Consider the following 57,671-nt stretch of genomic DNA (forward strand, 5'->3'; position numbering starts at 1 on the left):
GGCGACGCTGTCGTCGATGACCGAGCACAACGACCTGCTCGTCGTCGAGGTCGACGAGGGCGCCGAGCGGCTGGCCGCCGCGCTCACCGCCGGGGGCGTGGACGTGCGCCGCGAGAACCGCGTGCTGACCGTCCGCCTCGGGCAGGACGACGGCGCGGTGTACGACCTCATCCGGGACGCCGTCGCGGACCTCGACCTCAGCCTGCACCGGCTCGAACGCCAGCGGCACCAGGTCGCCGACCTGTTCCGCGACCGCCCCGCGCGGGAGGTGTCCCGTGTCTGAGTCCGGCGTCATCCACGACATCGGCTACCAGCGCTACACCGGCCCGAGGCTCGGCCCCGGCCACTCGGCCCGCGCGCTGTACGTCCACAGCGTCCGCAGCGCCTACGGCCTCGGCCGCAGCCCGTGGGCGAAGGTGCTGCCGATCGGGCTGGTCGGCCTGGCCTGCCTCGCCTCGCTGATCATCGTGATCATCAACAGCCAACTGCCCGAACCGGTGCTCGACCACGTCGGCATCGCCTCCACCTTCACCTTCGCCGCGGCGGTGTTCGTCGCCGTGGTCGCGCCGGAACTGGTGTCGGTGGACCTGCGCACGAACCTGGTGCAGCTGTACCTGTCCCGTCCGCTGAGCCGGGCGAGCTACGCGCTGACCAAGGTCGCCGCGCTGGCCACCGCGACGTTCCTGCTGTTCGCGGCGCCCATGCTGGTCATGTTCATCGGCATGGCCTTCGGCACCGACGACGGCGTCCCCGGCGTGCTGGAGGAGTTCGGCGGGCTGCTCGTCGGCCTGCTCGCCGCGGCCGTCCACGCCGCGCTGCTGGCGGCACTGGGACTGCCGATCGCGTCGCTGTCGGGGCGCCGGGTGTTCGCCACCGGCATGATCATCGGCGTCTTCCTGCTCACCGCCCCGATCTCGGCCGTCCTGCGCGAGCTGGACCCCGGGACGATCGGCCGGCTCGCCGGGCTGCTCGACCCGAACAGCCTGCTCAACGGCGTGGACCAGTGGCTGTTCGGGGCGGACGTCAGCCTCGTCCCGATCGGCTCGTTCGGACCGGTGTACGGCCTGGTCGCGCTCGCGCTCACCGCGCTCGGCACGACGGCCGCGGTGTGGCGGTACAAGGGGGTGAAGTCGTGAACACGGTGGAACTCGCGGGCGTCTCCCGCTGGTACGGCAACGTGGTCGCGGTCAACGACGTGACGTTGTCGATCGGCCCCGGCCTGACCGGCCTGCTCGGCCCCAACGGCGCGGGCAAGACCACCGTGCTGCACCTGATGGCGGGCCTGCTGGCCCCGTCGCAGGGCGAGGTCACGATCGGCGGTGAGCCCGCGTGGGCCAACCCCGGCGTGTACCGCGAGCTCGGCCTGGTGACCGAGCGCGAGAGCGTGCCGGGGTTCCTCACCGCGTGGGAGTTCGTCCTGGCCAGCGCCAGGCTGCACAAGCTCCCCGACCCCCGGGCCGCCGCCCGCGCCGCGCTGGACGTGGTGGACCTGCGCGACGCGCAGGACCGCCCGATCTCCACCTACTCCAAGGGGATGCGTCAGCGGAGCCGGGTCGCCGCGGCGCTCGTGCACGACCCGGACGTGCTGCTGCTGGACGAACCGTTCAACGGCATGGACCCCCGGCAGCGGATGCACATGATGGAACTGCTCGACGGCATGGCCGGGCAGGGGCGGACCATCGTGTTCAGCTCCCACATCCTGGAGGAGGTCGAGCAGCTCTCCGGCACCGTGCAGGTGATCGTGGCGGGCAGGCTCGCCGCCTCCGGCGACTACCGGCACATCCGGCGGTTGATGACCACCCGGCCGCACGTGTTCACCATCGCCTCCTCCGACGACCGCCTCCTCGCGACGGCGCTGATGGCCGAGCCGTCGGTCTCCGGGGTGAGCATCGCCGAGGCGGGTCTCCAGGTGCACACCAGCGACTACGGCACCTTCACCCGCGCCCTGGCCAAGCTCGCCCGGGAGCGGGACATCCGGCTGACCACGATCCTGCCTTCGGACGAGTCCCTCGAGAAGGTCTTCTCCTACCTGGTGACCACATGAACCCGACGATCACCCGGCTCACGGTGCGGGCCCTCCTCGGCCGCAGGCGCGTGCTCCTGCTGCTCCCCATGCCGATCATCCTGATCGGGCTCACCCTGCTGAGCGTCACCGAGGAGGACGAGTACGCGACCCCGTCCGACTGGGGCCCGCTGGTCTTCTCCAACCTCGGCCTCGCGGTCATCCTGCCGCTGACCGCGCTGATCGTCGGCAGCAGCGTGCTCGGCCTGGAGATCGACGACGGCACCATCACCCACCTGATCACCAAGCCGCTGCCGCGCTCGGAGATCATCCTGTCCAAGCTCCTGGTGGCCTGGCTGGTGACCACCGCGGCCACCGCCCTGCCGCTGGCCGTCGCGGCCGTCATCGCGGGCTCCGGCGCGCTGGCGATCGGCCTGGTCGCCGGCGCGGCCCTCGGCGCCTTGGCCTACAGCGCCCTGTTCCTGGCCCTGAGCGTGGCGACCAAGCGCCCGGTCGCGGTCGGCCTCGTCTACATCGTGCTGTGGGAGAACCTGCTGGTGTCGTTCGTCGACGGCGCCCGCGTGTTCAGCGTCCGCCAGCACGCGACGGCCATCGCGGACGCGATCGGCGACACCCCGCTGATCGCCTCGACCCTGTCGGTGCCCACCGCGCTGGTCATGGCGTCGGTGTTCGCCGTGGCGGGCACGGTCGGCGCCACCTGGAAGCTGCGGTCGTTCGCGCTGACGGGCGGGGCGAACTGACGGGCGGGGCGGACCGGCGCGGGTGACCCGGCGGGTCCGCGGGACGGGCGCGTCGGGTCAGGTCTTCGTGGCGGTGACCCAGCGGTTGGCCGCCAGCGCGTCGTGGGGTTCGGGGAGTGGTCCGCGGCCGTGCCGGTGGGTGAAGTCGAACGGGGTGCGGACCCGGGTCGTCCAGCCGCGCGCGGTCAGGGTGGCCGCCGAGTCGGGTCGCGGTTCGTCGCTGAACAGGGCGAGCAGGTCGATGCCGGTCTGGGCCTTGGTCGAGGTGTAGACGGGGTTGTCGCGCACCGCGGGGTGCTCCCGGACCAGCTTGACCTCGTAGGCCAGGGTGCTGCCGGGCGCGGACAGGCGGTCCACGGTGTCGATCAGCAGGCGTTCGGCGTCGCCGGGCAGGTACAGCAGCAGGCCCTCGGCCAGCCAGGTCGTGGGCTCCTCCGGCCGGAAGCCGGGCAGGAGCCGCGCCCAGTCGTCGCGGAGGTCGGCGGTCACCGGGTGGCGGGTGACGCGCGGGCGCGCGCCGAGGCCGTCGAGGACCTGCTGCTTGAAGGCCAGCACCGGGGCCCGGTCGAGTTCGAAGACGACGGAGCCGGGTGGCCAGTCGAGGCGGAAGGCCCTGGTGTCCAGGCCGGCGCCGAGCAGCACGGCCTGGCGGTTGCCCGCGGCGAGCACGACGTCGTCCAGCACCCTGGTGCGCAGCCCGAAGTAGCGGGCGAGCCTGCCCCACAGCGGGTTCGCGTCGCCGCCCGGGACGTCGCGCGGGTGCGCGGGCCAGTCCGCGGACGCGGGTGCGGCTCGGACGAAGTGCTCGGCGTAGGCGTCGCCGGCGAGGGAGTCCGGGCGGTGGGTTTCGATCGCGCGGGCCGCCGCGACCATCAGCGCGGTCAGCGCGACGCCGTCACCGAGCACCGTTCGTCCTCGCTCCCGGCGGACTCCTCGCTCCCGGCGGACTCCTCGCTCCCGGTGGACTCCTCGCTCCCGGTGGGGGGGTCGCACCACGTGTCGGGGCGGTCGTGGGTGGTGGCGCGGGCCCCGTACAGGTCGACCATGAACCGCACGGTGTCCTCGTCGCGGTGCAGCAGGCTGGTGGTGCAGTCGACCAGGAGCGTGATGTGCCAGCCCTTCTGGAAGGCGGTGCGGGCGGTCGAGTCCACGCACACGTCCGCGTACACCCCGGCGAACACCAGGTGCTCGATGCCGCGCCGCAGCAGGTGTTCCTCGAAGCCGGTGGCCAGGAACGCGTCGAAGCACGCGTGCTTGGTGACCACGAGCTCTCCCGGCGCCGGCGCGACCTTGTGGAACTCCGCGCCCCGGGTGCCTTCGAGGCAGGTCGGCGCCCGGTGGTCGCGTTCGTTGCGCCGCCGCCAGCTCGGGCCCTGGTGCCCGACGTCGCCGACGAAGCGGACGAACACCACCTCGGTGCCGCGGGCGCGCGCCAGCTCGACCGCCCGCGCGGCGTTGGTCGTCACCGCGTCCAGGCGTGCGGGGTCCCGGCGGTACCGGGCCGTCGCGGCCGGTCCGGTGCAGAAGTCGTTCTGCAGGTCCACGACGACCAACGCCGTCCGGGTCACGAACCCGCCTCCAGCCTCATCGACCGCCCGCCGTACCGGTGGGACAGCTCGGTGAGCAGCGCGTCGACGACGGCGGTGGTGGAGTGCCGCCCGCCGAGGTCGGGGGTGCGCACGCCGCGGGCGGTCACGGCGGCGAGCGCGCGTTCCACCGACTCGATCGCGCCCGTGCCGCCGCAGTGCCGTTCGACGACGGCCGCCGCCGCCCGCACGGTGGCCACCGGGTTGACCGTGTCGCGACCGGTCAGGTCGTCGGCGGAGCCGTGCACGGTCTGGTACTCCACCAGCCCGGCCAGGTCCGGGTGCAGGTAGGCGTTCTCGGTGCAGCGGTTCTCCTGCTTGTCCTCGCCGTAGCGGTCCAGCAGGACCACGTGCATGATGTCGCCCCACTCGTTGCCGGCGACGAGGACCGTCCGCCTCGGCAACCCGTGCTGGATCAGGTTCCTGTTCACCGTGTCGGGTTGGCTCAGCTCGATCCGGACTTGGTGGCGCTCGGCCGCGGCGCGCACCCAGTCGTCGAGGGCGCCGTCGAGCAGGTGGAACTTGTAGGCCATGACGACCCGGTCGGGGCCGCCGTCCGGCCACTGCCGCCAGCCACGCGCCAGGGCGTGGGCGATCACCTCGTCGGTGACGTCCTGGCTGAACCGCATCGTGCGGGTGACCACGCCCGGCGCGTGCCGGTTCTCACCGGTGTAGAAGCCCTGGGCCTGGTCCCGGACGAGCAGCAGCGCCGCGTCGGGCGGGGAGCCCGGTGCCGAGATGACGTCGACCTTCACCGCCCGCAGGCGCTGCCTCACCAGGTACAGCGACTGCGCGTTGACGGCCGTGCGGAACACCGCGGTGACGCCCCTGCGGGCCTGGGCCCGGCAGAACCGCTCGTAGTGCTCGGCGTCGTCCTCGGTGAGCCGGCGCACGTCCGCGATCCCGCCGGCTTCGGCGCGCAACGAGTGGTAGGAGTGGTAGAGCCGGGGTGAGCGGGTGATGGTCGGCTCGACGCCGTGCAGTCGGCCGAGCCGGTCCGCCACCCGTTCGAAGACGGCCGCGAGTTCGGGGCCCGTGCCCCGGCCCACGGCGAGTCCGACGCCTGCCGTCATCCGGCGACGCTCGACGCCAACCGGTCGCCGGGGATGCCGGCCGCGTCCGGTCGGTAGAACTCCTTGATGCTCTCCACCCAGCTCGACACGGAGATCCGGTCGTCCCGGTCGGGCTCCAGGGCGTCGAAGAGCGCGTCGATGTTCTGCTGCTCGAACCCGATGGCGGTCATCAGCGCGGTGAACACCCGGCGCTCGATCAGACCGTCGCCGTCCGGGTCGCCCAACCGGGCCAGCGAGCGGGCGAACTCGTCGATCGTGGGCTCGAACCGCTCGGGGGACAGCACGACGTCCTCGAACTCCTCCCGGGTGATGCTGTCGTCGCGGTCGTCGTCCAGCTCCTCGACCAGGGTCTTCCAGTAGCGGTGGAACGCCGCGGCCATCGCCTCCTTCGCCGCCGCGTCGGACTGCGGCGCCGCGTCGACCACCCGGCGCGCCATGACCTCGAAGTCGTCAGCGTCGATCTGGCCGGAGCCGTTGGCGTCGAACAACGCGAATACGAGGTCGACTCGGCTCAACGCCGCCTGAGAACGGTTCACTTGCACTTCTCCCATCGATGACGACGACGCGCCACCGGATGGGTTTCCCGTGGTCCGCCGTGTCCGGTGCCGGGTTCCATGATGTCGGAGGTCGTGCCCGGCGGGTTGGAGTATTCCTTTTTTCACCGAAAAGCATGAATTACCGAACGTCACCTGAAAATTATCCGCGCCAGCCCGTAATCACCCATTAGGTGGTACACCCCGGAAAGTCGGCGCGCCGGGCATTCATCGAGCCTCCGGCGTATCGAGTCGAGATCCGGGCCGGGGGTTGCCGGGCAGGCACCGGCCGGGTTGCCGGCCCGACCGATGCGGTCGACACACGCGATCACCGCACCCTCGGCCTTCCCGGCCTCCAACGCCGCCACCACCCGCGACCGCGGCACCTCACGCCCCGCGGGCGACAACCGGTGCGCACACCCGACCCCGGCACACCGGGACAGGACCCGGCGATCCGCGGACCTCCGTGCGGCCCAGGGGTTCCGCGGACCGTTGCGCTGTCCGGCCGACACCGCCGCGGGCGCGCGGGGATTACCGTTGATCGATCCAGTACCACTTCAGGACATACTCGCAACGGAGCGATCATGCCCGACTTACGCGCGTCGCTGGCCGTGTTGGCGCTCGCGACAGCCCTGCCACTGGCCACCACTCCCGCGGCGGTCGCGTCCGCCACGCACGTCATCGCCGAACTGCCGGCCGTCACCGGCCTGCCCGGCACCCTCGGCTACCACCCCACCGGTGTCAACGACCTCGGCCAGGTCATCGGCAGCGCCCAGGGCGACGGGCTGACGCGCGCGGTGCTGTGGGCGCCGCGCGGCGGTGCGACCGACCTCGGCCCCGGTCTGGCCGGCGCGATCAACCGGAACGGCAAGGTGCTCGGGTTGACCTCCGACGGCGTGCCGGACACGCAGAAGCCCTGGGTCTGGTTCGCGGGTCAGCGGAAGGTCATCGCCCCGCCGGGAGCCGCGTGGGCACTGGCGCACGTGATCAACGACGACGGCACCGTGCCGATGTCGTACGCCACGTCGGCCCGGGGCGAGCAGCACGCCGCCGTGTGGGACGGCGAGCGGCACGTGGAGCTGCCGGTGGCCGGTGACCACGTGTCGACGTACGCGATCAACGACGCCGGTGTCGTCGCGGCGAGCTACGCCTCCGCCTCCTTCCAGGAGTTCGGTGCGTTCCGCTGCACCGGCGGCGCGTGCGCGGAGCTGGAACCCGGTCCGGGCTACGGCACGTACGACCCGGAGGCGATCAACGAGGCCGGTGTGGTCGTCGCCAACCGGGGCATGGTGGCGCTGCGCTGGGACGGCGAGGAGGTGACCGTCCTGTCGGAGAGCGGCCGGCTCGCCCACGGCGAGCAGTCCCTCAACGAGCGCGGCGACGCGGTCGGCTGGGTGCTGGACAACGGCACGTCCCGCGCGGTGCTGTGGCCCGCCGGCGGCAAGCAGGTCGACCTCGGCGTGCCCGGCAACTCCGTGGCGACCGCGATCAACGAGCGCGGCGACGTCATCGGGCACGCCTCGTCGCCGGACCACTCGTCGACCCGCGTGTTCCTCTGGCGCGACGGGCGGCTCACCTACCTCGACTCGCTGGGCGGCACCCACAGCACGCCGGTCGCGCTGAACAACCACGGCGTCGTGGTCGGTCGCAGCGCTACCGCCGACGGCACCTGGAAGGGCGTCCGCTGGACCCCGGTCGCCACGCCCCCGTCCCGCTGACACCCGCCGCCCACCCCGGGCTCTCGCCGTCCGGGGCGGGCGCCCCTTCGGGAGTCCCGGGCACCGATCCCGCTCCGCGGGAGTCCGGCGGGTGAGCGCGAGCCGGGCTCCGGGTACCCCCGGGTTCGGAGAAGTCACCGTCGACGAAGCCACTCGTGAGGGGACTCGTCCCCTTCGGACGAAGTCGCGACGCGCCCTCGGCGACAGCGCGGCGCGACGTGGCGCGGGCTCGTGGTCACACCGGGATGTCGTCCCGGAAGATCACCGCCCGGACGAGCGCGACCGGGAACACCGACAGCACCGGCGCGCAACGCCAGGTCGTCTTGCCGTGACCATCGTTGCCGTGCAGCACCACGACACAGCCTCCGAGCACTGCTCCGGGGGTGTTCGACGATGGTGACGGTCGCCCCGCCGGCGGCCGGTGCGGACCGGCTCGGGTCGTGCACGCCACCACGCCGTGTGGCGCACACCGCGACCGGACCGCAGCGATGCGGAGGCGGCGTGACCCGACCCCCTGCGGATCGCGGGGCACGACAGGGCGCCCAGCGAGCGCAGAGCCGGTCCACGCGACACGCGAGAAGGGGTCGAGGCACCTGTCGGTGCGGCAGCCGGAGCTGTGCCCGTGTCCCGCACCGCGCGGGTCAGCGTGCCGGGGCGACCCACTGGACCACCCTCGCGGGGTGCGGTGGGTCGGCGTAGAGCAGCTCCACCAGGTCGGCCCGGTGGTCCAGGACCGCCCGGCGGTTGAGCTGGCCCTTGTCGGTCACCTCCCCCGCGTCGATGTCCGGTGGGGCGGTGGTCACCAGCAGGCGGTCGACCCGCGCCGACGCGCCCGCGCCCCCGTTCAGCTGCGCCAGGCACCGCGCCAGGTGGGCGTGCAGCAGCGGGTCGGTCTCCGGGTCCGCGACCTCGCCCAGCAGGTCGCGCACGCGACCGGGGTGGGGCCACGCGATGGCGGCCACGTGGGAGCGGTCGTCGCCGACCACGACGGCGTCGGCCAGGACGCCCGCGGCGGACAGCAGGCGGTTGCGGAGCCTGCCCGAGACGACCCACGTGCCGCTGGCCAGCTTGAAGTCCTCGGCGATGCGGCCGTCGAACACCAGGCCCCGGCGCGGGTCGTCCTCGTCCACCAGCCGGACGGCGTCGCCCGAGCGGTAGAAGCCGTCCTCGTCGAGCGCCTCGGCGAGGACACCGCCCAGGTAGCCGGGGGTCACCGACGCGCTGCGCACCCGGATCTCCAGCCTGCCCGCGACCGGCGCCAGCTTGACCTGCACCCCCGGCAGCGGCACGCCGATGCCCCGGTCGGCCCCGCCGTAGGTGGAGGTGGCTGCGGGCCCGGTCTCGGTGGCGCCCCAGGAGGACACCACCGGCACGTCGCGGCCGGTCGCGCGGCGGGCCACCGCGCTCAGCGCGGTCCGCAGCTCGTCCGGCAGGTCGGCGCCCGCGTACAGGATGACCTCCACCCTGGACAGGGCGCGTTCGGCCAGCGCCGGGTCGGCGGTGAAGCGCTGCACGAGCTGCGCGTACCCCGCCGGCACGTTGACGCACACCGTGGGGGGCACCGAGCACAGCGCCTCGACGGTGCGGTCGAACGCCCCGGGCAGCGGGGAGCCGTCGTCGACGTGCAGGCTCCCGCCGTTGGTGAGGGCCAGGTTGAGGTTGTGGTTGCCGCCGAACGTGTGGCTCCACGGCAGCCAGTCGGTGAGCGCGGGCGGTCCGGCCGCCAGGAACGGCCAGACCTGGCGCAGCATCTGCTGGTTCGCGCACAGCATCCGGTGGGTGTTGAGCACGCCCTTGGGCGTCCCGGTGGAGCCGGAGGTGAACAGCACCTTCGCCGTGGTGTCGGGGGTCAGCGCGGCGAACGCGCGCTCCACGTCGTCGGTGGGCGTGGTGGCGCGCAGGTCCGCCAGGGCGGGGCCCGGCCCTCGGGAGACGACGGCGGGCGCGTCGACGGCGGCCAGCGCCGCGGCGAACCGGTGGCCGTCGTCGGCGTGGACCAGGCCGGGGCGGACGAGCCGGGCGATGGCGCGCAGCCGGGCGTGGCCGGTGGCGCGCAGCGAGTAGGCGGCGCTGACCGGCACGACCGGCACCCCGGTGAGGTGGCACGCCAGGGTGAGCAGCAGGTGGTCCAGGGAGTTGCCGGACAGCACGAGCAGCGGGGCGTCCGGGCCCAGCCCGCGGTCCAGCAGGGCCTGGCCGAGCGCGGCGGCCCCGGTGGCGGCCTCGGCGTAGGTCAGCTCGCGCCAGCCGTCACCGGCCCGCTCCGCGGCCAGCACCGCGCCGGGGGTGGCGGCGGCCCAGTGGCGCAGCGAGTGGGCGAGGGTCGGCAGGTGGTCGGCCAGCGGTTCGTCGCAGCCGAGCACCTCGCTGCCGTCCGGGAGCCTGGAGCGGGTGAGCCGGGCGGTGGCCGCCACCGCCCCCGTCATCGGGCCACCGCGGCGGTGTGCCGCTCCACGGCCAGGCGCAGCCCGCCGCCGGCGATGAGGGTGGCGACGCGCTCGATGTCGGCGTCCAGGGGCCGGTCGTGGTCGAGGAACCCGCACACCTCGCGCACGGCCTCGTGCGCGGCGGCGGTGGGTGCGCTGAGCGCGTCCAGGCCGCGCAGGTCCGCGGCCTGGCACAGCGCGATGAGGTGGATGGCCGCGATGCGCTGCACCAGCTCCACCACGGACCGGGCGTCGCGGGCGGCGATGGTGCCCATGCTGACCTTGTCCTGGTTGTGCGCCTCGGTGGAGCGGGAGAACGACGCGGCGGGCATCGTCCACTTGAGCGCTTCGGCGGCCAGCGAGGACGCCACGATCTGCATCCCCTTGAAACCGTGGAACAACCCCGCCTCGTAGTCGTCGGGGCCGAGCCTGGGGATGAGGTTGGGGGTGAGGCCGTTGTTGAACTTCTCGTCCACGACCAGCTCCAGCTGCCGGTCGAGCAGGTCGCCGACGCCGGCCACCGCGGTCTTGAGCGCGTCCATGGCCTGCGCGACGTGGCCGCCGTAGAAGTTGCCGCCGCTGCGGACCCTGCCCTCGGGCACGTCGAACAGCGGGTTGTCGTTGGCGGAGTTGACCTCCACCGCCAGCCAGTGCCGCGCCCAGGTGGCGGTGTCGCGCAGCACGCCGGTGACGTGCGGGGCGCAACGGATCGAGTACGGGTCCTGGATGGGCCGCTCCAGCTCGGCGAAGTCGTCGTCGGTGCGGCGGACGCCGTTGTCGGCGCCGATATCGCCGAGCAGGGCGGAGCGGATCACGGCGGCGCTGTCCAGCACGCCCTCGTGGGGTTTGGCGTCGAACAGGAACGGCGCGAAGTGCCCGGGGTTGCCCAGCAGCACCTGGCTGGTCATGGCGGTGCACAGGTCGGCGGCGAACGCGATCTCGGCTGCGTCGTGCAGGGCCAGCACGGCGAAGCCCGCCATGAACGAGGTGCCGTTGACCAGCGCCAGGCCCTCCTTGGCCTCCAGCACCAGCGGGGTGATCCGGGCGTCGGCGAGGGCGGTGCCGGCGCTCTTCTCCTCGCCCCGGTGCAGCACGCGGCCGTGGCCGGTCAGCGCGGCGGCGAGGTAGCTCAGCGGCACCAGGTCGCCGCTGGCGCCGACGGTGCCGCGCTCGGGGATCAGCGGCAGCACGTCGGCGTTGATCATGTCGATGAGGGCGGAGACCAGTTCGGGGCGCACGCCGGAGTGCCCCAGGGCCAGGCAGTTGGCGCGCACGACCATGGTGGCGCGCACGACGTCGGGGGCGGCCCGCGGGCCGACGCCGGCGGACAGGAACCGCACGAGGTTGTCCTGGAGGGCGGCGGTCTTGCGCTTGGACACCTGCCTGCGGTTGCTGTCGCCGAACCCGGAGGTGACCCCGTAGATGGGGGTTCCGGAGTCGATGAGGCGGTGCTTCATGGCGTTGGACTCGTCGATGCGCCGGACGGCTCCCTCGTCGAGGACGACGGTGCGCGTGCCCGGTTTCCGGGCGATGTCGACGATGTCGTCCAGGGCGAGGGCGCGCCCGTCCAGCGGCACCTCGTGGAGCCGGGCGAGGCGCTCGGTGGGGGTGATCATGGAGGTCCTCTTTCGGGGTGCTCGGGGCGGGGCGCTCACCGTGGGAAGTAGCCCGCCCGGGTGAAGAAGTCGTGGTAGGTGCGGATCAGCTCGGCGGTGGGCTCGGGCCGCTCCAGGCCGGTGGCGGCGTCCGTGGCGGAGCTGTCGACCGGCAGGTAGAGGTCCGCGCCGCCCGCGGAGGCGGCGTCGAACGACTCCAGCAGCGGGAGCAGCGCGTTGCCGGGATCGGCGGTGATCCGGGCGCGCCAGGTGACGCGGTCCACCTCGGCCAGTTCACGGCCGAACGACCTCAGGTGCGCGACGATCCCGGCGAAGCCGATGGCGCCGCGGCCGGAGAGGTGGAAGGTGCGGCCCGCCGCGTCGGTGCGGCGGGTGAGGGCGACCACGGCGGCGCTGACGTAGTCCACGGGCACGAACTGGAACCGGCCGCCCACGTCGGCGGGGACGGCACGGGCCTGGAGCATCCCCTTGACGCTGAGCCAGACGAAGTCGCGGGTCTGGCAGGCGCCGGTGGCGCGGTCGCCGGAGACCAGGTCGACCCGGTGCACCACGACGGGCAGCCCGCGGTCGCGGGCCAGGCCGACGACCTGTTCCGCGACCCACTTGCTGCGGGTGTAGCCGGTGCGCAGCAGCGCGGGCGGACCGGTCGGGTCCTCGGGCCGCAGCGGTGTGCCGGGGGCGACCGGGCGGGCGAACACGCCGGTGGTGGAGACGTGGTGGACGGGGACGGTGCGGTGCCGCGCGGCCAGCCGCAGCACCTCGGTGGTGCCGCCGACGTTGGCGGCGCGCAGGGCCTCGTAGGGCTGGAGCCAGTTGACCCGGGCCCCGGAGTGCACGACGAGGTCGGCGGTGCGGGCGAGGGCGTCGAAGTCGTCCTCGGTGAGGCCGAGCCGGGGCGCGGCGAGGTCGCCGGGCACGGCGCGGACCCGGGACAGGTCGAGGTCCAGCTCGTACCAGGCGAGGTTGTCGCGCAGCCTGCGCAGCGCCCGGTCGGGGTCGTCGGCGCGGACCAGGCAGTGCACGGTGGCGGTGGTCTCGCGCAGGAGGTCGCGCAGCAGGAAAGCGCCGAGGAAGCCGGTGGCGCCGGTGAGCAGCACGTGCCGCGGGTCGGGGGCGTGGGTGGTGACCTCGGCGGCGGGGCGGATGTCGTCGGGCAGCACCACGTCCGCCTCCGGGTCGACCTGGTCGCCTCCGCGTGCGGCGGCGCCGGTGAGGGCGGTGAGGAGGTGGTCGGCGACCAGGGCGGGCGTGGGGTGGTCGAAGACGAGCGTCGGGGGCAGCCGCAGGCCGGTGGCGGTGTCCAGGGCGTTGCGCAGTTCCACGGAGCTGAGCGAGTCGAAGCCGAGGGCGGGGAACGCGGTGTCGGCGGGCACCTCGTCGGCGGGACGGCCGAGCTGCCGGGCGACCCGGTCGAGGACGACGGTGAGCAGGTGGTCGAGGCGGCGGTCGGCGGGCAGCGCGGCGAGCCGGCCGGCGAGGTCGTCCGCGCGCTCGGCGAGTTCGGCGGCGGCGGGGCGGTCGCCCCGGCGGGCGAGGCCGCGCAGCAGCGGCGCGGTGCGGGGTTGGGCGCGCACCGCGGCCAGGTCGATCGGGCAGGCGACGGTGACGGGGTGGCCCGCGGCGACGGCGGCGTCCAGCAGGGCCGTGCCGCGGTCGGCGGTGAGCGCGCCGAACCCCTCGCGGCGCACCCTGCGCAGGTCGCCCGCGGCGGCCATGCCGCCACCGTCCACGGCCCACGGGCCCCAGGCGACGGAGGTGGCGGGCAGGCCGAGGGCGGCGCGGTGCTCGGCGAGGGCGTCCAGCCCGGCGTTGGCGGCGGCGTAGTTGCCCTGGCCGGGTCCGCCGAGGACACCGGCGATGGAGGAGAACACCACGAACGCGCGGAGGTCCGCGTCACGGGTCAGCTCGTGCAGGTGGTGGGCGGCGAGCAGCTTGGGCCGGGCCGCGGTCGCCAGTCGCGCGGGGGTCAGTGCGGTGAACGCGCCGTCGTCCAGGGCTCCCGCGGCGTGCACGACGCCGGTGAGGGGTGGTTCGACGTCCGCGAGGACGGCGGCCAGGGCGTCCCGGTCGGCGACGTCGCACGCCGCGGTGGTGGCGCGGCAGCCGAGCGAGGCGAGTTCGGCGACGAGGTCGGCCGCGCCGGGTGCGTCCGGGCCGCGCCTGCTGGTCAGCAGCAGGTGCCGCACGCCGTGGCGGCCGGCCAGGTGGCGGGCGACCAGCGCGCCGAGGGCGCCGGTGCCGCCGGTGACGAGGACGGTGCCGTGCGACGGCCAGCCGCCGGTGGCGGGACCGGCGGGCAGGGGCGCGAGGCGGGGCGTGGTGGCGCGGCCCGCGCGCAGCGCCAGCTGGGGTTCACCGGAGGCCGCGGCGGCGGCGAGCACGTCGGGCGGCACGTCGTCGTGGTCGCTGTCGAGGAGCACGAACCGGCTGGGGTGCTCGGACTGGGCGGAGCGCAGCAGGCCCCAGACGGGGGCGACCGCGCCGTGCGGGCCGACCGCGTCGCGGGTGAGCACGACCAGCGGGCGGGGGTCGTCGCCGGTGAGCCACCGCTGGGCGGCGGTGAGGGTCTCGTGGCCGGAGCCGGGGTCGGTCACGCGGTGCACGGCCGGGGCGGGGTGGTCGCCGGGCGGCAGCAGCACGGGTTCCCAGGTGACGTGGTAGAGGTCGCCGGGCGGCACGACCGGGGTCACCGTGGCGGACGCGGTCACTGCGGCGGACGCGGTCACCGAGGCGGCCTCGACGACGACGTGCCCGGTCGGGTCGGTGGCGGTGAGCCGGTCGCCGTCGAGGTGGACGCGCAGGGAGCGGGCCCCGGAGGCGTGGACGCGGACGCCGCGCCAGCGGGTGCGGTCGCCGAGGGTGTCGGCGAGCAGCGCGGGGTGCAGCAGGTACGCGCCGGTGTCGTCGGTGGTGACGGGCTCCCCCTCGCCGTCCGGGACGGCGGCGGCAGGGGTGGCGGGTGCGGCGGTGGGGCTCAGGACGGCGTGGGCGTGGCGGGTCCACGCGCCGAGGTCGCCGGGTCGGGCGTGCAGGCGGGCGGCGCGGCGGCCGTCGGCGTCGGCCGGGTCGACGGTGACCAGCAGGTCGACCGCGCGACCGGCCGGCAGGTCGAGGGGCACGTCCACGTCGAGCCGGTCGACGGTGGTGCAGCCGGACTCGTCGGCGGCGCGCAGGGCGGCCTCGACCCAGGTGGTCGCGGGCACCCGGTCGGTGGCGAGCCAGGGGTGGTCGGCGCGGACGAGGCGGCCGGTGAGCGTGACGCGGTCGTCGGCGTCGGTGACCGCGCCGGTCAGCAGCGGGTGTCCGGTGCCCCGGTCGCCGGAGGCGGTGGTGTGCTGCCAGTAGCGCTGGTGGTCGAAGGCGTAGGTGGGCAGGTCGACGCGGCGTGCGCCGGTGCCGTCGAAGAACGCCTCCCAGTCGACCGGCACGCCGAGCGCGGCCAGGCGCGCGACCCCGGCGGTGAGCAGGGCGGCCTCGTCACCGCCACGGCGGTCCAGCACCACGACGGGGGTGTCGCTGATCGCCGGGGCCAGGACGGCGTCGGGGCCGATCTCGGCGAGCACGTCGGCGCGCAGCGCGGTGACGGCGTCGGCGAACCGGACGGGTTCGCGGACCTGCCGCACCCAGTACTCCGGGTCGGTGACCTCGCCGGGGCTGACGGCCTTGCCGGTGAGGCCGGACACCAGGGGCAGCACGGGTTCGCGCAGGGTCAACCCGGCCACCACGCGCCGGTAGTCGTCCAGCATCGGTTCCATGAGGGCGGAGTGGAAGGCGTGGGAGACGGCCAACCTCTTGTGCCGGTAGCCGTCCAGGTCGGCGAGCACGGCGGAGAGGGCGTCCTCCGGGCCGGAGAGCACGACCGCCCGCGGCCCGTTGACGGCGGCGATCGACACGTCGTCGCGCAGCAGCGGCAGCACCGCTTCCTCGGGGGCGCGCACCGCAACCATCGCCCCACCGGGCGGGAGGGCCTGCATGAGCCTGCCGCGCGCCCGGACCAGCGCCCACGCGTCGTCCAGGTCGAGCACGCCGGCGACGTGCGCGGCGGCGATCTCGCCGATCGAGTGGCCCGCGACCGCGGTGGGTCGCACGCCCCAGGACAGCAACCGGTGGAACAGCGCGACCTCGAACCCGAACAACGCCGGCTGCGCGAACTCCGTGCGGTCGAGGTCACCCTCGGCGGTGAACCCCAGGGCCGCCCCCATGCCTGACCACTGCGCGCCCTGCCCGGAGAACACGAACCCCAGGCGGCTGCGGGTGACGGGGCGGAGCTCCTCGGCGGTGTCGAGGGCGGCCAGCACCTCGTCGCGGGTGCGGCCGGTGACGGCGAGCCGGTGGGGCAGGGTGGCACGCGTGGTGGCGAGGCTGTAGGCGGTGTCGAGCAGGTCGTGGTCGGCAGGGTCGTGGTCGGCGAGGTGGGCGCGCAACCGCGCGACCTGCCCCCGCAACCCGCCCGACGTGGCCGCCGACAGCACCACCGGCACCGGCACCCCGGCAGGACGGGAAACCTCCTGCTCGGCCTCGACCTCCGGCGCCTCCTCGATGATCACGTGCGCGTTGGTGCCCGAGATCCCGAACGACGACACACCCGCCCGACGCGGCCTGCCCGCCGTGCGCGGCCAGGGCTGCTCGGTGGTGGCGAGCCGCACCGCGCCCGCGGTCCAGTCGACGGCGGAGGTGGGCTGCTCGGCGTGCAGGGTGCGCGGCACCCGTTCGTGCGCCAGGGCGAGCAGCACCTTGAGCACACCGCCGACGCCCGCCGCGGCGGAGGTGTGGCCGAGGTTGGACTTCAGCGACCCCAGCCACAACGGGGTGTCGCGGTCCTGCCCGTAGGTCGCCAGCAGCGCACCCGCCTCGATCGGGTCGCCGAGCCGGGTGCCGGTACCGTGCCCCTCCACGAGGTCCACTTCGGACGGTGTCACCCGCGCGTCGGCCCACGCCTCCCGGATGACGCGCTCCTGGGCGGGGCCGTTGGGCGCGGTGAGCCCGTTGGACGCGCCGTCGGAGTTGACGGCCGTGCCGCGCACCAAACCCAGGACGGGGTGGCCGTTGCGGCGGGCGTCGGACAACCGCTCCAGCAACAGCACCCCCACACCCTCCGACCAGCCCGTGCCGTCCGCACCCTCGCCGTAGGACTTGCACCGACCGTCCACCGCGAGGCCCTGCTGGTGCGAGAACTCGACCCACGCGCCGGCGCTGGACATGACGGTCACCCCGCCCGCGAACGCCAGGTCGCACTCCCCCGACCGCAGTGACCGGACCGCCAGGTGCAGCGCCACCAGCGACGACGAGCACGCCGTGTCCACGGTGAGCGCGGGCCCGTGCAGGCCCAGCGCGTAGGCGACGCGGCCGGAGGCGACGCTGGCGGCGCTACCGGTGAGCAGGTAGCCGCGCAGCTCCTCCGCGCCGCGGTCCATGTCGGTGTAGGTCTGCCCCGCGAAACCCGCGAACACCCCGGTGCGGGTGCCGCGCAGGGAGGACGGGTCGAGGCGGGCGCGTTCCGCCGCCTCCCAGGCGGTCTCCAGCAGCAGCCGCTGCTGCGGGTCGGCGGCCAGCGCCTCGCGGGCGGACATGCCGAAGAACGCCGGGTCGAAGTCGCCCGCGTCGTCGAGGAACCCGCCGCGGCGGGTGTCGGAGGTGGTGGCGAGGCCGTCGAGGTCCCAGCCCCGGTCGGTCGGGAAGTCGCCGATCGCGTCCCGCCCCCCGTCCAGCAACGCCCACAGGTCCTCCGGCGCGCGGACACCGCCGGGGTAGCGGCAGGCCGCGGACACGACGGCGATCGGGTCGTCGGCGGCCTCCAGGCGGGCGAGGCGCTCCCGGGTGCGGCGCAGTTCGGTGGTGGCGCGCTTGAGGTACGCGGCCAGCTTCTGCTCGGCTGGGGTGGTCATCGGTGGTCGCTCTCCTCCGGGCCGAGTTCGCCGTCGACGAGCGCGAACAGCTCCTCCAGCGAGGTGTCGTCGGGGCGCAGCCGGTCGCGCAGGTGCTCGGCGAGCGCGTCGGGGGTGGGGTGGTCGAAGACGAGCGTCGGCGGCAGGTCCAGGCCGGACAGGGTGACGAGCCGGTTGCGCAGCTCGACCGCGGTCAGCGAGTCGAAGCCCAGCTCGCGGAACGCCCGGTGCGGGTCGACCTCCGCGTCACCGCGGCCGAGGACGGCGGCGGTCTGCGCGCACACCACGTCGAGCAGGTCCGCGTCGGCGAGCGCGGCCAGGTCGACGGGCGGGACGGGTTCGGCGGGCGGGTCCGGTCGGAGCACCGGCGACGCGCCGTCGGCGATCCAGTAGTGCCGGTGGTCGAAGGCGTAGGTGGGCAGGTCGACGCGGCGTGCGCCGGTGCCGTCGAAGAACGCCTCCCAGTCGACCGGCACGCCCAGCGCGGCCAGGCGCGCGACCCCGGCGGTGAGCAGGGCGGCCTCGTCACCGCCACGGCGGTCCAGCACCACCACCGGCCGGTCGGTGACCACCGGCGCGAGGACGGCGTCCGGACCGATCTCCACCAGCAGGTCGGCGGCGGTGGCGGTGACGGCGTCGGCGAACCGGACGGGTTCGCGGACCTGCCGCACCCAGTACTCCGGGTCGGTGACCTCCCCCGGCCCGACGAGGCGGCCGGTGAGGCCGGACACCAGGGGCAGCACGGGTTCGCGCAGCACCAGCCCCGAGACGACGCGCCGGTAGTCGTCCAGCATCGGTTCCACGAGGGCGGAGTGGAAGGCGTGGGAAACGGCCAACCTCTTGTGCCGGTACCCGTTCAAGCCGGCGAGCACGGCGGTGACGGCGTCCTCCGGGCCGGAGAGCACGACCGCCCGCGGCCCGTTGACGGCGGCGACCGACACGCCGTCGCGCAGCAGCGGCCGGACCAGGTCCTCCCCTGCTTCCACGGCGACCATCGCGCCGCCCGGCGGGAGGGCCTGCATGAGCCTGCCGCGCGCCCGGACCAGCGCCCACGCGTCGTCCAGGTCGAGCACCCCGGCGACGTGCGCGGCGGCGATCTCACCGATCGAGTGCCCGGCGACGACGTCCGGCCGTACACCCCAGGAGCGCAACCGGTGGAACAGCGCGACCTCGAACCCGAACAACGCCGGCTGCGCGAACTCCGTGCGGTCCAGGTCCCCTTCGGCGGCGAAGCCCAGGGCCGTCCCCATGCCGGCCCACTGCGCACCCTGCCCGGAGAACACGAACCCCAGGCGGCGGGCGGCGGCCTGCTCGGGCACCGCGGTGTCGAGCGCGGCGAGCACCTCGGCGGTGTCGCGGCCCGCGACCGCGATGCGGCGCGGCAGCGGTGAGCGGGTGGTGGCGAGGCTGTAGGCGGTGTCGAGCAGGTCGTGATCGGCCAAGTGGGCGCGCAACCGCGTGACCTGCCCCCGCAACCCGCCCGGCGTCGCCGCCGAGAGCACCACCGGCACCGATACCGGCACCGGCACCCCGACAGGACGCGGAACCCCCGGTCCGGACTCGACCTCCGGCGCCTCCTCGATGATCACGTGGGCGTTGGTGCCCGAGATCCCGAACGACGACACACCCGCCCGACGCGGCCTGCCCGCCGTGCGCGGCCAGGGCACGGGTTCCCGCAGCAGCCGGACCGCGCCGGAGGACCAGTCGACCTCGGGCGTCGGCGTGTCGGCGTGCAGGGTGCGCGGCAGGCGGTCGTGCCGCATCGCCTGGAGCGCCTTGGCGATCCCGGCGACACCCGCGGCGGCCTGCGTGTGGCCGATGTTGGACTTGACCGAACCCAACCACAGCGGCGTGTCGCGGTCCTGCCCGTAGGTCGCCAGCAGCGCACCCGCCTCGATCGGGTCGCCGAGCCGGGTGCCGGTACCGTGCCCCTCGACGAAGTCCACTTCGGACGCTGTGGTGCCCGCGTCGGCCCACGCCTCCCGGATGACCCGCTCCTGGGCGAGGCCGGAGGGGGCGGTCAGGCCGTTGGACGCGCCGTCCTGGTTGATCGCCGTGCCGCGCACCAGGCCCACGACCGGGTGGCCGTTGCGGCGGGCGTCGGACAACCGCTCCAGCAACAGCACCCCCACACCCTCCGACCAGCCCGTGCCGTCCGCACCCTCGCCGTAGGACTTGCACCGACCGTCCACGGCCAGGCCCTGCTGGCGGGAGAACTCGACGAACGTGGTGGGGGTGGACATGACGCTGACCCCGCCCGCGAGCGCCAGGTCCGACTCGCCGCGCCGCAGCGACTGCACCGCCAGGTGCAGCGCCACCAGCGACGACGAGCACGCCGTGTCCACGGTGAGCGCGGGCCCGTTCAGGCCGAACGCGTAGGCGACGCGACCGGACGCGACGCTGCCCGCCGAGCCGGTCATCAGGTAGCCCTCGACGCCCTCGGGCACCTCGGCGGCGCGCACCGCGTAGTCGTGGTAGGCCACGCCGAGGAACACGCCGGTACGGCTGCCGCGCACCTCGGCCAGGGGGATGCCCGCACGCTCCCAGGTCTCCCAGGAGGTCTCCAGCAGCAGCCGCTGCTGCGGGTCCATCGCCAGCGCCTCGCGCGGGTTGATGCCGAACAGGTCCGCGTCGAACTCGCCCGCGTCGTGCAGGAAGCCGCCGCGCCGGGTGGCGGACCGCCCGCGCCGCGCCGGGTCGGGGTCGAACAGGGCGGCGGTGTCCCAGCCCCGGTCGGCCGGGAAGTCGCCGATGGCCTCGCCGCCCTCGTCGACCAGCCGCCACAGGTCTTCCGGGCCGGTGATGCCGCCGGGGAAGCGGCAGGCCAGCGCGACCACGGCGATCGGGTCGTCGGTGGGACGGGTGCGGGTGGTCGCGGTGACGTGCTCCGCCCCGCCGAGCAGGAGGGTGCGCAGGCGCGCGGCCAGCGCCGCGGGCGTGGGGTGGTCGAACAGGAGGGTCGCGGGCAGCGTGAGGCCGGTGGCCGCGCCGAGCCGGTTGCGCAGCTCGACCACGGTCAGCGAGTCGAGGCCGGATTCGCGGAACGCCCGCTCGGGGTCGACGGCCGCGGTGTCGGCGGGGTCGTGGCCGAGCACGGCGGCGGCGTGGCCGCGGACCAGGGCGAGCAGTTCCCGGTCCCGGTCGGCGGCGGACAGTGCGGTCAGCCTGGCCGCGTACCCGGTCCCCGGGGCGCGACCGGCGCCCGCGGCGGTGCGGGTGGGTCCCCGGACGAGGCCGCGCAACAGCGGTGGCACGTCGCCGCGCCGGGCGCGCTCCCGCAGCGCGGGCAGGTCCAGCGCGGCGGGCACGAGCAGCGCCCGGTCCGCGCCCAGCGCGCTGTCCAGCAGTGCCCACCCGTCGTCGGCGGACATCGGGGCCAGCCCGGCGCGGGAGAGGCGCGCGAGGTCGCGCGCGTCGAGCGCGCCCAGGCCGCTGTCCAGGTCCCACAGTCCCCACGCCAGGGACACCGCGGGCACGCCTCGGGCGCGGCGGCGCTGGGCGAGGGCGTCGAGGTGGGCGTTGGCGGCGGCGTAGGCGGCCTGCGCCGGGGTCCCGAGGACGCCGACGGCCGAGGAGAACAGCGCGAACGCGCGCAGCGGCTGGTCGCGGGTCAGCTCGTCGAGGTGCCGCGCGCCGTCGACCTTGGGCCGCAGCACGGCGGCCAGGCGGTCGGCGGTCAGCTCCTCCAGGGGCGCGTCGTCACCGGCGGCGGCCAGGTGCAGCACGGCGGTGAGCGGCCGGTCGAGCCCGTCGAGCAGGGCGGCGAGCGCGGCGCGGTCGGCGGTGTCGCAGGCGACGGCGGTGGCGCGCGCGCCCGCCTCGGCGAGGTCGGCGCACAGCTCGGCGGCTCCCGGCGCGTCGGGACCGCGTCGGGAGACGAGCAGGAGGTGCCGGACGCCGTGCCGGGTGACCAGGTGGCGGGCCAGACCGCCGCCGAGGGCCCCGGTGCCGCCGGTGACCAGCACGACGCCCTCGGGGTCGAGGACGGGCGGCGCGGCACCCGCGACGGGCGTCAGCCTGGGCACCAGCAGGTCGCCGCCGCGCAGCGCTCCCTGGTCCTCCCCGGCGGCGGCCAGGGCCGCGACGGCGCGGCGCACGGCGTCGGCGTCGGTTGACGGGTCCGCTGACGGGTCGGCGTCCAGGAGCAGGAAGCGACCCGGGAACTCGGCCTGCGCGGAGCGGACCAGGCCGCGGGCGGCGCCGTGCGCGGTATCGGTGACCTCGGCGGCGTCCCGGGTGGCGACGCCGCCCCTGGTGACCACGGCGAGCGGTTCGGGCCGGCCGTCGGCCAGGTGCCGCTGGAGGGCGGCCAGCACGGTGGCGGCCGGTGCGCCGGAGGGCGGCTCCAGCACCGCGACGGCGGTGCTCCCGACGGGGGTGCTCCCGACGGGGGTGCTCCCGACGGGGGTGCTCCCTGTAGGGGTGCTCCCTGCGGCGGCCGCCGGGGGCCGCCAGTCCAGGCCGTAGAGCGCGCCGCCGCCGGTGGGCCCCGCGGTGAGGTCGGCCGGGCGCACGGGCCGGAACAGCAGGGACTCGACGACGGCGACGACGTGGCCGGTGTCGTCGGTGGCGGTCAGCCGCACGGCCTCACCGCCCGCGGGGCGCACCCGCACGCGCAGCGCGGTCGCGCCCGCCGCCGGCACCGACACGCCGGTCCAGGCGAACGGCAGCCGCAGCACGCCCGGCTCGGCGGGTGCGCGCAGCAGCTCGGCGTGCAGGGCGGCGTCCAGCAGGGCCGGGTGCACGGTGAAACCGCGCGCCTCGGCGTGCCGGGAGGGGTCCAGGGCGACGTCAGCGCACATCTCGTCGCCGTGCCGCCAGGCGGCGCGCAGTCCCCGGAAGGCCGGGCCGTAGCCGTAGCCGTCGCGCTCCCGGTCGGCGTAGAAGCCGCTGACGTCCACGGGTTCCGCGCCCGACGGCGGCCAGTCGCCCGCCTCGTCGTCGGGCGGGGCCGGCTGGGCGGTGAGGGTGCCCGAGGCGTGCCGGGTCCACGGGCCGGAGCCGTCCTCGGGGCGGGCGTGCACGGCGACCGCGCCGCCGTCGCGTTCCACGACCACGCGCAGCAGCACAGGGCGGCCCGCGGGCAGCGGCAGGGGCCGTTCGACGGTCAGCTCGGCCAGGTGGGGCGCGCCGATCTCGTCACCCGCGCGCAGCGCCAGTTCCACGAACGCCGTGCCGGGCAGCAGGGCGGTGCCGGACGCGGCGTGGTCGGCGACCCACGACGGGGCGTTCGCGGTGACGCGGCCGGTCAGCTCGACCCGGTCGCCGCCCAGGTCGGCGACGACCGCGCCGAGCAGCGGGTGCCCGGCCGGGGTGAGGCCCGCGGCCGAGACGTCGGGCGTCCCGGAGCCGGCGGTGAGCCAGTGGTGGCGGTGCTGGAACGGGTAGGTGGGCAGGTCGGCGCGGCGCGCCCCGGGCAGGGTGACGTCCCAGTCGACGGCGACGCCGCGGACGTGGGCCTCGGCCAGGGAGCGGCGGAACCGCGCCCGGCCTCCTTCGCCCCGGCGCAGCGTGGCGAGCACGGCGGGTCGGTACCCGGTGGCGTCCGCGGTGTCCAGCACCGCGGCGGCCAGCACCGGGTGCGGGGCGCACTCGACGAACGCGCCGTGCCCGTCGGCCAGCAGGGCGGTGACCGCGGCCTGGAAGTCCACGGGCTCCCGGACGTTGCGGAACCAGTGGTCGTCGCCCAGCTCGTCGAGGCGGGAGCCGGTGATCGCGGAGTAGAACGGCACGGTGGGCGGGTGGTGGGCGATGCCCGCCAGGGCGGCGAGCAGCGGTTCGCGCAGCGGTTCGACGATCGCGCAGTGCGACGCGCCCGCCCGGACCACGACCCTGGCGCGGACGCCGTCCTCCTTGCAGCCCGCGACGAACCGGTCCACCTCGTCGGGCTCGCCGCCGACGGTGACCGCGAGCGGGCCGTTGACCACCGCGACCTCCAGCCGGGCGGCGCGGTCGGCGATGCGGGCGCGGGTGTCGGCGGCGGACAGCTCGACGGCGGCCATCGTGCCGCGGCCGGTGAGCAGTTCCGCGTAGACGCGGCTGCGGCGCACCACGACCCGCGCGGCGTCGGCCAGGGTCAGCGCCCCGGCGACGCAGGCCGCGGCCAGCTCGCCCTGGGAGTGGCCGACGACGGCCGAGGGCCGCACGCCGTGCGCCTCCCACAGCGCAGCCAGCGACACCATGACGGCGAACAGCACGGGCTGCGCCACGTCGGAGGTCTCGCGGTCGGCCGCGCCGGGCCGGTCGAGCGCGGTGTCCAGCAGGGACCAGTCGACCAGGGGGTCGACGGCGGCGGCGCACTCACGCAACCGGGCGGCGAAGGCGGGTTCCTCCGCGTAGAGGTCGGCGACCATGCCGGGCCACTGGGAACCGTGGCCGGGGAAGACGAACACGACGCCGCCGGGGTCGGTGGCGGTGCCGGTGGCGGCGGTCGTGGGCGCGGTGCCCGCGAGGGCGGTCAGGGCAGCGCGGTCGCCGGCGGTGACCACGGCGCGGTGCGGGAACGGGGTGCGGGTGTGCAGCAGGGACCAGGCGACGTCGGCCGCGGGCAGGCCGGGGTGGGCGTCGAGGTGCTCGCCCAGCCGGTCGGCCTGGGCGGCCAGCGCCTCGGGGGTCGCGGCGGACAGCGGCCACATCACCGGGCCGTCGACGTCCGCCGCGGGCTCGTCTGGGTCGGCGGGCGGGGGTTCCTCCAGCAGCAGGTGGGCGTTGGTGCCGGAGATGCCGAAGGAGGAGACGCCGGCGCGGCGCGGCCGGTCGGGGTCGCGCGGCCAGTCGACGGCCGCGGTGAGCAGCCGGACCGCCCCGGCGTCCCAGTCGACGCGCGGGGTGGGTTCGGCGGCGTGCAGGCTGCGGGGCAGGACGCCGTGCCGCATGGCCTGCACGACCTTGATCACGCCCGCGACGCCCGCGGCGGCCTGGGTGTGGCCGATGTTGGACTTGACCGAGCCCAACCACAGCGGGGTGTCGCGGTCCTGGCCGTAGGTGGCGATCAGGGCGGCGGCCTCGATGGGGTCGCCGAGCCGGGTGCCGGTGCCGTGCGCCTCGACGGCGTCCACGTCGGCGGGCGACAGGCGGGCCGCGGCGAGGGCGCGGCGGATGACCTGCCGCTGCGCCGCGCCGTTGGGTGCGGTGAGGCCGTTGGACGCGCCGTCGGAGTTGACGGCGCTGCCGCGCACGACGGCGAGCACGGGGTGGCCGTGGCGGCGCGCGTCGGACAGGCGCTCCAGGACGAGCACGCCCGCGCCCTCGGCCCAGCCGGTGCCGTCGGCGTCGGCGGAGAACGCCCTGGAGCGACCGCGCGGCGACAGGCCGCCGAGGCGGCCGAGCTCGGCGAACACGCCGGGGGTGGGCATGACCGTCGCGCCGCCCGCCAGCGCCAGGGAGCACTCGCCGGAGCGCAGGGCCGCCGAGGCGGTGTGCACGGCGACCAGGGACGCCGAGCAGGCGGTGTCCAGGGTGATCGCCGGGCCGTGCAGGCCCAGGACGTAGGCGATGCGGCCGGACGCGACGCTGGGGGTGGTGCCGGTGAAGCGGTAGCCGGCGGAGCCCTGGCCGGGCTCGCCGAGGCGGGGGCCGTACTCCTGGTAGGTGGTGCCGACGAAGACGCCGGTGTCGGTGCCGCGCAGGGACGCGGGGTCGACGCCCGCGCGTTCCAGCGCCTCCCAGGAGGTCTCCAGCAACAGCCGCTGCTGGGGGTCCATCGCGGCGGCCTCGCGCGGGTTGACGCCGAAGAACGCGGCGTCGAAGCCGGTGACGCCGGACAGGAAGCCGCCCTCGTCGACGGGGGTGGCGTCGGGGCGGTCGGGGTCGCGGAGGCGGTCGGTGTCCCAGCCCCGGTCGGTGGGGAACGGACCGATGGCGTCGACCCCGTCGGCGACGACGCGCCACAGGTCCTCCGGGGCGCGGACGCCGCCGGGGAAGCGGCAGGCCATGCCGACGATGACGACCGGGTCGTCGTCGAGGGCCGCGCGCGGGGTCCCGGGGGTCGTGTCGTCCGGGTCGTCGTCCGCGCCGCTTTCGGCGAGGTGCGCGGCGAGGGCGGCGGGGGTGGGGTGGTCGTAGACGAGGGTTTCGGGCAGTGCCCGGTCCAGGGCGGTGGCGAGCCGGTCGCGCAGCTCGACGCCCGTGGCGGAGGTGACGCCGAGGTCGCGGAACGACCGGTCGGGGACGATCCCGGCGGCGGTGTCCAGGCCGAGGACGGCGGCGGTGTGCACGCGGACCAGGCGCAGGGTGTCGGGCCGCCGGGCTTCGGGCCGCTGCGGTTCGGGCCGCTGCGGTTCGGCGGACTGCCGGGGCTGCTCGGGCAGGAGTTCACCGGCCGGGGCGGTCGGGTCGGCCGGGGCGGAGGAGTCGGCGGGATCGGGCAGCCAGTGCCTGCGGCGGCGGAACGCGTAGGTGGGCAGCGGCACGCGGTGACCGCCGGTCAGGGCGGCGAGGTCGACGGCCACGCCCGCGGCGTGCAGGGTCGCCAGCGCCTCGACGAGCGCGGTGGGCTCGGGGCGGTCGCGGCGCAGGGCGGCGGCGAAGGCGTCACCGGGGACGGCGGCGCGGACCGCGGGCGCGAGCACCGCGTCCGGGCCCAGCTCCAGGTGGGCGGTGACCCCGGCTTCGGCGAGCCGCCGCGCGCCGTCGCCGAAGCGGACGGTCCCGCGGATGTGCCGCACCCAGTACTCGGGATCGGTCAGCTCCCCCGGGCGGGCGGGGCGACCGGTGACGTTGGAGACGACGGGAACGGCGGGCTCGGCGTAGGACAGGGAACGGGCCACGGCGCGGAACTCGTCGAGCACCGGGTCCATGCGGTGCGAGTGGAAGGCGTGGCTGACCCGCAGCCCGCGGGTGCGGCGGCCCCTGGCGCGCAGGCGTTGGACCAGCGCGTCCACCGCGTCGGCGTCACCGGAGACGACGACGGCGCGGGGACCGTTGACCGCGGCGACGCCCACCCGACCGGCGAGGTCGGCGAGGTTGGCGAGGTCGGTGAGCACCTCGTCCTCGGTGGCCTCGACGGCGGCCATCGCGCCGCCCGGCGGCAGCGCGCCCATGAGCCTGCCGCGCGCGACGACGAGGGTGGCCGCGTCGGGCAGGGTCAGCACGCCCGCGACGTGCGCGGCGGCCAGCTCGCCGACGGAGTGGCCGAGCAGCAGGGCGGGGCGCACGCCGAGCGCGGTGACCAGCCGGTGCAGCGCGACCTCCACGGCGAACAGGGCGGGCTGCGCGTAGGCGGTGTCGTCCAGGTCCTCGGCGGAGGTGCCCCAGGCGACGTCGCGCAGGGGCCGGTCGAGCAGCGGGTCGAGGTGGGCGCAGACCTCGTCGAAGGCGGCGGCGAACACCGGGTGGGCGGCGTGCAGCTCGCGCCCCGCGCCGAGCCGCTGCGCGCCCTGGCCGGTGAACAGCGCGGCGAGCACCCCGTCCCCGGCCGAGCCGGTCACAAGCCCGGCGGCGGGCTCGTCGACGGCGAGCGCGTCGAGGCGACCGAGGAGGGCGCCGCGCTCCCCCGCGACCACGACGGCCCGCCGGGTGAACGCGGTGCGGGTGGCGGCGAGGGAGTGCGCTAGGTCGGCGGGCGCGGCGTCGGGGCGCTCGCGCACCCAGTCGGCGAGCCGTGCCGCCTGCGCGCGCAGGCCGTCGTCGTCGGGCGCGGAGAGCGGGAACGCCAGGGGGCCGCCCACGAGCGCCGGCGGGTGGGCGGTGTCCCCGGTCCCCGCCCCGCGCGGTCCGGGGGCCGCGGCCAGGACCAGGTGGCAGTTGGTGCCGCCCATGCCGAAGGAGCTGACGCCCGCGATCAGCGGCTCGTCCGGGCGCGGCCACGGTGACAGGCGGTCGTGCACGCGCAGCCGCCACTCGTCGAACGCGATGTCAGGGTTCGGCTCCTCGTGCCCCGGGCTCGCCGGGAGCAGGCCGGCGTGCAGCGCCAGCACGACCTTCAGCAGGCCGGTGACGCCCGCCGCGCCCTCCAGGTGGCCGACGTTCGTCTTCACCGAGCCGACCAGCAGGGGGCGGTCCGCCGGGCGGTGCGCGCCGATCGCGGCGCCCAGGGCGCGTGCCTCCACGGGGTCGCCGACGCGGGTCCCGGTGCCGTGCAGCTCCACGTACTGCACCTGGTCCGGCCCGATCCCGGCGGCGGCGTGCGCGGTGGTGACCACGGCGCGCTGGGCGTCCGCGTCGGGCGTGGTCAGCCCCGCTCCCCCGCCGTCGTTGTTGACCGCGCCGCCGCGCAGGACCGCCCACACCTCGTCGCCGTCGGCCAGGGCCCGCGCCAGGGGCTTGAGCACCACGACCGCTCCGCCCTCACCGCGCACGTAACCGTTGGCGCGGGCGTCGAACACGCGGCACCGGCCGTCCGGGGACAGCGCGCCGAACCGCTCGGCGGCGACGGTCGACGTGCCCGCCAGGTTGAGCTGCACCCCGCCCGCGACGGCCAGCTCCGACTCGCCGGAGCGCACGCTCTGCGCCGCCAGGTGCACCGCCACCAGCGACGACGACTGGCCGGTGTCGACGGTGGCGCTGGGGCCCCGCGCGCCCAGCAGGTAGGACAGCCGGTTCGCCAGCAGCGCCCGGTTCAGGCCGGCCAGGGTGTGCGGGGTGACCGCGTCGGGGCCGGCGCGGTCGGTGAGGCGCGCGTAGTCGTCGGCGGTCGCGCCGATGAACACGCCCACGTCGGTGCCGCGCAGCGCGGCGGGCACGAGGCCGGCGTGCTCCAGCGCCTCCCAGCCCAGCTCCAGCACCAGGCGCTGCTGCGGGTCGGTCGAGGCGGCCTCGCGCGGGGTGAGCCGGAAGAACCCGGCGTCGAAGCCCGCGACGTCGTCGAGGAACCCGCCGCGGCGCACCCGCACGGGCGCGTCGCGCCACCGGTCGGCGGGCGCGTCGGTGATCGCGTCGCGCCCCTCGCTCAGCAGCCGCCAGAAGTCCGAGGGCCCGTCCGCGCCGGGCAACCGGCAGGCGAGCCCGACGATCGCGACGGGATCGGTACCACGTGGTTCTCGTTGCGCTTCTCCAGCCACGTGCCGAAACGTATCGACGGGCGTCCGGATCACCGGAACTCCGCGGTAATCCGGGTGCGAAGAACGCGCGAGGAACGAACCACCACCGCCCGCCGCTAGCGTGCGGAACGGACCCGCCCCGGCGTGTGGAGCTGTCGTGAACCCCTTTGCAGAAGCCATTGTCGAGAACCGGCCCGCGGCGCACCTCGCGGCCCTGGAACTGCCCGGCGAGTACGAGGCCGCGCACCTGCGGGCCGAGGACGCGGACATGTTCGCCGGGGTGGCGGACAAGGACGTGCGCAAGTCGCTGCGGGTCGGTCCGGTGCCGATGCCGGAACTGGCGCCGGACGAGGTCGTGGTGGCGGTGATGGCGAGTTCGGTCAACTACAACACGGTCTGGTCGGCGACGTTCGAGCCGATGCCGACGTTCGGGTTCCTGCGCCGCTACGGCGCGCAGGGCGGGTGGGCGGCCCGGCACGACCAGCCGTTCCAGGTGGTCGGTTCCGATGCCGCGGGCGTCGTGGCGCGGGTCGGGTCGGGCGTGCGCCGCTGGAAGGTCGGCGACCACGTCGTCGTGCACCCGGTGCACGTGGACGACGAGGAGCCCGCGACCCACGAGGACGCGATGCTCGGCGTGGACATGCGCGCCTGGGGCTACGAGACGAACTACGGCGGCATGGGCGAGTTCGCCGTCGCCCGCGCCAACATGCTGGTGCCCAAGCCCCCGCACCTGACGTGGGAGGAGGCGGCCGTGTCGCCGATGTGCGGCAGCACCTCCTACCGGATGCTGGTCGGCGAGCACGGCGCCCGGATGAAGCAGGGCGACGTGGTGCTGGTGTGGGGCGCGACCGGCGGCCTGGGCGCGTACGCGGTGCAGCTCGTGAAGAACGGCGGCGGTATCGCCGTGGGCGTGGTCGGCTCGGCCCGCAAGGCGGAGGCCGCGCGGGCGCTGGGCTGCGACGTGGTCGTGGAACGCGCCGACATCGGCCTGGTGGGCGGTGACTTCTCGCCCGAGCGGACGGTGGAGGTCGGCAAGCGGCTGGGCCGGGTCATCCGCGCCGGGGCGGGCCGCGACCCCGACGTGGTGTTCGAGCACGTCGGCCGCGCCACGTTCGGCATCTCGGTGTTCGTCGCGGGCAGGGGCGGCACGGTGGTGACCTGCGGGTCGAGCACCGGCTACCGCCACGAGTTCGACAACCGCTACCTGTGGATGCGGCTCAAGCGGATCGTGGGCAGCCACGGCGCGAACCTCCAGGAGCAGCTGGAGCTGACCCGCCTGGTGGCCTCGGGCGCGATCGCGCCGACCCTGTCGTCGCTCTACCCGCTGGCCTCGGCGGGCGAGGCGGCGCGGCTGGTGCAGGAGAACGGGCACGTCGGCAAGGTCGGCGTGCTCTGCCTGGCCCCCGAGCGGGGGTTGGGCGTGACCGCACCGGAGCTGCGCGCCCGGATCGGCGAGGACCGGATCAACCCGCTGCGGCCGTTCCGGTCCGCCGCGTCGATGTGAGGGGCTGGGCATGAGGGAACACGCGGAACGCTTCCTGGGCGACGCGCTCGCCGCGTGGGGGCTGGACGTGGAGTACGACCACGGCGCGGGCGACCTGCTGCACCGGACCACCGACCCGGGGCGCCGGTCGCCGGTGCTGGACCTGGTCGGCGGTTTCGGTTCGCTGTTCTTCGGCCACAACCACCCGGAACTGGTGGCGCACGCCAAGTCGCTGCTGGACGCGGGCACCCCGGCGCACGCGCAGCTCTCGAAGCGGGCCGAGGCGCAGCGGGTCGCCGCCGCGCTGAACGTGATCGCCGAGCGGGAGCTGTCGCCCGGCGAGCCGTACTCGGCGATCTTCGCCAACAGCGGCGCGGAGGCGGTCGAGGCGGCGGTGAAGCACGCCGAACTGGCACGGGTGGTGCGGGTCGGGGCGCTGGGCGCGGAGGTCGCCGAGCACGCCGCGGGGGTCGGGGCGGCGGCCGGTGGGCCGGACCCGCTGCGGCTGTCACCGGAGGCCGAGGCCGTCGCGGCGGGCGGCGGGGTCGCCGAGCTGCTGGAGGCGGCGGGGCGGCACAACGCCGCGGCGCTGGCGCACCCGCCGGTCTTCTTCGCGCTGGAGGGCGGTTTCCACGGCAAGCTGGTGGGCAGCCTCCAGCTGACCCACAACCCCGTCTTCCGCGTGCCGTTCGGCGGGCTCGGGGCGCACACCCGGTTCGTCGCCGCGGACTCCTGCGAGGACGCGGTGAAGCTGGCCGAGGCCGAGCAGCCGCACGTGCTGGACGTGGTGGCGGTCGACGGGGTGGTGGGGGTGCGGCGGCGGCCGGTGCCCTTCGTCGCCGCGTTCTTCGTCGAGCCGGTGCGGGGCGAGGGCGGCATCACCGCGCTGACCGCGGAGCAGGCGGCCCGGATCACCGAGGTGTGCCGGGTGCTGGACTGCCCGCTGGTGGTGGACGAGATCCAGACCGGCGCGGGCCGCACCGGCGCGTTCTTCGCGGGCGCCGCGATCGGGCTGGTCGGCGACTACTGCACGCTCGCCAAGGCGGTCGGCGGCGGGCTCGCCAAGACGTCGGTGCTGCTGGTGCGGGAGTCCCGGTACGTCAAGGAGTTCGAGCTGCTGCACAGCTCCACCTACGCCAAGGACAGCTTCTCCTGCTCGATCACCGAGAAGGTGCTGGAGATGCTGGAGCGCGACGACGGCGCGGCCTACCGGCGGGCCGCCGAGCGGGGCGCGGCGTTGCGGGCGGCGTTGGAGGAGGTGCGCGCGGAGTACCCGGACGTGGTGGCCGACGTGCGCGGGCGGGGCCTGCTGCTGGGCTTCGAGTTCGCCGACCGGTCCGACTGCGCCTCGCCGCTGATCCGCGACTACGCGCGCGGCGGCTTCTTCGGGTTCGCCGTGTCGGGGTTCCTGCTGCGCAGGCACGACCTGCGGCTGATGCCGACCGGCAGCGCGCCGGGGACGCTGCGGGTGCAGCCGTCGAGCGGCATCGACGACGAGTCCGTCCGGCGGCTGGCGGCGGGCCTGCGGGACGTGTGCGACGTGCTGCGCCACGAGGACGCGCTGCACCTGGTGGACCCGGCGACGTCGGTGGGGACCAGGGACTTCCGCGGCCCCGGCGCGGTCGCGGCCGGGGGCGGCACGCGGGTGGCGTTCGTGGCGCCGCTGGGCGAGCCGGAACGGTTGCGGCGGTTCGACCCGGCGCTGGCGGGGTCGGACGACGCGGCGCTGCGCGCGTTCACCGCCCGTGCGGCGGCGGTCAACGCGATGGCGCCGCTGCCCGCGGTCGCGTGGGACCCCGACGTGGCGGTGTCGGTGTTCCCGCTGCTGGTCGGGCCGCACCTGTCGGCCGACGCGGTGGCGGCCGGGGTGGCGGGTCAGGTCGCGGCGGCGCGCGGCGCGGGTTTCGACGTGGTGGTGGTGAGCGGGGAGTTCACCGGCTCGTCGGCGTCCGGGCGCGGTCCCGCGGGGTTCGCGCTGCCCCCCGGCTTCGGTGACGAGGTCCCGGCGGAGCTGGCCGCGGCGCTCACCGGTTGACGCTCGCCGGCTGGCGCTCGTCGGTTGGGCGGCCCACGACGACGCGCGGTCCCGCCCCGGGCTCCGGGACGGGACCGCGTCGCCGGTCGCTGGTCCGGTACGGGGTCAGAACAGCAGGGACACCGGGCGGCCCAGGTCGAGCAGGGAACGCGCGTAGTCCTCGACGATCATCGGGCGGTTGAGGGCGGTGTGCCTGCTGCCGATCTCCAGGTCGCGCCAGTACCGCTGGAGCGGGTTGGCCTGCGCGAAGCCGCTGGTGCCGCCGAGGTCCAGCAGCAACTGCACGGCCTCGCGGGCCCGTTGGAGCGAGGTGACCATGTGCATCCGCAGGCGGGCGCGTTCGGCGGGGGTGGCGTCCTCGCCCTCCTTGACGGCGTCGAAGCCCTCCGCGACGTGCAGCATGTGCAGGACGGCGGTGTCGACCAGGTGGGTCGCCTCGGTGAACTGGTGCTGCACCGAGGTGGAGTCGACCGCGCGCTCGTAGATCGAGAAGGCGAGCGGCTTGTGCTCGGCGAGCTTGGCCGCCACCAGGTCCAGCGCGCCCATGGCCGCGCCGACCAGGGACGACAGCGAGTGCAGGTTGCCCTTGATCAGGATGGTGGCGGCGATCGGCGACTCGGGCTCGCCGTCCGGCTTGAGCGGCGCGAACTGCACGAACCGGTCGGGCACGAACAGGTCCTCGGCGACCATGGCGTGCGTGCCGGTGCCGGACAGGCCCGCCACCTTCCAGGTCTGCTCGATCCGCAGGTCGGTGGGCGGGGCCAGGAGGTTGGCGACGCCGACGTGCTTGTCGTCCTCGTCGAACACCGGCACCCACGCCAGGAACGCCCAGTCGGAGAACTCGCAGCCGGACGCGTAGGGGAAGCGACCGTTCACGCGGAGACCGCCGGGCACCCGGTCGGCGCGCAGCTTCGGGTCCAGGCTCGCCGCGGACAGCATCACGGCGTCGGGGTCGGCGTCGTAGATCTCGCGCACGCCGGCCTCGGGCATGACCATGACGAGGTCGACCGAGGCGGCGTGGTTGGCGGCGATCCAGCCGGTCGACGGGCAGCCGCGACCGATCTCGACGAGCACCCGGACCTGGTCCCGCATGGGCAGGAACCAACCGCCGTGCTCGCGCGGCGTGCTCAGCCGCAGCAGGCCCGCGGCGCGCAGCGCGACCACGTTCTCGTCGGCCACCCGCGATTCGTGCTCGGTGCGCTCGGCGTTGGCCCGCAGCAGCGGGATGAGATCACGGGCTCGACCGATCAGCTCCTCGGTGGTCGGAGTCGGTTGGGCGGTGCTGAGCGACATCGGGTTCCTCCTCCGGGGCGTCGCGGCGTGCGGACACCCCGGCGAACGGTAACGACGTTCCCCACCGGGCCGTCCACCCCGCCGTAATCCGCGGCCGATTACTTCGCAGAGAACGGGCCGAGGATCTCCGGAGCGAACCCGGCGGGGGGCGGGGGCGGGACGCGGTGGCGACGGCGATGGTGGCGACGACATCCGACGCGTACGTCGGGCGGCACCTCGCGGCAGGTCCGAAGCCGGCAGGTCGGCCGGTGGTGCCGCCGGGAGCGCGACCGGCGCGGTCCCGTACCGCGTCCTGTCGATGTGCTGTCGATTTACGTCCACGACGAGATCGATGCGATCCGCCGCGGATTGGGAAGGCTCAGAGTATAGCGCGAGTTCACCTCCCGAGGGAGTGCGACATCCCACTTCCTGCATGTTCGGGAGCACTTCGCCGCACCGGCCGGGCGGTCCACTAGGATCGATTCGAGGCACCCTTCGAAATTTCGCCAGCCCTGCGGAATTCAGCAAAAGGCCGAACGGCCTACCCGATACCCCGTCTGGAGCCATATGGAATTCCGCGTCCTCGGGCCACTGGAGGTCGTCCACGACCACTTGCCCGTCCCGGTGAACGGGGTGCGACAACGGGCGATCCTGGCCTTCCTGGTGCTGCATTCGGGTACTTACCTGACAGTAGGACGACTCGCGCGCGCCCTGTGGGAGGACGAAGAGCCCGCGACCGCCCGCAAGGTCCTCCAGAACGGGATATCCCGATTACGCAAGGCGCTGTTCCGCCCCGCCGCGGCCTTGCCGCTCGAACTGCGCACCGGGCCACAGGGGTACATGCTGCGCGTGCCCGCCGCGGCCCTCGACTCCGCTCGTCACCACGAACTGGTCGCCACCGCGCGGCGGGACCTGGCCGAGCGGGACTTCGAGTCGGCGTCCCGACACCTGGGTCTGGCCCTGGACCTCTGGCGCGGGGACCCACTGGCCGACCTCGCCGAAGCGGGTTTCGCCTGGCCGGAACTGGCCGCGCTGCGGGAAAGCCGGTGGCAGGCCGTCGAGGACCGGATCGCCGCGGAACTGGTGCTGGGTCGCGACCGGGGCGTCATCGCGGAACTGGCGGTGATGACCGAGACCGATCCGACCCGGGAGCGGCTGTGCCTGCTCCAGATGGTCGCGCTGCACCGCAATGGCCGGTCCGCCGACGCCCTGGACGTCTACCGGCGCACCCGCTCGGCGCTCACCGACCATTTCCAGACCGCTCCCGGCGAACGGCTGCGCCGATTGGAACAGGACATCCTGATGCACCGCGCCGGGCAACCGGAACACTGCACGGCCGAATTGCTGGCCGCCTGAAGCGCACGCGATGCCCGGTTCCCCGTCCGGTCACCGCCGGCCCTTTCCGCGTTCACCTGACCGCTCTTCACCGCGGAGGGTGTGCGCCACGCATTTCCCCGGCGCTCCCCCGTGCCCCCTGCACTGATTCGGCAATGCGGGAAGAACGCCGACCACCACCCCGTCCCGCATTTCTCGCCCGCGAACCCGAGTGGAGGCCCTCATGAGCACCGCCCGATGTCGCGACGAACTCAGGTTCGACGTGTTGGGTCCGCTGGAAGTCGTCCGCGACGGCAGGCCGTTGCCGATCGGGAGCATCAAGCAGCGGGCCGTGCTCGGCTACCTGCTGGCGCACCCGAACCAGGTCGTGGCGACCAGCCGGCTCATCTCCGCGCTGTGGAACGGAGCGGCGCCGCCGTCGGCGCGCAAGATGGTGCAGAACGCGGTGTGGCGACTGCGCGCCCTGTTCGGCGAGCGGCCTGGTTCCGCGTCGCTGCACTCCCGGCCGCCCGGCTACCTGCTGGAGGTCGACCTGGCCGCGGTGGATTTCTTCCGCTTCGGCGAACTGGTCGCGGCGGGCCGCGACAGCGCGCGCGAGGGCGCGGTGGCGAAGGCCGCGCTGCTGTGGCGCGAAGCGCTGGACCTGTGGCGCGGCCCGATGCTGTCGGACCTCGTGGAGGCCGGCATCTCGTGGCCGAAGGTCAAGGCGACCGAGGCGGTGCGGCTGGACGTGCTGGAGGAGTACTTCGACGCCGAACTGCGGTTGGGCAGGCACGAGGTGGTGCTTCCCGACCTGGAGTCGGTGGTGCGCGCCGAACCGAGGCGGGAACGCCTGGTGGGACAACTCATGCTGTCGCTGTACCGCAGCGGACGGCACGCTGACGCGCTGGCCGCGTTCAGCTCGACCCGGGCCTACCTGTCGGGGGAACTGGGCCTGGAGCCCGGACGGGACCTGCGGGAACTCCAGAAGGCGATCCTGGCGCACGACCCGGCGCTGACGCCGACGCCCGCACCCACCGGTGTGCAGGTGGTGACGCCGCCCGCTCCCCCTTCCCCCTTCCCGGGAGCGCCGCCCGTGCGCACGCCCCTCCGGGCGGTCGACGACGTGCGGGAGCTCAAGGAGGTCATCACCGCCCTGTTCCACATCGCGGTGGGACCCGAACACGCCGACCTCGAGGAACTGGACGCCTCGATCGAGGCCGTCCACGACCTGGTGGCCGAGCGGGCACGGCACTTCGGCGGCACGGTCACCGGACGGATGGGCTCGCTGTGGTCGGTGACCTTCGGGGTACGGCGCGGCCGCGACAACGAGGCCATGCGCGCGATGTTCGCGGTCATGGCCGTTCGGCACGGCCTGCGCCTGCACCACCCCGGCGAACGAGTGCTGGTCCGGGCGGTGGTCGACTCGGGCGAGGCGCTGGTGCACCACCGCGACGACGGGACGCTGCGCGTGGTGGGCGCGGCGTTGGACCGGTCGTACTCGGTGTTGCCGCTGGTACCGCCGGGCGAGCTGTGGGTCAGCGACGTGGTGCGGGAACAGATCGCGAGCCGCTTCGACTGCGAGCGCACACCGTTCTCCGGTCGGCTGTGGGCGGTCACCGGTGTGCGGTCCGGGCACGGGGGCGGGCGACGGGAACTCCTGGAGCGCGACGACGAGGTGCGGGCGCTGCTGGCGGCGCTGGACGGCTCGCCGGGACTGGTGCTGGTCACGGGTGGCAGCGGCGCGGGCAAAACCGCGCTGCTGGCCGAGTTCGAACGGCGGGCGGGGCAGCACTCGCCGCAGGCCCTGCTGGTGTCGATGCAGCCGTTCACCGTCGACGAGTCGCAGGTGGGGCAGCTGGCACCGTTCCTGGCCCGGTGCTGCGGCATCGACGAAGCCGACCCGCCCGGGGTCGCGCGTGCCCGGCTGTGGGCTGTCGTGGAACGGGTCGTGGACCACACCGGGGCCCGGCGGGTCTTCGACGCGCTGCTGGTGGCGTTGGGGCACGTGAGCGGGCACGAGCGCACCGCGGGCCTCGACGAGGTGGTGGCGGCCTGGCGGACCCTGCTGCGCGGGCTGGCCGCGGAGCGCCGGGTGGTGGTGCTGGTGGACGACCTGCACGCCGCGGACGACACCGCCCTGCTGGCCGTGGACGCCTTCCTCGATCAGGACAACGGGCCGCTGGTGGTGGCGGTGGCGCGGCCGGAACTGTTCGACCGGCGGCCTCGGTGGCGGGCCGGGGCCGTGGAGCTGCCGCCGCTGAGCGACGAGGCGGTGGCGTGCGAGGTGCTGGACCTGGTCGCCGAGCACGGGGGGCACCCGACCTCCGGTCCGACCGTCCGCGAACTGGCGCGGCTGGTGGTGGCGCTGGCCGACGGGAACCCGATGTTCGCGGTGGAGCTCACCCGTACCGCACTGGCCGCGGTCGACGGCCCGACGTGCCCGTCACCGCGGGACCTGGTGCCGCGTGCGGTGCACCGCGTGCTCGCCGCAAGGCTGGACGGCCTGCCCGACCGGCTGCGGCAGGTGCTCCAGGACGCGGCGCTGACCGGCGACGTGGTGCACCTCGACGACGTACGGGCACTGCGCCCGGACGACGCGGGCACAGCGGAAGCGCTGGAGGAGTTGAGCGAGTCGGGAATGCTGTCCGCGGTGGCGACCGGCCGGTACGTCTTCCGGCAGCCGTTGCTGAGGGCCATCGCCCGCACGCGCGTGCCGTGGAGGACGAAGGCGGCCCGCCCGGCACCGCGAACGGAAGTGCTGCCGGGCGGGCATCACGAGACACCGGAACTGCTGCTGCTGCTGCGGTCGACCGTCCAACGCCTGCGTGCCGAGACCGCGTCGAGGCGATGAGCCGCGTGGGGGCCGCGCCGCTCGACGGCGGCACCGGGCCGTCCCGGAGCACACCGGCGACTCACGGTCGTGCGGCGGAAGGCGGAGGAATCACACCAGCGCCGCCGAAGGCGGACCGCTCTCCGGGCACCAACTCGGTGCCCTGTTCGACCGCTCGGAGCCCTGGGTTCGCGACCGCATCGCCGAGGCACGCCACGACCCCGTCCCGACTGCCACCGGACGCACCCGACACCCACACCCGTGTCATGCCGCAGCGGGGTCTACCTCGTGATCGGCTCTGGCGCACTTCCGGCAGCGCGTCCCGCACGGCCTGCGCGCAGGCGATCGAGCCGTCCCGGCACACCACCTCGACCCCCCGGACGCGCCCGCAACCACCCGGCCACCACCTCGTCGCCGCGTCCGGGCAGCGCGTCGATCCGGGCGTCGGCGTCGATCCCCGGCACCCGCGGCACCGCTCGATCCGGTAACGGGACACCCAGCAGGACCCGCACCGCGGTGTCCCGCCCGACCGCGATCCCCAGCGCCGGCAGCAGCCGGCCGGGGGCCCTGCCCGCCGGCTCGCGCACGACACCGCGGAGCTGGTCATCGAGTCGGACGGTGCGTCGCCGGTACCGCTCGACCAGACCCGGTACCTGCTCCCGGAACACCCGGCGCGCACATTCCGTGACAGGGCAACGCATTCGACGTATCCGCGCCCTGACCAGCTTCGCCACCTGAGCCATAAATGATCATGACAACCCTCGACCCCGTCACGGACTGGGTGGCCGCCGCACCACCACCGGGAGTGCGCCAGAGCCGATCTTGAAACAGCTCCGTTGAAGGTGCAGACGGACACCCGGCTGACCCGTGATCCGCTGAACGAGTCGGACGGTTGCGGGTTGGCTGTCCGGACTTACGCGGTGGTTTCCGTGCTCGGGCGTGACTGGTCGCCGCTGTGGTCGCGAAGGCCGTGGACGTCGGATCTCTACTGCACCCGTGCGGCCTCCTGATTCCGCCCCTGCAGCCGGTAGAGCGCGGACGCTGCCCGCCGGCGGTCGTGGGCTTCCTGATGTTCGCCGAGGTCGTACAGCGCTTCGGCCAGCCGGTCGAGGAGATCCGCTTGCAGGTAGGTGTTGGTCTGCTGGTGGGATAGCTCCAAGGCGGCACGGAAGTGCGTCGCGGCATTGCGCGGATCACCGGTACCGAGTGCGATCAGTCCCAGGACGAACACGGAGTTGACCTCGCCGTCGCGGTCACCGTGTTCACGCTGCACGGGCAGCGCGGCCAGGCAGTGCGCGGTGGCCAGCTCGTGACGCCCCAGGCGGACGGCGCTGTTGGCGGCGACGGTGCGGATCTTGGCGGTCCACAGCGGGCTGTCCGGTGCTGTCACCGAGCGCAGGGCGTGGCCGGCGCTGCGCAGCGCTTCTGCGTACCGCCCCTGGTGCATCCAGGCCAACGCGAAGGCGAAATGGGTCTTCGACAGGTAGGCGGGCTGGTCGAGGCTCTGTGCCCTGTGCAGCGCGGTGTTCAAGTACCGCACCCCCTCGTCGTGCTGCCCGGCGCTGCACAGCGCCTCGCCGAGGAAACGGTGGACATTGCAGTGCAGCACCGGGTCTTGCAGGTGTCGCACTCCTGACAGGGCGATCCGACACGCTGTGACGTGGCTTGTGAAGTCCGCGGACATGTGGTGGAAGGGATACAGGGCGAACATGAGCAGGTACGCGGTCAGGTGGTCCCCCCGATCCGCGGCCACGCGTTGGGCAGCCAACGCGCACGCTTGCTCGCGGCGGAACCACGCCCACGCCTGCTGCTGTGAGTCCGGACGTTCGGGAACACAGCCCGGCTCGGCGGGCGCCGGGGATCTTCTGGAGGCGTGCGGGTGCACCAACCGTGCCGCGATGTCGGCCGTGTGCACGTAGTAGCCGATCACCCGACGCTGCGCGGCGTCGGCATCGGGCACGGGTAACGCGGCGGCGTACTGGCGGATCAGGTCGTGCATCCGGTAGCGGCCATGGGCATCCTGCTCGACCAGTGACGCCTGTTCCAGCCCGTGCAGCGCCGCCCTGGTGTCGGCAGGCGCAAGGCCGGTGAGACTTGCCGCTGCGGGAAGGCCGATGTCGGGACCGGGTGCGGCCGCGAGCAGGGCGAAGGCGGTGGCCTGCTCGGGTGGCAGGGCGTGGTGTGACCAGGACAGGACGGTCGGCAGGCAGGCGGTGGGATCGGCGTCGCCCAGCATGCCGAAGCCGAAGTCGCGCAGTTCGGCGGTAAGAGTGGCCAGGGGCAGCTGCGGCCGCATGGCGGCGCGGCTCGCGATGACGCCCAGCGCCAACGGCAAGCCGCCGCACAAGCGCACCAATTCCCGCACTGCGGTCGGTTCCGCTCCGACGCGGGCCGGACCCAGCCGAGCGGTCAGCAAGGCGTGGGCTTCGGACTCGGTCAACATGTCGAGAGACACGTGTCGTGCAGCGCGACCGGTGACCAATGCCTGCAGGTGGTTGCGGCTGGTGATCAGCGCGGTGCAGGTGGAACTGCCCGGCAGGAGCGGGATGACCTGGTCGGTGTTGGCGGCGTTGTCCAACACGATCAGCACCCGTTTGTCGGCCACCAGGCTGCGGAACAACGCCGATCGTGCGTGCGTGTCGACCGGGATCTGTTCCGAGGACACGCCCAAGGCGTTGAGGAAGCCGCACAGGGCTACCGCGGGATCCATCGGTGCGCCGTCGGGACTGAAGCCGCGCAGGTCGACGAAGAGCTGCCCATCGGGAAAGTCGTCGAGGTTGCGGTGCGCCCAGGTCAGTGCGAGCCAGGTTTTGCCGATACCGCCGGTACCGACGACCGCAGCTGTCGCCACCGTGGTGACCGAAGGGGTCAGCGCGGCGTCGAGCCGTTCGACGTCCTCACTGCGACCGGCGAAGGCCCCGGGCGCGGCGGGCAGTTGGCGTGGTACCACCACCGCCTTCGCCGTGCTCACAGCAGCGGAGGACGGTGCGGGTTCGTCGAGGATGCGCCGGTGCAGGTCGCGCAGCGCGGCACCGGGGTCGACACCCAACTCCTCCACCAGTCGCTCGCGCAGCCGCCGGTAGTGCTCCAAGGCGTCGGCGGTGCGCCCGGCGTGGTGCAGCGCCAGCAGGTACTGGCCGGCCACCCGCTCGTCCAAGGGGTGCTCCTCCACGCGCGTGGCCAGCTCGGTCACCAACTCCTCGCCCTGTCCCAGGCGTAGCCGGGCGTCGACCAACTGGTGCGCGGCGGCCAGCCGCTCACGGCCGAGCCGGTCTCGTTCGGCGGCCACCCATTCACCGTTCAGGCCGGTCAGCGCCTCTCCGCGCCACAACCCCAGCGCCTCGGTCAGCAACGGCACCGCGACGGCGTCGTCGGCCTCGCGGGAGCGGGCGTTCAAGGCGCGGAACCTGTGCAGATCGACGCTGAGCTCCTCGACCGCCAGCAGGTAGCCTCCCGAACGGCGAATCACTTCCGCAGCTCGCGCCCCCGCCAGCACCCGCCGCAACCGCGAAATGTAGGTGGCCAACACCGCCCGCGCCTTCGTCGGCGGATCTTCACCCCACACCCGGTCGACCATGCGTTCCACCGGTACGACACGACCGATGTCCACCGCCAGTGCCGCCAACACGCACCGCTGCCTGGAAGGCCCCGGATCGACGCGGAGGCCATCCACGTGTACGGCCACCTCACCCAGCAAATGTACTTCCAGCACCGCTCCACCCCCACAACCAGCAATAGCGGGTCGAGCAGCACGACGCGAAGGAGTTGCAGGCGATTCACCTCAACGGCCCAGGCCGTCCGGCCGGCGACGTCGACCGTGCGGACCGCGCGTTGGTCGAGTCCGCCTGGCTGGCCTCATCCGCGCGGAGCGGGCGCGGTGTCGGTCCAAGGCACGGGCGGAACGGTGCGCACCCCGTTCAAACGCCACGCCACCCGGCCACGGCTGTCACGCGGTCAGAAGGCGGCCAACCGGGCACGTGCCCGCATCCGCGCCCTCGACGAACACGCCGTGTCGCTGCACGACACGCCGCTCGGGTAACGCTGGAGGGGTTCGAGGTCGTCCCCGAAGACCGGGCACCGGGTCACGTGCGGACGATCGCGGGCTTCGGCTCACCTGTCGGTGTCGATCAGGACGAACATCTCCTCGTCGGAGGCGCTCGCCAGGTCGGGCTGCGTCGTCGTCCTCCAGCGGACGAGGTGCGGGCCAAGCCGGGCACCGGCCCGCAGGGCGTGCTCAGCCTCCGCGTCACCCGGTAGCCCGAAAGCCCGGTACCGCGGAGAGGTATCCGGGCTTTCGCGCACGCGGCGTCCCTGAGCCGCCTCAGAGGCCGCGGACCGGCCCACCTCAACGCGACCAATGCGCGGACGCCGTGGCCCCGGCGCAGTCGGTGAGCGTCGTCCAGGCGCTGATCGACCGGCACTCGTTCATCGGGCTCGAAGTGGTCAGGCTGGTGTTCGACGCGAAGCGGAGCTATTGTCAATACCTGTGGATCAAGGTGGTTCAGGCCGCTGATGGTGGGGACTGGTCGTCGGGTCGTTCTACCGGCAGACCGTTGATGAACCGGGTGCCGGCTCGGACCAGGGCGACGAGATGGGGCGCGTTCACCAGACGCCAGCGTGCTTGAGCGGCTTCGATCAGCTTGAACGCCATCGCCAGACCCGCAGCCCGGGAACCGGGCCCCTTGGTGACCTTCGTTCGGTGTCGCACTGTCGCGAAGGTCGATTCGATGGGATTCGTCGTGCGGAGATGGATCCAGTGCTGGGCGGGATAGTCGTAAAACGCGAGCAGGACATCGATGTCGTCGGTGATCTTCGCGGCGGCTTTGGGGAACTTCGCCCCGTAGGCGGCCCGAAAGGAGGTCACCGCGTCCAGGGCGTGCTGGCGATCCTCGGCGTTCCAGATCTCCGCCAGGGCCTTCTTTGCCCCGGGATGGGCGGTTTTCGGTAGCGCGGCAAGGACATTGGCAATTTTGTGGAACCAGCACCGCTGCTCTCGTGCCTCGGGGAACACCTCGCGCAGCGCGCCCCAGAACCCGAGCGCGCCGTCGCCGATCGCCAGCACCGGGGCGGTCATCCCGCGCCGCTTGCATGCAGTCGCGCAGCAGATCCGCCCACGACTCGGTGGACTCGCGGTAGCCGTCGGTCAGGGCGACGAGCTCTTTACGGCCGTCCGCGCGCACTCCGATCATCACCAGGAGACACAGCTTGTGCTCCTCCAGGCGGATGTTGACGTGGATCCCGTCCGCCCACAGGTACACATAGTCCACACCGGACAGGTCACGCTCGCAGAACGCGCGTTGTTCGGCCTTCCACTGCTCGGTCAACTTCGTGATCACCGGACCCGACAGACCCTTCTCGCTGCCAAGGAACTGCCCCAGAGCGGGCACGAAGTCCCCGCTGGACAGGCCGTGCAGGTACAGCAACGGCAGCACTTCGGTGATCTTCGGTGTCTTGCGTGCCCAGGCGGGCAGGATCGCCGAGGCGAACCTCTTGCGTTCACCGGTGTCCGGGTCGACGCGCTTGTCGTTGACCCGCGGCGCGGTCACCTCCACCGCGCCGGCGCTGGTCAGCACCTCGCGGGGCCGGTGGTGACCGTTGCGCACCACCAGGCGGTGACCGCGTTCGTCGCGTTCGTCGGCGAACGCGGCGAGATAGGCGTCCACCTCGGCCCGTAGCGCTTGGGCCAGCATTCGTCGGGCGCCCTCGCGGACGATCTCGTCGATCAACGACGACGAGCCCGCCGCGACCGGCCGGTCGTCACCGGATGCGGGGTCAGGGACTACTGTGAGCACGGGCGTGCCTTCCCGACCGACGCGCCAACGTCGGCCTGTTTGAGACCTCTACTCGATCACCGGGAAGGTACGCCCTCCCTCGGCCGATCCACAGGTCTCAAGCATTGCTCCGCGAAGCGATTGCACACCCGTTCCGATGACGCAGGAGCTGTTCACCGGCATCGAGGACACTGAGGTTTTCTCGGTAGAACCGCACTCAACAACGCCCGGCGCGGACTTCCGTTGAGAGACCTCACCGAACCAACAGTGCCCACATCCATTCCGGGCGGGCCCTCCCCCAGCAGGTACGCAGCCTTCCCCGCGCGAGCGAGGGGTGCCCCGCTGGCGAGACGTGGGCGTACGCGTGGGACCCGACCTTCCCATGCGAGCGGGAGTGGTCCGTTTTTCGAGGTGGTACTCGATTCAGAAGACCGCGAGCGGGATCGTCCGGTGCGCGGAACGGTTGAAGGATCAACGGGTTCTGCGGCACCGAGCGCATCCAGAAGGACCTCGGCCGGCTCAGCCCGGAGTCGACCCGCCCGACTTCGACGCCCCACAAGGTCAGGCCGGTTCGACGTACCGCCTCCGGCGACCACCACATGGGCCGTTGGGGACGAGCCGACCGCCGTCCAAGTGGATGTCAAGGCTCCGGGAGAAGTTCAGGGAACTCGACGGCCCGAGCGCGGCAACGGCATCATCGGACACCGGGTGGAACCACACCGCGTCGAGCGGACATGAGTTGGCATGGACCCAGTTGAGCCTGCGGAGACCGACGAGTCGCTGTGGCGGCGGGCAGCCGCGGGCGACCCGACGGGCATGGGCGCGTTGTTCGAGCGCCACGCGGACACCGTCTACAACCACTGCTTCCGGCGGATCGGGAACTGGAGCACGGCCGAGGACCTGGCCTCGGTGGTGTTCCTGGAGGCGTGGCGGCAGCGACGCAGGCTGCGGCTGTCGGCGGCCGGATCGGTGCTGCCGTGGCTGCTCGGGATCGCGAACAACGTGATGCGCAACCACACGCGGGCGCTGAGGCGGTACGACCGGGCGCTGGCCCGGTTGCCCGCCGCGGCGCCCGAGGTGGACCCCGCCGACGAGGCGGCGCTGCGCGTGGACGCGGAACTGGAGATGGCCACGATCCTGCCCGCCTACCGCCAGTTGCGCCGGGAGGAGCAGGACGTGCTGGCGCTGTGCACCTGGACCGGCCTGAGCTACGAGGACGCCTCGATCGCCTTGGGCGTCCCCGTCGGCACCATCCGCTCCCGGCTCAACCGGGCTCGCCGACACCTGCGCGAGCTGCTCGACCGGCCGACCACCTTGGAAAGGGAAATGCGATGACGGACTCCTTTGGCCAGATCCCCATGGCACCGCGCCGGCGCGAAGCCCGCCGAGGGCACCTCATGACCGTTGTGGCCGAGCGGTCGACGTCCCGCCGCCGGGCGGTCCGCTGGGCGGTGCCCGGCGCGGTGACCGCCCTGATGCTCTCCGGGGGCGTGGCCGTGGCCGCGTACGTGGTGTCCCAGCAGGCCACCGTCCGCGAGCAGGTCCACTGCTACACCGAGGCGGACGTGAACGGCTACCGCAGCGACGGCGTGGGCGCGACCGCCGAGGGCAAGCCCGCCGACGTCGCCGACGAGGCGGTGGCCCTGTGCCGGCAGCTGTGGGAGTTCGGTGTGCTGACCGAGGGCCCGGCCGCGGCGCAGGTGCCCCCGCCGGAGCAGGACCCGAAGGCGGGTCAACCCGCCGCCAAGCGGGTCGCGCCCCCGCTGGTGGCGTGCGTGGTGTCCGACGGGGTGGCCGGGGTGTTCCCCGGCGACACGGCCACCTGCATCCGGCTCAACCTCCCGGAGTTGCGCGCGCTCGACAACTGATTCCCCTGCGGCCGGCCCCCGGGGAATTCCCCGGGGGCCGGCCGATCTCACGCCACGCGGCATTGTGCCGTCGTGTTCAGCGCTTTGTTCCAGAGGTCTACGACCAGCGGATGCACTCGGTGCGGTCGCGGGCGGTGCCCATGTCCGCGGAGGAACCGACGTAGCCGAGCATGAGCCCGGTGCAGTTGGAGTAGTCGTACATCCGCTGGTAGCAGTTGTTGTAGCCGCGGAACGAACGGATGTTGTTGTTCCAGTTGATGCCGCCACTACCGCTGTAGTTGGGCAGCGGGTTGTACTGGTAGTCGGTGTCCCCGGTGGTCGTGGTGCAGGCGGTCGCGCCGGAGAAGGTCAACGACGGGGTGCCGTAGTTCTGCAGGTAGTACTCGATGCCGATCACCACGGCCATCGTCCCGGGGTCCGAGGCGTTGATCTCCTGCGTCAGCTTCGCGTCCTGGATCACGGCCCGCATGTCGGCCGGCGCGCTGGTCACCCGGCCGCCGGTGGCGAAGGAGATCGACTCGGTGGCGGTGGTGAAGCACTTCACCGCGCCGGTGCCCACGGACACGACGCAGTGCTGCGCGTCGCCGGTCGGGGCGGGCTTGCCGTCGGCCGCGGAGGCGGACGGCGCAGCCGCCACCCAGGCCAGGCCGAACAGCAGCCCGGCGAAAGCGGCCATGATCTTGGTTCTTCGGTTCGCGCTCATAATAATTACGACTCCTGTGCGTTGCACGACGATGGATACGGGGAACCACTCGCCGAATACCGCCGCAAGGTGCCGCCAAGAGTGACGGACCAATCGGCTTATTCACTCGTCGTGTGGAAAATCCCCCGTGCTCGATAGACATCCAGCGCGGCAAGTATCAACAAGTATCGGAGACCGAGGAATAGGCCGAACAGGTCGAATAAAATTCCTTCACATTACCGTCCCATTGGGAACCCGACGCACCCGTGGGATGACCGGACGCGAATTAACGATAATGCCATCCAATGCGCCCGCAGCGATACGATTAATACGGACAAGAGGCTCCGCGCGATGCGGAGAGCAGGTCCGCGGGCGCCGGGGAAGGGCACTTCGACCCGGATCGGGTCCCGAAAACGCGAGGCGCGCGATCAGCAAACGTGAAATATCGGCCCGTGCGCAGGACCGGGGAACCCGCACACGGGACTTCCGCAGTCGGCACCCGTGACGACGCCAGCCGGAGACGCGGCCCCGCACCCCGCGGCGGCAGGACGCACGCCCCGGTCCTGTCCAGCCTGACGGGACCCACGCGGGCGGCACACCCCGACGACGATCATGGAGACCAGCCATCAGCCCCTCGGCCCCCGCCCCGGCGGTCGCGCTCTACCGACCCCGCCCCGGTACGACGATCAAGTCGGTGGCCCGAGACCTCGGGGTCAACCACAAGACACTGCGCAACCGGATCCGCCTCAACGACGGCCAACGCACCACCGGGCCAGGAGCCGCCGCCACCGCGACCGTGCCGCCGTCAAGTTCACCGGCGGACAAGAACGCTGCGCAGGCGGTTCCGCGAGCCGGAGAAAACGCGACATCCCGCGCAAGGCGGCCCAGCACTCCGCAGGAAACGCGCCGGCGAACCGCTTCGGATTCGTCTCCGACCGCCGACGCCGCCATGGCGCGAAGCGGTCGTGCCAGATCGTCGGATCGCCCGGTCCAGCCACCACCACAGGAAGACCATCACCACCGAACTGCACGGCACCCCGTCGACCACAAGCGCATCGCCCAGGTCATGCGCGGTATCGGCCAGCCGGGCTGCGGCTACGCCACCGGCACCACCGCGATCAAGGCCACTGACCTGCCCAGCACTCACTACGTCGGCGACACAACGTATCTACCGATCGCCGGGGTCACCAGGTCCATGGGCGCGGTGGGCAGCTCTGCGGTCAGCGCCGCCGCCGAAAGCCTCAACGCCTCCTCCAAACGCGAGCTCCTCCAACGCGCCCAGACCTGGGACAGCGAAAGAGAAGTACGCCTGGCCGTGTTCGACTGAGCACACCGCTACAACACCCGCCCCCCGCCACTCCCCTCGGCCAGGCATTCCCGATCGACTACGAGAACAGCCTCACCCCGACACCGGCTACACGTGCCCCACGCCACACAACCCCATGCCCAGCATCCAGGACAGGGCTCCAGGGCACACCCATCCCGGCGCGAAACACCTCCCAGCCTGCCGCTTCCGCCCACACCCTCCAAGCAGGTCCCGCACCGCAGCCAGACGGAGCCCTCCAGATGACGACCTCACACCCACCACAGTCCACCCCACCGTGACCTGCGCAAACCTTCCGACGACACCCGAAGCCCACCCCCGATTTTGGTACTCGGGAACGATCATGTAATCTATGCACACACCACGGCGAAAGCCGAAGGTCCGGGTGGCGGAATGGCAGACGCGCTAGCTTGAGGTGCTAGTCCCCGAAAGGGGGTGGGGGTTCAAGTCCCCCCTCGGACACTCAAACGTGGGGAATTCCCCACTACCCATCATGGCAGTACCGGCCCCCGACCGCAGCACGCGGTCGGGGGTTCAAGTCGCTTCGACGGCAGTCCGCCCTCCTGCGGGGTGGCCACCTTGAGTGATCGGATCATCCCCGCGCTCGTTCCCGGCCGAACGACCCGCCGCGCCCCCTCGGGCGCGCCGTCGGATCCGGGACGGACGCCCTCGACAGCGGGGACGGGCATCCCTGCGGCGGAACCGCTCGTACCCCGGGAATTGGATCTGCGGCGCACTCCGGCACCGGCTCCGGGCGAGCTTCCGCCGATTCGGATGCGGCACCTGCGCCGGTATTCCACGTCGGTGTTCGACCACAAGGGCCGGTTGACGTGCGGGATGTTGTTCGACGTTCTCGGCTGGGAAGCGGGAACGCGGATCGACATCACCGCGCAGGCCGGGACGGTCGTGGTGCGCCGCGCCCGCGGCGGCGAGTACGAGGTGAAGAGCCGCCGGTTCCTGCACATCCCCGCGACCGTCCGGCACTGGTGCTCCTTCGGCCAGCGTGAACTGGTGCTGCTGCGGGCGGTGCCGGAGCTGTCGGCGCTGCTGATCTTCGGCCAGGAACGGCTGGACCACGCCCTGCCCGACCCACGTCGACTCGTGGACGCGGCTCGCGCCGTGGGGGTCCAAGTTGGCGGTCCCGGCGATGGCCCCTCTGATCGAGCCGCGGAGGCGGGGGCGTCGGCGTCGCCCGTGTCCGGATCCGTGGAGTCGGGAGGTGGGCGTCGTGGCTGAGGCTGTTCCCGACCCGGCCGACGTGGCGATGGCCACGCAGCTGCTGGCGCGGATGAACCTGCGCATCGAGGACCTGGTCGACCTCGACGCGTTGGTGGCCGAGCGCGCGGGAGTCGGCGGCGGTGAGGTTCCGACGGTGCGGCGCGTGCCGACGTTCGCGGAGTTCGTGCCGGTGGTCGAGGGTGCGGTTCCGGCGCCCTCGCGGCGGGTGTACGGCACCTACTGGCGCAAGATCGTCGAGGTCTGGGGCGAGCGAAGGCTGGACGAGGTCACCGTCTCCGACGTCCAAGGGATGTTCGAGCTCATCAAGGCCGGGGTGGTGAAGCGGCGGTCGGGCAACGGCGGGCAGGGCGCGGCCGAGCACACCTACAACGCGTTGTTGTGCCTGTACCGGTACGCGATGGACGAGGAACTGCTGTCGCTGCGACAGAACGTGATGCTGCGGGTGGCGAAACCGAAGCGGGTGAGGTCGCGTCGACACAGCCTCGATCCGGATCTGGTGGCGAAGATCCAGGAGGTCGCCTCGACCACCGGCAACGATCCCGGGCTGGACGCGCTGCTGCTGAGGTTCCACATCGAGACCGCGGCCCGACGCGGCGGCGCGCTCGGGCTGCGGCTGCGGGACTTGGACCGGGAGCAGTGCCTGGTGCTGCTTCGGGAGAAGGGCATGACGTCGCGGTGGCAGCCGGTGTCACCGACGCTGATGGACACCCTGCTCCACCACGCCCACCAGCGCGGTGCACGGGACGAGGACAGCCCGGTGCTGCGGTATCACGACGGCACCGCGCTGACCCGCAAGCGCTACGAGACCCTGTGGGGACGCATCGGCAAGCACGTGGACACCGTGCACACCCAGATGATCAGCACCCACTGGTTGCGGCACACCACGTTGACCTGGGTGGAGCGCAACTTCGGGTTCGCGGTGGCGCGGGCCTACGCCGGGCACGCCGAGCCCACCTCGAACAAGCACGGCGCGACCTACACCTACGTCAAGGCCAGCCTGGCGGAGGTGTCCACGGCGTTGCAGGCGATGACCGGCATCCGGCACCCGCTGGCGATCGTCGGGTACGAGGAGGTGGAGGAACACCCATTGCGAGCAGTGCTCGTCGCGCCACAGGCGCCGTAGCGAAAGCGCAGGCTGCCCGGCCGTTGAACGCCGGTCGGGCAGCCTGCGCCAACGAGCCGTAGCTGCTTGTGCGAATTGGTGCTCAGCGATCAGGAGTGGCGAACCGTTCGGCACCACGCTTGAACTGCAGCTCAGCCGGGCGGTCTCGGGCTGACCCGCCTGATGCCGCAGGCGATCATCTTAGTCGCTGATTGTGGTTACTTCTGCGGGGCGTTGGGTCCTGGCGGTGCCCTGAAGCGCGTTCAGGTGTCGAGGGAGTCCCACTCCTCGCCGAGTACCCAGCGCAGGGCGGAGAGTTTCCCGTTCCACATGCCCCACTCGAAGTCGCTGTCGACTGGGTGCAGATCGGGCCGGGCGGCGGTGACGCGCTCGGCTGCCGCCAGTGCCATCTCGTAAGTGTTCTTGGTGGTGCGGTCGTCCTCGCCGTGCTCGTACCGGTAGCGGAAGAGTAGGTGCCGTTCGTACCAGACGCGGTCGAAGAACTCCTTTTCCGCGTCGGAGATCTCGGCAAGGGTGCGCGGCTCCTCTTGGAAGTCGGACTCCTCCACCAGTTCGTCGAACTCCTCGCCGAAGTGCTGCTGAAGGGCCAGCGCGATGCCCTCGATACCCCGGTGGTAGCTCGACGTGACGGCGGCGCCAGGGGTGCTGTTCGTGAAGAACTCAGCGATGTCGGGGTGTGGTTTGCGGTGATCGTCGGGTGCGGAGAAGTCACGATGGTTGGAGGTGATGAAGCACAGTTCGGCTCCGGTGCCGGGGGCGGTGGCGCGTACCGCAGTGGCGTAGAGCTCGATGATCATGGCGTCGGCGGTGCTGTTCTTCGTGCCGATGAACGGAGCCTTCTTGGCGATACCACGCTCGACCACCCGCCGGTGCTCGTGTTCACCTGGTACCAGCGGCTCGCCGTTGGCGAGCAACTCGGCGATCTCGTCGAAGTTACGAGTCGTCATGGCCCCGATCAGAGGCACCTGGTGCTCAAGTCCGCGGACCAACGCTATCGATGCTGCTTGATCCGCGCCGCCGTACTCAGCGAGGTCTTGGCGCAGCAGGCGGAAACGGTCGGAGACGCTACTTGTCATCGCCGTCTCGATCCGACTGCGGTTGCGCGTGTACTCATCGAGTACCAGCTGCGGCACCAGAAGATCGAGCCTCCGCTGATGGTGCAGGACCCGGATCGGCACGATCCATTTCTGGCCGTCGCGTCGTTTGGCGAGGTCGAGCCACGCACTCGTGTCGATCAGCAGCCGGAGCACCTCAGCATGCTACTGAACACAGCGCCATCAGCAGGCCAGCTAATCCGCCAGCCTCGGCCCCGTCCGGGATCGACCAGCGAGGCTGGTTTGCCGAGGCCGTAACCCGCGCCGGACAGGTGCTCGGAACATGAATCGACCCGCCGGCCCTGCTTCCCTCTCACCACCGTCGAACCGTGATCAGCCAGCCCTCAGCTCGGAACACCCGCTGCACCTGATCCACTATGCACGACCGCCGGGCGTTCGGACATGCGCGGCCCTGTCGCCCGTCGGGCGCCTCGTCGGATTCATCGAGCGGGACCGTCACGTGGTGTGGCATCCTACTGAGCTTGCTTCCAGGTCGGCCCGACCACCTCGGTCGGCAGCAGGCGATGAGGGAGCCAGTCGATGATCACCCGCACGCTGGACGAGTTGCGCACGCCCGACGAGCGCGCACAGCTCTTCACGCCCTACGGACTGGGCGTCAGCCACATACTGACGCCGGAGTCGGCTCTGGCCCATCAGCACGCGATGCTGGACGGCACCGACCTGGTGGACGAAGTCGCCGAGAGCACCCGCCTTCGGTTCGAGCGCGTACGCACCCTCTACCTGCGCGGCGTGCTCGACTACGAGTCCTTCACCGTCGCCGACGACGACGCCCGCCTGGTCGTCGAGCACGCCCTCCGCGACCGGTTCATGGCCTTCTACCGGCACCGCATCGTCCTGGTGAACACCTCCAGCGGGCGGAAACGCACCAAGCAGGTCGACTCGTTCGAGAAGGTCCGTGCCACCTTCACGCGGCGAAACAGTCAGTGGAAGCTCCAGTTGACCACCGGCGGCGTGCTCGACGAGTTCAACGGCATGCTGAACGACCTGTGGAACTGGGCCCGCGCGGAAGGGCTCCTACCCGGCCAACGAACCAGAAGCATGCAGCTCGTGCAAGTCGCGCTGCGCAACGCCGTCGCGCATCCTTCCGGCTACCACCTCGGCACACCCGTCGACGCCGCCCGGGTCATCCATGACCTGGCCGAGATCATCAACTGCCTATGGGGCGCCCGCACGCCCGGCGGGCGCCTGCACCCCGCGCCCGTGCACCGGTCGGTGCAGCTCATCGTCTGGGACCACACCGGGCGGGTGAAGATCGGCGACGTGTCCTCCGTGCCCACCGAGGACATGGCGATCGACGCCACCTGCCTGGTCGTCCGGGCGCAGGTCGACGACCGCGACGAACTGCTCGGGTTCGATCCCCGGTTCGAGACCACCCGCTACCCGGTGGAGCTGCTCTGGGGACCGGGCACCGCCGAGCAGGCACGGGCCTGGGTCCAGGCCCACCGGCCCGAGGACGACGAGGTCGACACCCTGGACCGCCACTTCGTGATCCGCCGCCACGGCGACCGCGTCGGCCCACCCCGCAGCACCGCGGTCACCGCCGGACTGCCCAGCGACCAACGGGCCGGCACCTGGTTCCTGGTCAAGGCCGACGACCCGCTCAGCGCCTTCAACCACATCCGCAACCAGACCGACGCCACCAGTGCCTGCACGAACACCGAGCCGTGTAGGAACTGCCCCGCCCACACCCTGATCGAGGGCGACTGGGACACGATCCTCCACTACGCCACCCAGGCAGGGCTCGACACACGCCCTGCGGATCCTGCTCATATCCGGGTGCCGTTGCCGCTGCCTCCATGGCCGGGATCCTGACCGACGCCACCGCCGCGCCCCACTCCGGTGTCCGGACGCGCAGGTGCCGTCTCGTCCCGCCTGCCAGTGGACGAGCCCGATGGGCATCGAGCCCAGGCGAACGCATGCCACCATCCGTCGCCTGCGTGGCTAGCGCCCGTTCCGTCTGCGGTGACGTGTCGATGACCGGCCCGACGGGATACGAGAAGGAGACTGAACCGATGAACAGCTCGACCGGTCACCGGCGGACTCGAATGGTGTGGGACGTCGAGCGCGAGACGATCACGATCGCGCTCGACGACGGTCGCGAGATCACCATGCCCAGTGACCAGCCCTACGACCCCGAGTTGGGCATCCGGCGCATCGCCTACGAGCAGGGCGAGCACACCATGACCCTGGACCTGGTCGAAGGACGCCAGGTCATGGTGGAGATCGGCGGCCGGGACACCGCCCTGTCGCTGGCCGGGCGGACGGTGGTGTACCTGGACCAGAACCAGTGGATCAAGCTCGCCCAGTACCGGCATACCCCGGACAAGTTGCGGCCCGCCGAGCGGGACGCCGCCGCCGTGGTGATCGACCAGGTCGAGGCCGGACGCGTCGTGCTGCCGCTGTCGGGAGCGCACCTGGCCGAGAGCGGGTCGGCGCGTACGCGGTACCGGGCGACGCTGGTGCCGTTGATGCTGGAGCTGTCTCGTGGCTGGCAGATGCGCAATCCGCTGCGTGTGCGCGCGGACGAGCTGCGGGCGCTGTTGACCGCCCGCCGCCTCGGAACGCCCCTGTCCGCGCCGCGGACCGGCCCGGCGGTGTTCACCCTCGATCCCGGGATGCTGTTCGCCGACTACCCCGAGGCGCAGCACATCGCCGACCTGCCGCCGGAGCTCGCCCAGCTGCACCGCAGGCAGACCTGGGCGATGGGCCTGTACTCGGCGATGCTCGACGGGGAGGCCGTCGACCGGACCGTCGCCGATGACCTGGCTGCTAAGTGGGCGGCGTCCTTCCAGGACCTGGCCGGCGCGCTGCGTGACAACCCGGCGGCCCGCCGGGACTCTCGCACGATCGTCTTCGCCCGTGTCATGGTCGACATGCAGGCACACCTGGCCCAGGCCGCGGCGGGATCCGGCATGACGCCCGACCAGTTCCACACCTGGGTGTTCGGCCAAGCCGCCGACGACCTCGCCACCCTGCCCTACCTGGGCGCGGTGTTCGAGGCCACGCACATCCGGCTGCGCAACGCAGGTGACGCCTGGCACGCCCACGACCTGACCGACCTGCTCTACCTGGCCTGCGCCAGCGCCTACGCCGACATCGTCGTCTGCGAGAACAAGGCCGCCGACTACCTCACCCGCGCCTGGCGCACCTGTACCGGCGGAGCACCGCTGATCACCACCCTCACCTCACTGGTCGAGAAACTGCGGCCAACGATGTAGCGCACGACACGGAAGTCGGGTGATCCTCCGCTATCCCAAACGGGACGGAAGTGCGGCCGGGTAGAGGCCGGACATCCTCGGGACGTGGCATCTGGCAGCTGGACCGCTGACGGCGGTCGGGCCGAGGCCCGTCGAGAAGGTTGAACAGCAGGCCTTTCAACTGGCCCCGGCCCTGCCGTGACCGGATCGTCGAGGTTGCCTCGCGGATGAGTCCGCGAACTGCTACCGGACGGCCTGGTCACGCCCTTTGAGGTGGCAGCAGGGGCACGGGACCAGTAGGCCGGTGCCGTCGTCGACGTAGCGTTCCTGCGGTGCGGGGCCATCGCAGCGCCCGCACCACTGCCGCCAGTCGACGCGGTCGGACCTCCGGTCCGATTCCCGGGCGCGGCCTCGACGGGAGGGCACAGCGGTGGTCCGGCGATCTACCGGTGCGGCGGGCTGATCCTGTGGCGGTGCTGGGCGGGTCGGGGTCGGCGGTGGGGTCATGAGGATGGCGTAGCGGTTACGGCGCCGTCCGCCGCCGATCTCGATCGCGATGCGGCCCTGGTCGTGCAGGCGTTTGAGGCGGCGTTGGACGGTGCGTTCGTCCAGCCGGGTCTTGCGGGACAGGTCGGTGATCGACGGCCAGGCGTTGCGTCCTTGGTCGTCGGCCGAGTCGGCGATCGCCAGCATCAGCAGCAGATCGGTGCCCGCGGCCTCGGCGTGCTCCCACACCCAGGTCATGATGCGGATGCTCATACGATTTCACCGGCGGTAGGGGCTACCGGCGAAATAACCATAGGTCCCGAGAGTCCTTTCCCCTGCCAACTCACAGCCGTCCTCGATGCGCATTGACAGCCTGCCGGAAGCGTCGACGATGCACTGCTGTCGCTTTGTTGCCGCCATCCGACTTCACGTCCCCCGGTTCGTCTCGCAGGGGCATCGTCACATCGATCGCCCAGGGTGTCAAAGTTTTCAACGAATGGAATCAGGGGCAAAGAATGGAACCAAGCCGGTATTTCGGCCTGTGAAATCTTCCGGGTCGGCCGGGTCTTGACGCTGTGCGCTGGGTTCGAGACCGGGCCGCCGAGTTATCCACACCCCCGGCAAGTTGCCACCCCCGGCAGATTGCCACCGGTGGCGCAGCTGCGCCGGGGCTGGGACGGCAAGGCTGCGCCGGGGCTGGGGTGGCACAGCTGCGCCACCCGTTACGTCCTATGACGTCCTATCCCTTGAGCGGCCGGGCCGCTCTGGCACCGACGAGGCCGACGCGGTCGACACCCGCGACGAGATCGCTCGCTGACCGTTCACCAGCTCCCGATGTGGCAGCCAGCCCGCCACAGCTCGGGCGAACAAAGCAGGAAGCCGCCGCTGGCCGCGTGACCTCGCCGTGTGCGCAGTCTGGGCAGATATGGATGCCGCGGTCCGCACGCGAGGCTCCGGGTACGCGCCGAGCAGCCCACGACAGCGCGGGCATGAGATCTCGGCGTCGACGTCGAGATGGGGGTGGCCCATGACGTTTATTGCCACAAAGGCCGACCTCCTTCACTCCCGATGACGCGAATCGATGCGCAAACACCACCGATAGCGATGTAGAGGAGCAGCCGCCAGGAAGGCAATCCGATCAGCCCAACGCCTCCGGCCAGAATGTTGCCCACACAGGCATCGCGCCGTCCATCTCGCCGACCACACGCTGGACGATAAGCGTGACACCCGCCTCCACCAGCACGGATGCCGCCAAAGAGATTATTTCAGATAAATAACCTGACCGTCCAGGTTCCCTCGAATGACACCATGCCGAGAGGTCGATAAATGGCACTGAGTGAGCGAGGGCGAACCGCATGCGGATATGACGCAGACCCTGTTATCACCGGAAAGTCCGACTCTACATAATCGGGTCCGCACCCTCGAACGTCTCGGTCGGTGAACCGGTAAGGTTGCGGCGCCGGATACCGGATACACCGGGCGTATGAACCAGGTGAGGATGCCGATGACGCAGCAAGGCGAGCATGACCGGCTTCGCAGGATGCTCACGACGCTCTCGGACCGAGTCCGCCATCCCGATCTCCCGCTGAGCCTGTTCCTCGATCCCGACAGCGTCCACGCGATGGACGAGGATGTCGACACGTCCGCGTGGTCCGATGACGCACTCCGGAACGCCCGACTGCGGCGCGGTGCGGTGATGGCCGCTGCCCACCGCATCGTCGACGAGTGCATCGACGACCTGCACGGCATCGGCTTCCCCGGCGCTGGAGCACCCAACGCCGGCGAGGCGGAGGAGTCGTTCGTCCACCGCTTCTTCCCGATCCGTTCCCGGGACGGCAATGACGAGGGCTTCTTCCGCAAGGCGCTGGTCACCGCCGTCGAGGTCGCCCAGGACCTGGCCGACCCGCACGGCGGTGCCGCCGCCTGCACCGCCGAGGCGATCATCCGGGCGGCACTGCCCGCGATCACGCAAGCGATGTGCGAGGAAGCGGGCGTCGGCGCCGGAGTCCTGGACGAGTACCTGTTGGAGGACATCGACTTCGAGTCGCTGTTCGCCGACGAGGTCAGCGGGGTCGAGAACGACCCGCGCCTGGACGGCACGGCCAATCTGTTCAGCGAGGGGGCGCACGACTGGTTCGCCTCGTTCGGCGAGACCAACCTCGTGCACCCCTACGCCGAACCGACCACGGCGCGGCGACGGGTGCACGACCTGCGATACAGGTTGCCGACCGTCACCGGCCCGCCCCGCAGCCTGGACCGGGAGTTGGACGCGCACGAACAGGTGGCCGCTGTCGGCGCCGGTAGCGCCGCGGTCGCGGCAGCGCGCACCGCAGCCGACCGCAGCGACCCGGAGCTGTGGGTGCCCGACGACACCGATGCCGACGCCTCGTTCCAAGCGCTGCTCGACGCGGTGTCCCGTGCGCCGAGCGGCAGCGGAGGGCTGACCTGGCAGCCGTTCGAGGACGACGACACGATCCGCACCGACATGCTCATACGCGACCCCGTACCCGCACTTCCCCATCGAGCAGGACGAGCCGTGGATCGACGCAGCCGTCGCCAAGGCCGCGCTGCTTGCAATCCCGCTGCGCTACGTCGTCTCCTACCGCCCCGACCCCGACCTGCGTTCCCACGTGAGTCCGGAGACACCGTTCCCCTGATCCCTTTGCCTCCGCAAGGACCCGCAAACGCCTCTTGAAGCGAACCGCCGGACCTCGCTTAAGCCGTAAGGTATGTCGTCGAGTGGGTCTGAAGGGATACGGGTGGGTGGACAGGACGCGGTACGGGGATTCGAATACCAGTTTCTCCGTACTTTGGAATACGCACTCGACCTTGTCGGCGATGACGACACCGACGTCACCGGGGTTCGCATCGAAGGGACAATCGACCGAACCGGCGGTCCCGACCCCGAGATCGTGGACTTCGCCTTGGTCGACGACGAGGGCAACCTGACGATCGCTCAGGTCAAGAGCGGCAGACCAGGCAGCTCGCTGAGTGCGTTGGACACCTTTGAGGTGCTGGTGCGCCTGTTGAAGCACCCGGCACGAAGGTACCTGTTGATCACCAACCGGGCGGCCACCACGAGTCTGCGAGATCTGTCGGCGCTGATCGACGACCAACAGGCCGACCTGCGCGAGGAGGTGTTGACGCTGCTCGCGCAGTCGAGGATGGCCGACGAACTGCGGGATAAGGACGAGGAGTTCTGGCAGCGGCTGCGCTGCACCAAGGTGGTGCTGGATCTGCGGGACGTCGAGCAGGTACGCGAACAGGTGCGCGACCGCGTCCGCGCCGTGCGTCATCGAGTGGCGCCGTCGACGATCGGCTGGGATGTCACCGGCCTGCTGACCGGTTAC

Annotated in this window: 31 protein-coding genes, 1 tRNA gene and 2 pseudogenes (2 of these 34 cut by a window edge); 20 read left to right on the forward strand and 14 right to left on the reverse strand. The window is 72.9% G+C overall.

What is annotated here, in order from left to right; genetic code table 11:
* The 4 genes in view from ACRAKJ_RS25375 to ACRAKJ_RS25390 are tightly spaced (each overlapping or abutting the next) and all read left to right on the forward strand, a layout consistent with a single transcriptional unit that may run on beyond the window.
* Positions 1-283, forward strand: partial view of an ATP-binding cassette domain-containing protein gene (locus tag ACRAKJ_RS25375; RefSeq protein ID WP_438920819.1) — the end only. 647 nt of this gene lie to the left of the window's left edge; the window shows 283 of its 930 coding nt (coding positions 648-930); its start codon lies off the left edge, out of view; it ends in the stop codon at positions 281-283.
* Positions 276-1,136: a hypothetical protein gene (locus tag ACRAKJ_RS25380; protein WP_438920818.1), complete on the forward strand. Its 861-nt coding sequence runs from the start codon at positions 276-278 to the stop codon at positions 1,134-1,136. The genes ACRAKJ_RS25375 and ACRAKJ_RS25380 overlap by 8 nt, the downstream gene beginning before the upstream one ends.
* Positions 1,133-2,044, forward strand: a complete 912-nt coding sequence (locus tag ACRAKJ_RS25385; protein WP_438920817.1) for an ATP-binding cassette domain-containing protein — start codon at positions 1,133-1,135, stop codon at positions 2,042-2,044. The genes ACRAKJ_RS25380 and ACRAKJ_RS25385 overlap by 4 nt, the downstream gene beginning before the upstream one ends.
* On the forward strand, positions 2,041-2,763 hold the full coding sequence (locus tag ACRAKJ_RS25390) for an ABC transporter permease (protein WP_438920816.1): 723 nt from the start codon (positions 2,041-2,043) through the stop codon (positions 2,761-2,763). Before ACRAKJ_RS25385 ends, ACRAKJ_RS25390 begins: the two co-directional genes overlap by 4 nt.
* Positions 2,764-2,820: 57 nt before the next feature.
* On the opposite strand, the gene ACRAKJ_RS25395 is transcribed toward ACRAKJ_RS25390, so the two are convergent.
* The 4 genes from ACRAKJ_RS25395 to ACRAKJ_RS25410 are packed head-to-tail and all read right to left on the reverse strand — an operon-like array spanning position 2,821 to position 5,958.
* Complete coding sequence (locus ACRAKJ_RS25395) at positions 2,821-3,669, reverse strand: SAM-dependent methyltransferase (RefSeq protein WP_438920815.1); 849 nt, start codon at positions 3,667-3,669, stop codon at positions 2,821-2,823.
* The gene (locus tag ACRAKJ_RS25400; RefSeq protein WP_438920814.1) at positions 3,645-4,331 is read right to left on the reverse strand and encodes an isochorismatase family protein; all 687 of its coding nucleotides are present in this window, start codon (positions 4,329-4,331) and stop codon (positions 3,645-3,647) included. The genes ACRAKJ_RS25395 and ACRAKJ_RS25400 overlap by 25 nt, the downstream gene beginning before the upstream one ends.
* Positions 4,328-5,422, reverse strand: coding sequence for an isocitrate/isopropylmalate family dehydrogenase (locus ACRAKJ_RS25405; RefSeq protein WP_438920813.1), 1,095 nt, complete (start codon positions 5,420-5,422; stop codon positions 4,328-4,330). Before ACRAKJ_RS25405 ends, ACRAKJ_RS25400 begins: the two co-directional genes overlap by 4 nt.
* Positions 5,419-5,958: an EF-hand domain-containing protein gene (locus ACRAKJ_RS25410; RefSeq protein ID WP_438920812.1), complete on the reverse strand. Its 540-nt coding sequence runs from the start codon at positions 5,956-5,958 to the stop codon at positions 5,419-5,421. The genes ACRAKJ_RS25405 and ACRAKJ_RS25410 overlap by 4 nt, the downstream gene beginning before the upstream one ends.
* A gap of 581 nt (positions 5,959-6,539) precedes the next feature.
* Here ACRAKJ_RS25410 and ACRAKJ_RS25415 point away from each other — a divergent pair.
* Positions 6,540-7,673: a hypothetical protein gene (locus ACRAKJ_RS25415; protein WP_438920811.1), complete on the forward strand. Its 1,134-nt coding sequence runs from the start codon at positions 6,540-6,542 to the stop codon at positions 7,671-7,673.
* 641 nt (positions 7,674-8,314) lie between these two features.
* Here the strand turns inward: ACRAKJ_RS25415 and ACRAKJ_RS25420 are convergent.
* From ACRAKJ_RS25420 to ACRAKJ_RS25435, 4 genes are read right to left on the reverse strand one after another with little or no spacing between them, the layout of a single operon-like run.
* Positions 8,315-10,099 carry an AMP-binding protein gene (locus ACRAKJ_RS25420; protein WP_438920810.1) on the reverse strand — a complete coding sequence of 595 codons (1,785 nt, stop codon included), beginning with the start codon at positions 10,097-10,099 and terminating at the stop codon, positions 8,315-8,317.
* Positions 10,096-11,715 (reverse strand): aromatic amino acid lyase, encoded by a 1,620-nt coding sequence (locus ACRAKJ_RS25425; RefSeq protein WP_438920809.1) that lies wholly within the window; start codon positions 11,713-11,715, stop codon positions 10,096-10,098. The genes ACRAKJ_RS25420 and ACRAKJ_RS25425 overlap by 4 nt, the downstream gene beginning before the upstream one ends.
* A 35-nt stretch (positions 11,716-11,750) precedes the next feature.
* The gene (locus tag ACRAKJ_RS25430) at positions 11,751-17,600 is read right to left on the reverse strand and encodes a thioester reductase domain-containing protein (protein ID WP_447008691.1); all 5,850 of its coding nucleotides are present in this window, start codon (positions 17,598-17,600) and stop codon (positions 11,751-11,753) included.
* The gene (locus ACRAKJ_RS25435) at positions 17,597-28,600 is read right to left on the reverse strand and encodes a beta-ketoacyl synthase N-terminal-like domain-containing protein (RefSeq protein WP_438920808.1); all 11,004 of its coding nucleotides are present in this window, start codon (positions 28,598-28,600) and stop codon (positions 17,597-17,599) included. The genes ACRAKJ_RS25430 and ACRAKJ_RS25435 overlap by 4 nt, the downstream gene beginning before the upstream one ends.
* A gap of 136 nt (positions 28,601-28,736) precedes the next feature.
* Here ACRAKJ_RS25435 and ccrA point away from each other — a divergent pair, with 136 nt between their 5' ends.
* Both ccrA and ACRAKJ_RS25445 read left to right on the forward strand, forming a co-directional pair.
* Positions 28,737-30,083 (forward strand): crotonyl-CoA carboxylase/reductase, encoded by a 1,347-nt coding sequence (gene ccrA, locus ACRAKJ_RS25440; protein WP_438920807.1) that lies wholly within the window; start codon positions 28,737-28,739, stop codon positions 30,081-30,083.
* Between the two features lie 10 nt (positions 30,084-30,093).
* The gene (locus tag ACRAKJ_RS25445) at positions 30,094-32,097 is read left to right on the forward strand and encodes an aminotransferase class III-fold pyridoxal phosphate-dependent enzyme (RefSeq protein WP_438920806.1); all 2,004 of its coding nucleotides are present in this window, start codon (positions 30,094-30,096) and stop codon (positions 32,095-32,097) included.
* Positions 32,098-32,202: 105 nt separating this feature from the next.
* On the opposite strand, the gene ACRAKJ_RS25450 is transcribed toward ACRAKJ_RS25445, so the two are convergent.
* Entirely contained in the window at positions 32,203-33,390 is a 1,188-nt protein-coding gene (locus ACRAKJ_RS25450) for an acyl-CoA dehydrogenase family protein (protein ID WP_438920805.1), read from the reverse strand.
* Positions 33,391-33,936: 546 nt separating this feature from the next.
* Here ACRAKJ_RS25450 and ACRAKJ_RS25455 point away from each other — a divergent pair.
* On the forward strand, positions 33,937-34,725 hold the full coding sequence (locus ACRAKJ_RS25455) for a BTAD domain-containing putative transcriptional regulator (protein WP_438920804.1): 789 nt from the start codon (positions 33,937-33,939) through the stop codon (positions 34,723-34,725).
* A gap of 202 nt (positions 34,726-34,927) precedes the next feature.
* On the forward strand, positions 34,928-37,537 hold the full coding sequence (locus tag ACRAKJ_RS25460) for a BTAD domain-containing putative transcriptional regulator (protein ID WP_438920803.1): 2,610 nt from the start codon (positions 34,928-34,930) through the stop codon (positions 37,535-37,537).
* Between the two features lie 964 nt (positions 37,538-38,501).
* On the opposite strand, the gene ACRAKJ_RS25465 is transcribed toward ACRAKJ_RS25460, so the two are convergent.
* The gene (locus ACRAKJ_RS25465) at positions 38,502-41,228 is read right to left on the reverse strand and encodes a BTAD domain-containing putative transcriptional regulator (protein ID WP_438920802.1); all 2,727 of its coding nucleotides are present in this window, start codon (positions 41,226-41,228) and stop codon (positions 38,502-38,504) included.
* A 174-nt stretch (positions 41,229-41,402) separates the two neighbouring features.
* Here ACRAKJ_RS25465 and ACRAKJ_RS25470 point away from each other — a divergent pair.
* Positions 41,403-41,525, forward strand: a pseudogene (locus tag ACRAKJ_RS25470) (IS5/IS1182 family transposase); the annotation flags it as partial.
* Between the two features lie 492 nt (positions 41,526-42,017).
* Here ACRAKJ_RS25470 and ACRAKJ_RS25475 read toward each other — a convergent pair.
* A pseudogene (locus tag ACRAKJ_RS25475) lies at positions 42,018-43,308 on the reverse strand (IS256 family transposase).
* A gap of 723 nt (positions 43,309-44,031) precedes the next feature.
* Between ACRAKJ_RS25475 and ACRAKJ_RS25480 the strand changes: the two are divergent.
* Positions 44,032-44,622 (forward strand): sigma-70 family RNA polymerase sigma factor, encoded by a 591-nt coding sequence (locus ACRAKJ_RS25480; protein ID WP_438920801.1) that lies wholly within the window; start codon positions 44,032-44,034, stop codon positions 44,620-44,622.
* 62 nt (positions 44,623-44,684) lie between these two features.
* A complete protein-coding gene (locus ACRAKJ_RS25485) occupies positions 44,685-45,155 on the forward strand; it encodes a hypothetical protein (RefSeq protein WP_438920800.1) in 471 nt (156 codons plus the stop codon).
* Between the two features lie 97 nt (positions 45,156-45,252).
* Here ACRAKJ_RS25485 and ACRAKJ_RS25490 read toward each other — a convergent pair whose 3' ends face one another.
* Positions 45,253-45,831: a hypothetical protein gene (locus tag ACRAKJ_RS25490; protein ID WP_438920799.1), complete on the reverse strand. Its 579-nt coding sequence runs from the start codon at positions 45,829-45,831 to the stop codon at positions 45,253-45,255.
* Positions 45,832-46,531: 700 nt separating this feature from the next.
* Here ACRAKJ_RS25490 and ACRAKJ_RS25495 point away from each other — a divergent pair.
* The 4 genes from ACRAKJ_RS25495 (at position 46,532) to ACRAKJ_RS25510 (ending at position 49,523) form a co-directional block, all read left to right on the forward strand.
* On the forward strand, positions 46,532-47,164 hold the full coding sequence (locus tag ACRAKJ_RS25495) for a hypothetical protein (RefSeq protein WP_438920798.1): 633 nt from the start codon (positions 46,532-46,534) through the stop codon (positions 47,162-47,164).
* Between the two features lie 376 nt (positions 47,165-47,540).
* Positions 47,541-47,623 (forward strand) — tRNA-Leu (locus ACRAKJ_RS25500).
* 342 nt (positions 47,624-47,965) lie between these two features.
* Entirely contained in the window at positions 47,966-48,397 is a 432-nt protein-coding gene (locus ACRAKJ_RS25505) for a hypothetical protein (protein WP_438920797.1), read from the forward strand.
* Positions 48,390-49,523 carry a tyrosine-type recombinase/integrase gene (locus ACRAKJ_RS25510; protein ID WP_438920796.1) on the forward strand — a complete coding sequence of 378 codons (1,134 nt, stop codon included), beginning with the start codon at positions 48,390-48,392 and terminating at the stop codon, positions 49,521-49,523. The genes ACRAKJ_RS25505 and ACRAKJ_RS25510 overlap by 8 nt, the downstream gene beginning before the upstream one ends.
* A 242-nt stretch (positions 49,524-49,765) precedes the next feature.
* Here ACRAKJ_RS25510 and ACRAKJ_RS25515 read toward each other — a convergent pair whose 3' ends face one another.
* Positions 49,766-50,773 carry a PIN domain-containing protein gene (locus ACRAKJ_RS25515; RefSeq protein WP_438920795.1) on the reverse strand — a complete coding sequence of 336 codons (1,008 nt, stop codon included), beginning with the start codon at positions 50,771-50,773 and terminating at the stop codon, positions 49,766-49,768.
* Positions 50,774-51,181: 408 nt separating this feature from the next.
* Between ACRAKJ_RS25515 and ACRAKJ_RS25520 the strand changes: the two genes are divergently transcribed.
* Entirely contained in the window at positions 51,182-52,450 is a 1,269-nt protein-coding gene (locus ACRAKJ_RS25520) for a hypothetical protein (RefSeq protein WP_447008692.1), read from the forward strand.
* A 200-nt stretch (positions 52,451-52,650) separates the two neighbouring features.
* Complete coding sequence (locus tag ACRAKJ_RS25525; RefSeq protein ID WP_438920793.1) at positions 52,651-53,856, forward strand: hypothetical protein; 1,206 nt, start codon at positions 52,651-52,653, stop codon at positions 53,854-53,856.
* A gap of 222 nt (positions 53,857-54,078) precedes the next feature.
* Here ACRAKJ_RS25525 and ACRAKJ_RS25530 read toward each other — a convergent pair whose 3' ends face one another.
* On the reverse strand, positions 54,079-54,594 hold the full coding sequence (locus ACRAKJ_RS25530; protein ID WP_438920792.1) for a helix-turn-helix domain-containing protein: 516 nt from the start codon (positions 54,592-54,594) through the stop codon (positions 54,079-54,081).
* A 1,231-nt stretch (positions 54,595-55,825) separates the two neighbouring features.
* Between ACRAKJ_RS25530 and ACRAKJ_RS25535 the strand changes: the two genes are divergently transcribed.
* Both ACRAKJ_RS25535 and ACRAKJ_RS25540 read left to right on the forward strand, forming a co-directional pair.
* Positions 55,826-57,016 carry a hypothetical protein gene (locus ACRAKJ_RS25535; protein ID WP_438920791.1) on the forward strand — a complete coding sequence of 397 codons (1,191 nt, stop codon included), beginning with the start codon at positions 55,826-55,828 and terminating at the stop codon, positions 57,014-57,016.
* Positions 57,017-57,080: 64 nt separating this feature from the next.
* Positions 57,081-57,671: the start of a hypothetical protein gene (locus tag ACRAKJ_RS25540; RefSeq protein WP_438920790.1), read on the forward strand. It continues 3,156 nt past the right edge of the window; only the first 591 of its 3,747 coding nucleotides appear in the window; its start codon is at positions 57,081-57,083; its stop codon lies off the right edge, out of view.

This window comes from Saccharothrix sp. DSM 118769 (assembly GCF_052936295.1).

What these genes read in the sequence shown, in the direction of transcription:
- ACRAKJ_RS25390 (WP_438920816.1), top strand. Translation starts at nt 2,041, where the DNA reads ATGAACCCGACGATCACCCGGCTCACGGTGCGGGCCCTCCTCGGCCGC.
- ACRAKJ_RS25405 (WP_438920813.1), bottom strand. Translation starts at nt 5,422, where the DNA reads ATGACGGCAGGCGTCGGACTCGCCGTGGGCCGGGGCACGGGCCCCGAA.
- ACRAKJ_RS25415 (WP_438920811.1), top strand. Translation starts at nt 6,540, where the DNA reads ATGCCCGACTTACGCGCGTCGCTGGCCGTGTTGGCGCTCGCGACAGCC.
- ACRAKJ_RS25420 (WP_438920810.1), bottom strand. Translation starts at nt 10,099, where the DNA reads ATGACGGGGGCGGTGGCGGCCACCGCCCGGCTCACCCGCTCCAGGCTC.
- ACRAKJ_RS25425 (WP_438920809.1), bottom strand. Translation starts at nt 11,715, where the DNA reads ATGATCACCCCCACCGAGCGCCTCGCCCGGCTCCACGAGGTGCCGCTG.
- ACRAKJ_RS25430 (WP_447008691.1), bottom strand. Translation starts at nt 17,600, where the DNA reads ATGACCACCCCAGCCGAGCAGAAGCTGGCCGCGTACCTCAAGCGCGCC.
- ACRAKJ_RS25445 (WP_438920806.1), top strand. Translation starts at nt 30,094, where the DNA reads ATGAGGGAACACGCGGAACGCTTCCTGGGCGACGCGCTCGCCGCGTGG.
- ACRAKJ_RS25450 (WP_438920805.1), bottom strand. Translation starts at nt 33,390, where the DNA reads ATGTCGCTCAGCACCGCCCAACCGACTCCGACCACCGAGGAGCTGATC.
- ACRAKJ_RS25455 (WP_438920804.1), top strand. Translation starts at nt 33,937, where the DNA reads ATGGAATTCCGCGTCCTCGGGCCACTGGAGGTCGTCCACGACCACTTG.
- ACRAKJ_RS25460 (WP_438920803.1), top strand. Translation starts at nt 34,928, where the DNA reads ATGAGCACCGCCCGATGTCGCGACGAACTCAGGTTCGACGTGTTGGGT.
- ACRAKJ_RS25480 (WP_438920801.1), top strand. Translation starts at nt 44,032, where the DNA reads ATGGACCCAGTTGAGCCTGCGGAGACCGACGAGTCGCTGTGGCGGCGG.
- ACRAKJ_RS25485 (WP_438920800.1), top strand. Translation starts at nt 44,685, where the DNA reads ATGACCGTTGTGGCCGAGCGGTCGACGTCCCGCCGCCGGGCGGTCCGC.
- ACRAKJ_RS25490 (WP_438920799.1), bottom strand. Translation starts at nt 45,831, where the DNA reads ATGGCCGCTTTCGCCGGGCTGCTGTTCGGCCTGGCCTGGGTGGCGGCT.
- ACRAKJ_RS25525 (WP_438920793.1), top strand. Translation starts at nt 52,651, where the DNA reads ATGAACAGCTCGACCGGTCACCGGCGGACTCGAATGGTGTGGGACGTC.
- ACRAKJ_RS25530 (WP_438920792.1), bottom strand. Translation starts at nt 54,594, where the DNA reads ATGAGCATCCGCATCATGACCTGGGTGTGGGAGCACGCCGAGGCCGCG.
- ACRAKJ_RS25535 (WP_438920791.1), top strand. Translation starts at nt 55,826, where the DNA reads ATGACGCAGCAAGGCGAGCATGACCGGCTTCGCAGGATGCTCACGACG.